At 70.7% G+C, this 45214-nt stretch carries 40 protein-coding genes and 1 riboswitch; of the genes, 19 read left to right on the forward strand and 21 right to left on the reverse strand.

Annotated features, from left to right (window positions below; all coding sequences use genetic code 11):
* Positions 1–129: 129 nt before the first annotated feature.
* Positions 130–681 carry a hypothetical protein gene (locus tag JHN63_RS18340; protein ID WP_200682152.1) on the reverse strand — a complete coding sequence of 184 codons (552 nt, stop codon included), beginning with the start codon at positions 679–681 and terminating at the stop codon, positions 130–132.
* A 370-nt stretch (positions 682–1051) separates the two neighbouring features.
* On the opposite strand from JHN63_RS18340, the gene JHN63_RS18345 reads away from it, so the two are divergent.
* Entirely contained in the window at positions 1052–1489 is a 438-nt protein-coding gene (locus tag JHN63_RS18345) for a protease inhibitor (protein WP_200682153.1), read from the forward strand.
* A 147-nt stretch (positions 1490–1636) separates the two neighbouring features.
* On the opposite strand, the gene JHN63_RS18350 is transcribed toward JHN63_RS18345, so the two are convergent.
* Positions 1637–2014 (reverse strand): STAS domain-containing protein, encoded by a 378-nt coding sequence (locus JHN63_RS18350; protein WP_200682154.1) that lies wholly within the window; start codon positions 2012–2014, stop codon positions 1637–1639.
* 250 nt (positions 2015–2264) lie between these two features.
* Entirely contained in the window at positions 2265–3767 is a 1503-nt protein-coding gene (locus JHN63_RS18355; RefSeq protein ID WP_200682155.1) for an MFS transporter, read from the reverse strand.
* Between the two features lie 123 nt (positions 3768–3890).
* On the opposite strand from JHN63_RS18355, the gene JHN63_RS18360 reads away from it, so the two are divergent.
* The gene (locus JHN63_RS18360) at positions 3891–4781 is read left to right on the forward strand and encodes an alpha/beta fold hydrolase (RefSeq protein ID WP_200682156.1); all 891 of its coding nucleotides are present in this window, start codon (positions 3891–3893) and stop codon (positions 4779–4781) included.
* On the opposite strand, the gene JHN63_RS18365 is transcribed toward JHN63_RS18360, so the two are convergent.
* On the reverse strand, positions 4727–5404 hold the full coding sequence (locus tag JHN63_RS18365) for a TetR/AcrR family transcriptional regulator (RefSeq protein ID WP_200682157.1): 678 nt from the start codon (positions 5402–5404) through the stop codon (positions 4727–4729). The genes JHN63_RS18360 and JHN63_RS18365 overlap by 55 nt on opposite strands.
* A gap of 88 nt (positions 5405–5492) precedes the next feature.
* On the opposite strand from JHN63_RS18365, the gene JHN63_RS18370 reads away from it, so the two are divergent.
* The 3 genes from JHN63_RS18370 (at position 5493) to JHN63_RS18380 (ending at position 6910) form a co-directional block, all read left to right on the forward strand.
* The gene (locus JHN63_RS18370) at positions 5493–5930 is read left to right on the forward strand and encodes a VOC family protein (RefSeq protein ID WP_200682158.1); all 438 of its coding nucleotides are present in this window, start codon (positions 5493–5495) and stop codon (positions 5928–5930) included.
* Between the two features lie 101 nt (positions 5931–6031).
* Positions 6032–6376: a helix-turn-helix transcriptional regulator gene (locus JHN63_RS18375; protein WP_200682159.1), complete on the forward strand. Its 345-nt coding sequence runs from the start codon at positions 6032–6034 to the stop codon at positions 6374–6376.
* 6 nt (positions 6377–6382) lie between these two features.
* On the forward strand, positions 6383–6910 hold the full coding sequence (locus JHN63_RS18380; protein ID WP_200682160.1) for an SRPBCC family protein: 528 nt from the start codon (positions 6383–6385) through the stop codon (positions 6908–6910).
* A gap of 61 nt (positions 6911–6971) precedes the next feature.
* On the opposite strand, the gene JHN63_RS18385 is transcribed toward JHN63_RS18380, so the two are convergent.
* From JHN63_RS18385 to JHN63_RS18400, 4 genes are all read right to left on the reverse strand, one after another.
* Complete coding sequence (locus JHN63_RS18385) at positions 6972–9788, reverse strand: NHLP bacteriocin export ABC transporter permease/ATPase subunit (RefSeq protein WP_200682161.1); 2817 nt, start codon at positions 9786–9788, stop codon at positions 6972–6974.
* Between the two features lies 1 nt (position 9789).
* Positions 9790–12012, reverse strand: a complete 2223-nt coding sequence (locus tag JHN63_RS18390; protein ID WP_200682162.1) for an NHLP family bacteriocin export ABC transporter peptidase/permease/ATPase subunit — start codon at positions 12010–12012, stop codon at positions 9790–9792.
* The gene (locus tag JHN63_RS18395) at positions 12009–12815 is read right to left on the reverse strand and encodes an HlyD family efflux transporter periplasmic adaptor subunit (RefSeq protein WP_200682163.1); all 807 of its coding nucleotides are present in this window, start codon (positions 12813–12815) and stop codon (positions 12009–12011) included. Before JHN63_RS18395 ends, JHN63_RS18390 begins: the two co-directional genes overlap by 4 nt.
* A gap of 119 nt (positions 12816–12934) precedes the next feature.
* Positions 12935–13150, reverse strand: coding sequence for a type A2 lantipeptide (locus JHN63_RS18400; RefSeq protein WP_200682164.1), 216 nt, complete (start codon positions 13148–13150; stop codon positions 12935–12937).
* Between the two features lie 775 nt (positions 13151–13925).
* On the opposite strand from JHN63_RS18400, the gene JHN63_RS18405 reads away from it, so the two are divergent.
* Positions 13926–15317 (forward strand): S1 family peptidase, encoded by a 1392-nt coding sequence (locus tag JHN63_RS18405; RefSeq protein ID WP_200682165.1) that lies wholly within the window; start codon positions 13926–13928, stop codon positions 15315–15317.
* 96 nt (positions 15318–15413) lie between these two features.
* Here JHN63_RS18405 and JHN63_RS18410 read toward each other — a convergent pair whose 3' ends face one another.
* A complete protein-coding gene (locus JHN63_RS18410; RefSeq protein WP_200682189.1) occupies positions 15414–17543 on the reverse strand; it encodes a SpoIIE family protein phosphatase in 2130 nt (709 codons plus the stop codon).
* Positions 17544–17706: 163 nt separating this feature from the next.
* Between JHN63_RS18410 and JHN63_RS18415 the strand changes: the two genes are divergently transcribed.
* From JHN63_RS18415 to JHN63_RS18440, 6 genes are all read left to right on the forward strand, one after another.
* Positions 17707–20151 carry a SpoIIE family protein phosphatase gene (locus JHN63_RS18415; RefSeq protein ID WP_200682166.1) on the forward strand — a complete coding sequence of 815 codons (2445 nt, stop codon included), beginning with the start codon at positions 17707–17709 and terminating at the stop codon, positions 20149–20151.
* Between the two features lie 81 nt (positions 20152–20232).
* Positions 20233–20517: a hypothetical protein gene (locus JHN63_RS18420; protein ID WP_200682190.1), complete on the forward strand. Its 285-nt coding sequence runs from the start codon at positions 20233–20235 to the stop codon at positions 20515–20517.
* A 91-nt stretch (positions 20518–20608) separates the two neighbouring features.
* Positions 20609–21676, forward strand: coding sequence for a glucose-1-phosphate thymidylyltransferase (locus tag JHN63_RS18425; protein ID WP_200682167.1), 1068 nt, complete (start codon positions 20609–20611; stop codon positions 21674–21676).
* Entirely contained in the window at positions 21673–22644 is a 972-nt protein-coding gene (gene rfbB / locus JHN63_RS18430) for a dTDP-glucose 4,6-dehydratase (protein WP_200682168.1), read from the forward strand. The genes JHN63_RS18425 and rfbB overlap by 4 nt, the downstream gene beginning before the upstream one ends.
* Positions 22644–23525 (forward strand): dTDP-4-dehydrorhamnose reductase, encoded by an 882-nt coding sequence (rfbD, locus tag JHN63_RS18435; RefSeq protein ID WP_200682169.1) that lies wholly within the window; start codon positions 22644–22646, stop codon positions 23523–23525. Before rfbB ends, rfbD begins: the two co-directional genes overlap by 1 nt.
* On the forward strand, positions 23522–24325 hold the full coding sequence (locus tag JHN63_RS18440; RefSeq protein WP_200682170.1) for a class I SAM-dependent methyltransferase: 804 nt from the start codon (positions 23522–23524) through the stop codon (positions 24323–24325). Before rfbD ends, JHN63_RS18440 begins: the two co-directional genes overlap by 4 nt.
* Here JHN63_RS18440 and rfbC read toward each other — a convergent pair.
* From rfbC to JHN63_RS18465, 5 genes are all read right to left on the reverse strand, one after another.
* Positions 24315–24923: a dTDP-4-dehydrorhamnose 3,5-epimerase gene (rfbC, locus tag JHN63_RS18445; protein WP_200682171.1), complete on the reverse strand. Its 609-nt coding sequence runs from the start codon at positions 24921–24923 to the stop codon at positions 24315–24317. The two genes, JHN63_RS18440 and rfbC, sit on opposite strands and share 11 nt — an antisense overlap.
* Positions 24924–24993: 70 nt before the next feature.
* Complete coding sequence (locus tag JHN63_RS18450) at positions 24994–26958, reverse strand: glycosyltransferase family A protein (RefSeq protein WP_200682172.1); 1965 nt, start codon at positions 26956–26958, stop codon at positions 24994–24996.
* Between the two features lie 136 nt (positions 26959–27094).
* Positions 27095–27688, reverse strand: a complete 594-nt coding sequence (locus JHN63_RS18455) for an isochorismatase family protein (RefSeq protein ID WP_200682173.1) — start codon at positions 27686–27688, stop codon at positions 27095–27097.
* A 29-nt stretch (positions 27689–27717) separates the two neighbouring features.
* Positions 27718–29115 (reverse strand): MFS transporter, encoded by a 1398-nt coding sequence (locus JHN63_RS18460; protein ID WP_200682174.1) that lies wholly within the window; start codon positions 29113–29115, stop codon positions 27718–27720.
* A complete protein-coding gene (locus tag JHN63_RS18465) occupies positions 29112–29573 on the reverse strand; it encodes a MarR family transcriptional regulator (protein WP_200682175.1) in 462 nt (153 codons plus the stop codon). The genes JHN63_RS18460 and JHN63_RS18465 overlap by 4 nt, the downstream gene beginning before the upstream one ends.
* A gap of 86 nt (positions 29574–29659) precedes the next feature.
* On the opposite strand from JHN63_RS18465, the gene JHN63_RS18470 reads away from it, so the two are divergent.
* Entirely contained in the window at positions 29660–30160 is a 501-nt protein-coding gene (locus JHN63_RS18470) for a metallophosphoesterase (protein WP_200682176.1), read from the forward strand.
* Between the two features lie 9 nt (positions 30161–30169).
* Here JHN63_RS18470 and JHN63_RS18475 read toward each other — a convergent pair whose 3' ends face one another.
* Complete coding sequence (locus JHN63_RS18475) at positions 30170–31276, reverse strand: XdhC family protein (protein ID WP_200682177.1); 1107 nt, start codon at positions 31274–31276, stop codon at positions 30170–30172.
* A gap of 177 nt (positions 31277–31453) precedes the next feature.
* Here JHN63_RS18475 and JHN63_RS18480 point away from each other — a divergent pair, with 177 nt between their 5' ends.
* Together JHN63_RS18480 and JHN63_RS18485 are read left to right on the forward strand one after the other, a co-directional pair.
* Positions 31454–33421 carry a translation factor GTPase family protein gene (locus JHN63_RS18480; protein WP_200682178.1) on the forward strand — a complete coding sequence of 656 codons (1968 nt, stop codon included), beginning with the start codon at positions 31454–31456 and terminating at the stop codon, positions 33419–33421.
* Between the two features lie 88 nt (positions 33422–33509).
* A complete protein-coding gene (locus JHN63_RS18485; protein ID WP_200682179.1) occupies positions 33510–35366 on the forward strand; it encodes a cellulase family glycosylhydrolase in 1857 nt (618 codons plus the stop codon).
* Between the two features lie 50 nt (positions 35367–35416).
* Here the strand turns inward: JHN63_RS18485 and JHN63_RS18490 are convergent, their stop codons facing one another.
* Entirely contained in the window at positions 35417–36664 is a 1248-nt protein-coding gene (locus JHN63_RS18490) for a YncE family protein (protein ID WP_200682180.1), read from the reverse strand.
* Between the two features lie 163 nt (positions 36665–36827).
* Between JHN63_RS18490 and JHN63_RS18495 the strand changes: the two genes are divergently transcribed.
* Positions 36828–37481, forward strand: a complete 654-nt coding sequence (locus tag JHN63_RS18495) for a TetR/AcrR family transcriptional regulator (protein WP_200682191.1) — start codon at positions 36828–36830, stop codon at positions 37479–37481.
* Here JHN63_RS18495 and JHN63_RS18500 read toward each other — a convergent pair.
* Entirely contained in the window at positions 37478–38458 is a 981-nt protein-coding gene (locus JHN63_RS18500) for a YafY family protein (protein ID WP_200682181.1), read from the reverse strand. The two genes, JHN63_RS18495 and JHN63_RS18500, sit on opposite strands and share 4 nt — an antisense overlap.
* Positions 38459–38565: 107 nt before the next feature.
* Between JHN63_RS18500 and JHN63_RS18505 the strand changes: the two genes are divergently transcribed.
* Positions 38566–38964 carry a VOC family protein gene (locus JHN63_RS18505; RefSeq protein WP_200682182.1) on the forward strand — a complete coding sequence of 133 codons (399 nt, stop codon included), beginning with the start codon at positions 38566–38568 and terminating at the stop codon, positions 38962–38964.
* Here the strand turns inward: JHN63_RS18505 and JHN63_RS18510 are convergent.
* Positions 38961–40187: a glycosyltransferase gene (locus tag JHN63_RS18510; protein WP_200682183.1), complete on the reverse strand. Its 1227-nt coding sequence runs from the start codon at positions 40185–40187 to the stop codon at positions 38961–38963. The genes JHN63_RS18505 and JHN63_RS18510 overlap by 4 nt on opposite strands.
* A gap of 181 nt (positions 40188–40368) precedes the next feature.
* Between JHN63_RS18510 and JHN63_RS18515 the strand changes: the two genes are divergently transcribed.
* Complete coding sequence (locus tag JHN63_RS18515) at positions 40369–42327, forward strand: ricin-type beta-trefoil lectin domain protein (protein WP_200682184.1); 1959 nt, start codon at positions 40369–40371, stop codon at positions 42325–42327.
* Between the two features lie 70 nt (positions 42328–42397).
* On the opposite strand, the gene JHN63_RS18520 is transcribed toward JHN63_RS18515, so the two are convergent.
* Positions 42398–43246, reverse strand: coding sequence for a bifunctional 5,10-methylenetetrahydrofolate dehydrogenase/5,10-methenyltetrahydrofolate cyclohydrolase (locus tag JHN63_RS18520; RefSeq protein WP_200682185.1), 849 nt, complete (start codon positions 43244–43246; stop codon positions 42398–42400).
* A gap of 21 nt (positions 43247–43267) precedes the next feature.
* Positions 43268–43352: riboswitch (ZMP/ZTP riboswitch) on the reverse strand.
* 192 nt (positions 43353–43544) lie between these two features.
* Positions 43545–43910 carry a nuclear transport factor 2 family protein gene (locus JHN63_RS18525; RefSeq protein WP_200682186.1) on the reverse strand — a complete coding sequence of 122 codons (366 nt, stop codon included), beginning with the start codon at positions 43908–43910 and terminating at the stop codon, positions 43545–43547.
* 171 nt (positions 43911–44081) lie between these two features.
* Between JHN63_RS18525 and JHN63_RS18530 the strand changes: the two genes are divergently transcribed.
* On the forward strand, positions 44082–44375 hold the full coding sequence (locus tag JHN63_RS18530; protein ID WP_200682187.1) for a hypothetical protein: 294 nt from the start codon (positions 44082–44084) through the stop codon (positions 44373–44375).
* A gap of 67 nt (positions 44376–44442) precedes the next feature.
* Here JHN63_RS18530 and JHN63_RS18535 read toward each other — a convergent pair.
* A partial coding sequence (locus tag JHN63_RS18535; RefSeq protein WP_200682188.1) for an ABC transporter ATP-binding protein occupies positions 44443–45214 on the reverse strand: 772 nt, incomplete at its 5' end.

Consider the following 45214-nt stretch of genomic DNA (forward strand, 5'->3'; position numbering starts at 1 on the left):
GGGTTGGCGGGGTGAGCGGATGCCGTCCTCAGGGTGTCCGCCGACGTTATGGCGGGCCGTGACACCCGCACCAGAGGACGGTTCATCCATCTTCCGCGCCCGGGGTGGAGGAATCATCCACCCAAGCTTCTATTCGCTGTCGCTCGGGGCGTCCTCCGGTTCGGAGTCGGGGCCCTGGGCGCGGACCCGCTGGACGTGTTCGAGGGAGTCGCGCAGTTCGGTGAGCCAGTCGTCGGTGTGGCGCTGGACGAGGCGGACGCACCAGGCGAGCGCGTCGCTGCGGCTGCGGGCCACTCCGGCGGCGATGAGGGTGTCGAGGACCTGGCGCTCGGGCTGGCGCAGCCGGGTCATGACGGGGGCGGAGATGTGGGTGAACAGGGAGCGCTCCCCGGCACACTCCACGCCCCACGAGACCTTCCTGCGGAACCGGTGCTCGGCCTCGCGGGCGAGTGCGATCCGGGTCTCCCGGGTGCGCTCGCGGAACTCCTGGACCCGGCCCTGGACCGCCGCCTCCTTCTCGGCGTCCGAGACGCCCTCGGCGAGCTTGGGCCCGGGGATGCGGCCGATGACGGTGATCTCCTCGCGGTCGACCGTGACCTCGACCAACTCCTCGAACAGGTCGTCGGGCAGACGGCCGGTGAACCAGCCGCGAAGTTTCTCCTGCTGCTCTGTCGTAATCATGTAATGACGATTACTCGCGCACAGGACGAAAGCAAGGGGCTGCGGCGGAGTGCGCCGAGAGCTGAAGTGGAATGTTTCGGGACTGTTTCAGGACGATCCGCGAGCGGGGGTAAACCGGCCATCCGGCCCGATCCGACGATCAAGAACCCCGTGGTTGCGGGGTTCGCACGTTCGAATTCTGTGACTTCACGCCACTGATTCAACACGCAAGGTTACTGAAACCTGTGGGTGGGATGTGAGTTTCGGCGGCGGACTCGGCAGAGTGGCGCCCGCCGGTCCGGCACCGACCGAGCGGGACCGGCACCGACTCGAACCGATCCGTTGTCGATCGGTTCGTGATCGGTTCGTATCGAGCGGAAGGATGCACACAATGCGGAACACCGCGCGCTGGGCAGCGACCCTGGGTCTGACGGCCACCGCCGTCTGCGGACCCCTGACCGGGTCGGCCCTCGCGGCCCACGGAGCCGGCCCGAACGCGCTCTACGCCCCGTCGGCCCTGGTGCTGACCATGGGCCACGGCGACGAAGCCGCCCTCGCCACACCGGAACGCGCCGTGACCCTCACCTGCGCGCCCACCTCCTCCGGCACCCATCCGGCCGCGGCTGACGCCTGCGCCGAACTGCGCGGTGTCGGGGGCGACTTCGACGCCCTGACGGCCCGGCCCGACGTGCTCTGCAACAAGCTCTACCGCCCCGTCGTCGTCACGATCGACGGGGTGTGGCAGGGCAAGCGCGTCTCCTACGAGCGCGTCTTCTCCAACGAGTGCGTGAAGGACTCCTACGGATACGGAGGCGTCTTCACGTTCTGAGAGACCGGGACCGCACGGTCTCCGTGAGCAACAGGGAGGGTCCGTAGCTGGGGAGTGCGTGCCCCTGTCGCGGAGCACTGCGGTCCCGCATCAGGGGTCGGCCGGGCGGTGTGGGGTCGCCCGTGCCGGCCCCTGCCTCGTTCGTCGTCATCGCTGCCGCTCCGGCTCGGCGGGCAGGGCGCGCAGCGGCGGGAAGCGGCCGAACAGTCCGGAGGCGCGCAGCAGCCGGTCGATGCGCGGCCCGTCGGAGACGACGCGCAGCCGCCCGCCGCGCTCCCGGGCCCGTCGCTCGGCCCGGCACAGGGCACGCAGTCCCGAGCAGTCGAGGAACTCGACGGGCCGCAGGTCCACCAGGACGTCGGGCTCCGGGACCGCCGTCGCGGCGTCCAGGTGCTCGACCACGAAACCGGCCGTCGCCATGTCGATCTCCCCCGACACCTCGACCACCGTGAAGGGTCCCTGCGACCGGGTGCGGGCACAGGAGTTGGCCGTGGGACTGTCGCGTTCGTCCGCTTCCGCTGTCATGGCCGCTCCACCTCGGCACGGGGCGCATTCGGTCTCGGTAGTTACCCCGGAGAAGCCCCGGGCATCCCCGACACGCCGCCCGCAAGATCTGGTTCACTCGACATGGTGAATTTCGGTCCAGGGCATTGACTTGCCGGCCGCGAGAGGCCGAAGAGGGGCCGCCGTCTCCCTGCGGACGGCGGCCCCTCGGTCTGTGCGGCTCGGGCTCAGGCCCGGCCTCGGCCTTGACTACGGCCTCGGGCGGGGCCGGTCACATGTGGACGACCGGTGCGGCGTCCGCGTCCTGCTGCGGGACCCCGCGACGGTAGAGCACGAGCGCGATCAGCGTGCCCGCGGCGAAGAAGCCCGCCGACCACCAGAACGCGGTGGTGTAGCTCTCGATCGTCGCCTGCGCCTGGACCAGCTTGCTGCGCGCGTCCTTCCCGGCGAGGTAGTCCGTCGCGGCGCTCGCGGCCAGCGTGTTCAGCAGCGCCGTGCCGATCGAACCGCCCACCTGCTGCATGGCGTTGACCGTCGCCGAGGCGACACCCGCGTCCTCTGCGGCCACACCGCTCGTGGCGAGCTGCATCGCCGGCGGCATCACCATGCCGAGGCCCGCGCCGATCACGATCAGCTGTGGCAGGACGTGCGTCGCGTAGGACGAGCCGACCCCGATGCCGGTCAGCCAGGCCATGCCGACCATGGCGATGGCGAAGCCCAGCGGAATGACGACCTTCGGGCCGAGCCGCGGCACGAGCATCGTGGTGCCCACCTGTGCCATGACCATCAGGGCGCCGATCATCGGCAGGAAGGCGACACCGGTCTTGGTGGGGCTGAAGCCGAGGTTCAACTGGAGGTAGTAGGTGAGGAAGAGGAATACGCCGAACATGCCCGCACCGGTGATCAGCACGGCGAGGAACGAGGCCCCCCGATTGCGGTCGAGCAGGATGCGCAGCGGCAGCAGCGGGTGCTCGGCGCGGTTCTGCCACCAGACGAAGGCCGTCAGCAGCAGGGCGCCGGCGATCAGGAAGCCCCAGGTCTGCGGTGAACTCCAGTCGTGCGTCTCGGCGTTGGAGAAACCGTAGACGAGGGAGAACAGACCACCGGCGACCAGTACCGTGCCCGGCACGTCCAGCTTGGAGCCCGCCGCGTCACGGTGGTTGGAGAGCAGGATCCAGCCGCCCGCGAAGGCGACGAACGCGATGGCGACGTTCACATAGAGCGTCCAGCGCCAGTCGAAGGCGTCGGTCAGCACCCCGCCGAGCAGCAGACCCACCGCACCACCGGCGCCGGCGATCGCGCCGTAGACGCTGAACGCCCTGGCGCGCTCACGGGCGTCGGTGAAGGTCGTGTTGAGCAGGGAGAGCGCGGCCGGCGCGAGCAGCGCGCCCGCGACACCCTGGAGGGCGCGTGCGGTGACCAGCATCCCGAAGCTGTTGGCGGCACCGCCGAGGGCGGAGGCGCCGGCGAATCCGACGACGCCGACGAGGAAGGCGGTCTTGCGGCCGAACAGGTCGGCGATCCGGCCGCCGAGCAGCAGCAGGGAGGCGAACGCCAGGGCGTACGCGGTGACGATCCACTGCCGGTTGCCGTCGGAGAACCCGAGGTCCTTCTGGGCCGACGGGAGGGCGATGTTCACGATGGTGGCGTCGAGGACCACCATCAGCTGCGCTACGGCGACGGTTGCGAGGATCCACCACCGCTTGGAGGAGGACGTCGGTTGCGCCTCCGTGACACCCGGCTGGGTGCCTTCGGTCAGAGTCTTCTGGGACATCGGGAACCACTCCAGGGAAGTCGTTCAGGGTTTACCAAAACGTAAACGAAACGGTTTCGTACACATCGAGACTAGAGCACTTTCAGCGAAACGGCAACGTTTCGCTGAGGACGGGGAGCAGACATGCGCAGTGGCGTGTTCGAGGTCGACGGGGCCGGGCTGTACTACGAGGTACGCGGTACCGGCCCGGCGCTGTTGCTGATCAGCGGGGCCGGGGGAGACGCCGGCTACTACACCGGAATCGCCGAGATCCTTTCCGACGCATTCATGGTGATCTCGTACGACCGACGCGGCAACTCGCGCAGTTCCGGCAGGTCAGGGGCGCCCATGAGCCTCGCCGTGCAGGCGGCCGACGCCCGGGCGCTCATCGCCGGCCTCGCCGACGGGCGGGCGCTGGTGTTCGGCAACAGCGGGGGCGCGGTCATCGGCCTCACGCTGGCCGCGCTGCACTCGGAGATGCTGGAGGGTCTCGTCGCCCATGAGCCGCCCGCGGTGAACGTCCTGCCCGACGGCGACCCCGGGCGCGGCTTCTTCGCCGAACTGGCCGCGCTGTACGAGCAGGGTGGGGCACCCGCGGCCGGGCGCCGGTTCGGGGAGACGACGCGCGGCGAGGGGACGTACCGCTGGCCCGCCGACCTCTGGAAGCGGTTCCTCGGGAACCAGGACCACCTCTTCGGTACGGAGTGGCCGGGCTTCGCCGGTTTCCGGCCCGACGAGACCGCGCTCAAGTCGGTGCCGTTTCCCGTGGTGTTGGGGGCGGGAGCGGAGGACCGCGGTACGTACTACGCCCGGCCGTCGATCGAGATCGCCCGGCGGATCGGGGTGCCGTGGGTCGAATTCCCCGGCATCCACATGGAGTTCCTGCGCAACCCCGGGCAATTCGCTGCGGCGGTACGGGTGTTGGCGACCCAGATGCACAGCCGCGACGGTGACCTCCCTGAACTGTGGGAGGGGTCGGCTCAGTTTGAGCCGAGCAGCTCCGCGACCAACACCCGCCGCAGCCAGGTCCGGTAGGCGTCGCTCGTCCAACCCCGGTGCCTGCGCAGGAGTTGGTGCATGTGTGGTGACGCCAGGGCGTAGAGCGTGTCGGCGGCGGTGCGCGCGTCGAGGCCCGGGCGGAGGGCTCCGCGCTCCTCAAGTGCCGTGGTCAGGGCCAGATGTACGCCGTACGTCGCCTCGGCTCCGGCGTCCGCGGACGCCCGCATGTCCGGGTCCGCGCCGGCCGCCTCGACGGTCACCATGATCAAGTCACCGGCGCGCTCCAGCAGTTCGGTGATCTGGCCGACGGTACGGCCGATCGCGCGCTCGGGGTCGGTCTCGTCCCGGATCGCCAGGGTCTCGGGGCGCTCGGGGACGGCGACCGGCTCCTCGTCACCGGCGATCGCGACGCCCAGGGTGTGTCCGAACAGTGCGGCCTTGGTGGGGAACGCGTCGTACAGCGTGCGCTCGCCGACACCGGCCAGCGCCGCGACCTCCTTCATGCGGGTGCCCGTGTACCCCTTCTCCGTGAACAGCCGCGCGGCCGCCTCCCGGATGCGGGCGCGGGTCGCCGCTGCCGCCTCGGCGCGCTTGGCCGAGCGGTAGGGCCGCGTCTGGCGGCTCTTCCGGTCGCTCTTCTGGTTGACGGGGTCGGACATGGGGAGGAGTCTAGAAGGAAATCGTCGCAGTGGTACTGCGGTGAAATCAGTCAAGGCGATCATCGGGGCGATGAGGAGTGTGGGTGCCATGCCGGAACTCGTCGGAATCCACCACGTGAAGCTGCCCGTCACCGATCTCGACCGCTCGCGCGACTGGTACGGACGCGTCCTCGGTTTCAAGGTCACCCACGAGTTCCCGGACGCGGAAGGCGTCGTGCGCGGGGTGGCGGGGGAGGTGCCGGGACTCGGCGACGCGATGCTCTGTCTGCGCGTCAACTCCCAGGCGGTGCACGGCTGTCAGGGCTTCGACCCGGTCAGCTTCGGAGTCCGGGACCGTGCCGACGTCGAGGCGTGGGCTGCTCATCTCGACACCCTCGGTATCCCGCACTCGCCGGTCATCGAGGCCTCGATCGGCTGGCTGCTCGTGTTCAACGACCCCGACGGCCTCGACCTGCATCTGTACAGCTGGGCGGCGCACGGGGTGGATCACGAGGGCGTCCCCGGGTACGGCCGCCCGGTGTCCTGAGCGGCGCGCGCGGCTGTCTGGGCGGGGCGCGCGGCCGCCTGAGCGGGTCACGATGTGTCCATGCCTTGACCGGCATATAACAGCAGAGGCATATTGGAGCCATGTCCGACGCCTCGCTCTGGACCGCCCTCGCCGATCCCCACCGGCGGGCCATCGTCGCCCTGCTCCTGGAGCGGCCCCGGCCCGTCGGCGAGATAGGGGAGGCCTGCGGTCTGAGCCAGCCGAGCACGTCGAAGCACCTGCGCGTGCTGCGGGACGCGGGCCTGGTCCGCGTACGGCAGGACGCGCAGCGCCGCGTCTACGCCCTCGATCCCGGCCCGATCGCCGAGCTCGACGCCTGGCTCGCCCCCTACCGCGAGCTGTGGAACCGCAGCCTGGACAGGTTGGGCCGACGCCTCGACGAGACGTCGCAGGACGACACCCCGCACCCCACCCCGAAGGACTGATCCACCATGTCCGTCGACCTCACCGGCACATACCTGACCCTGGACGACGGCCGCCCCGCCGTCCGGTTCAGCCGCACCTACGACCAACCCCGCGACCGCGTCTGGCAGTTCGTGACCGACCCGGACGAACTCACCCAGTGGTTCCCCTCCCGCGCCGAGTTCGAACTGCGCCCCGGAGGCACGGTCACCTTCAGCGGCGACCCGAACATGCCGGAGTCGACCGGCCGTGTCCTCGCCGTCGACGCACCCCGGCATCTCTCCTTCGCATGGGGCGGCGACGAGCTGCACTTCGACCTGGAGGAGGTCGAGGAGAAGCGCACCCGCTTCACCCTCACCAACGTCCTGAGCGCCGAGGACACCGCGTCCCGCAACGGCGCCGGCTGGGAGGTCTGCCTCGGCGCCCTGGACGCGAAGGCCCGCGGCGAGCGTGTGGAGGGGCCGCACACGGGTGCCGGTGCGCCCTGGAAGGTGTTCTACGACGGGTACTTGGCGGCCGGGGTCCCCTCAGGTGCGCCCGTGCCGGGCCTGGACTGACGCATCCCGGGCCTGGACCCGCCGGTCACGTCGACCGAGCCATCACACCGACACCGGCCCGTCACGCCATCTGCCGCCGCACCAACTCGTGCAGCCGCCCGCCCGTGTCCGCCAACAGCTGGGCGGGCGGGCCCTGTTGGGCGACCTTGCCGTCCTCCATGACGACCACACGGTCCGCGTCCAGCACGGTCGACAGGCGGTGCGCGATGACGATGCGGGTGGCGTTGAGGGCCTTGGTGCTCTCGATCACCGTGCGCTGGGTCTCGTTGTCCAGGGCGCTGGTCGCCTCGTCGAAGAACAGGATGCGCGGCCGGCGGATCAACGCCTGGGCGATCATGAGGCGTTGACGCTGGCCGCCCGACACCGCGCCGCTGCCGGAGACGATGGTGTGCAGGCCCATCGGCATCCGCCTGATGTCCTCGGCGAGCCCCGCCATCTCGGCCGCAGCCATCGCCTCCTCCGGCGTGAACGGCTCGGTGCCGCAGATGACGTCCAGGATGGAACCGGTGAACGGCTGCGCGTGCTGGAGCACCACCCCGCACTGTCGCCGCACCGCCGACTGGTCGAGCGCGCCGAGGTCCTGGCCGTCGTAGAGGACGCTGCCGGAGACCGGTCTGTCGAAGCCGATGAGGAGGCGGAGCAGGGTGGACTTGCCGCAGCCGCTGGGGCCGACGATCGCCACGAACTCGCCCGCGCGCGCCTCGAACGACACGTCGTCGAGCACGAGGGGGCCGTCGTCCGCGTACCGGAAGGAGACGCGGCGGGCTTCGATCGCGCCGGACAGGCGGCCGGGGCGGGTGCTCGCCGTGCGGACCTCGGGGGCCGCGTCCAGGACCGGCCTGATCTCCTCGAACAGGGGCAGGGCGGAGACCGTCGAGACGAAGGCGCCGGTCAGGCTGGTGACGGAGGTCAGCAGCATCGTCACCGAGGTGTTGAAGCTGAGGAAGGACGCGGCCGACATCGAGCCGCGCGCCGGGCCCGCCAGGAGCATGAACATCAGCAGGGTGCAGACCGGCAGATACACCGCGCCCATCACCGTGGTGAGGTTCTTGATCCGGCCGACCTTCTGCTGCAGCTCGCGGCTGCGCGCGAACTCGGACGCCCAGGCCGCGTAGGCGTAGTTCTCGGCCGCCGCGACCCGCAACTTCGGTAGCCCGCGCAGGGTTTGGAACGCCTGGTTGTTCAGCTTGTTGCTGAGGACGACCAGCTTGCGCTGCCAGCGGACCTGCCACAGGCCGAGGCTCAGGAACACGGCCGCGATCACGACGAGCATGCCGATCGCGGCGAACGCCAGCGAGGGGCTGTACCAGAAGAGAAGTCCGAGATTCATCACGCCGACCGTCACCGACTGGGCGACCACCGGGCCGACTCCCGCCAGCAGACGGCGAATCGAGCTGATGCCCATCGCCGCGCTCGCCAGCTCACCGGTGGAGCGTTCGGTGAAGAACGTCGTCGGCAGCCTCAACAGGCGGTCCCAGACTGCCGGTTGGAGGGTGGCCTCGATCCGGCCCTCCAGGCGGAGGATGGTGAGGTTCTCCAGCAGCATGAAGGCCGCCGCGACCACGCTGGTGATCATCACGGCGAGACAGACCTGCACGATCAGGTTCGTCTGGGCCTTCGGCACGAACTCGCCGAGTACCTTGCCCGTCGCGATCGGTACCAGCGCCCCGATCGCGACCGTCACCAACCCGCTGATCAGGAGGTTCGACAGGTCGCTGCCGGTGCCCTGCAAGGAGAAGCGGAGCAGCCCGAGCGGACTGAGGCGGCGCTCGGGCAGCGGGCGGTAGAACATCACCGCGCGCGGCTCGAACTCCGCCGCGTTCGCCTTCTCGATCGGCGTCTCGCGGCCGGTCGCCGGATGGACGGCGACATAGCCGCCGCGCCGCCACAGCAGGGCGACCGGCGCCCCGGACAGGGCTCGACGGCCCACCAGCGGACCGACGTTGTCACGCCACCAGCGTCCGTCGAGCCGTACACCACGCACCCGGACCCGGGAGGCGAGGGCGATGCGCTCGACCGGGTCGAGGCGGTCGCTCTCGCCGCCGCTCTGCGCGGGCTCCGCGAGGGTGATGCCGGCCGCCTCGGCGACCACCTTGCAGGCCGCGTACGAGGCGTCGGCGTCGGCCGAAGTCGTGCGCCGGGCACCGGACTTGCCGATCGACGCCAGCAGCGTCCGGTCGGCCTGCGCGCGGACCGCCTCACCGGCCTTGATACCGGCGGCGGTTCGCGTCTCGTGCGTCCGCTCCAGTTGCTCGATCCACTTGTCCAGCGTGGACAGCAGCCGGTACTGCTGGTCGACCATGCCCTGCCAGACACCCGGGTCCATCAGCAGATCGGCCGCCGCCTCCGCGCCGTACAGCGAGCCGTACTGCACGCTGCCCGGTGGCACTTGCATCCAGAAGACGTCGTCATCGGTGGGCGCGGCGGCCCGCTCGCCGGCCATCGGTGCCTGGAAGAGGATGGACAGACCGCGGCCGACACCGAGGGCGAGGGCGTGTTCCAGGGGGCTCGAAGTCGGCGGTACGTACTGGGGGTTGCCGTACGCGTCGTACGACCAGGTCTCGGTGTTGGCGGGCTGGTACAGCTCGCGCAGGCCGATGCGGTGCACCACGCAGTCGCGCAACGGGCGTGCCACCAGGGTGTGTTGGGGACCGGTGACCGGGCCGAGCAGCAGCGCGCCCGCCTCCAGTCGGCCGAGGTGGTGCCAGTGGCCCTGCTGCACGGCGTCCACCGCGAACAGGTCGATGGCGCCGGACGCGACCAGCCACAGCACCTGCGGGCCTTCGAGGTCGAGGCGGTTGAACCCGGCGCAGTCGATCGGCGTGCCCAGGGATCCCAGCGCGCCGAGGACCAGGTCGCCCTCGTGGACGGACGTCATCTCACCGCTCCTTGACCAGCGTGGCGTAGGCGCCGCCGGCCGCCACCAGGGCGTCGTGCCGCCCGCGTTCCACGATCGTGCCGTGTTCGAGGACGACGATCTCGTCGCTGTCGCGCACGGTGCTGAGCCGGTGCGCGATCACCACACAGGCGCAGCCGCGCTTGCGCAGGTTGTCCATCACGACCAGTTCGGTCTCCGCGTCCAGTGCGCTGGTCACCTCGTCGAGGACGAGGATGCTGGGCCTGCGCACCAACGCCCGTGCGATCTCCAGGCGTTGGCGCTGACCGCCGGAGAAGTTGCGCCCGTCCTGCTCGACCCGGCTGTGGATGCCGCCGGGGCGGCGCACGACCACGTCGTACAGGGCCGCGTCCCGCAGCGCCTCCACCACCGCCTCGTCCGGGATCGACGGGTCCCACAGCGCCACGTTGTCGCGGACCGAGCCCTCGAAGAGGAACACGTCCTGGTCGACGAAGGAGACGGAGGCGGCGAGGGCGCCGCGCGGGATGTCCTCCAGCCGGTGGTCGTCGATACGGATCACACCCTCCCAGGGCGTGTAGAGGCCCGAAATCAGCCTGGACACCGTCGACTTGCCGCTGCCGGAACCGCCGACCAGCGCCACCTGCTGACCCGGGCCCACCGTCAGGTCGAAACCGGTGAGCAGCGGTTTGTCGAGCGGGCTGTAGCCGAAGATGATGTTCTCCAGTTCGACGTGGCCGTGCAGCCGACGGGTCGAATCGGCGCCGCCCGCACGGGAGTAGAGGGGATCGGCCTGGAAGTTCTCGACGTCCTTGAGCCGGGCCACGTCGGCCGCGAAGTCCTGGATACGGCCCGCGACACCGTTGAGCCGGGTGATCGGCGCGGTGAAGCGGGTGACCAGCGCCTGGAAGGCGACCAGCAGACCGACCGAGATGCCCCCCTCCACGGCCCGCATACCGCCGATCCACAGGATCAGCGCGCTGTTGAGGGAGGCGAGCGTCGGCGCGACCACGCCCAGCCAGGCGCTCGGCACCCCGAGCCGCTGCTGCTCCTCCAGGGTGGTGGCGTGCTGCCCGGCCCACTTGCGGAAGTAGCCGTCCTCGCCGCCGGTCGCCTTCATCGTCTCGATCAACTGGAGCCCGGTGTATGCCGTGTTGGTGAGCCGGGCGGAGTCGGCGCGCAGCTTCGCGGTCCGGGTCGCGCGCAGTTTGATGACGACCCGCATCGCCACCACGTTCAGCAGCGCGACACCTATGCCCACGTACGTGAGTTGGGGGTCGTAGGTGTAGAGGAGGAACGCGTAGAGCACCACGACCACCGCGTCCACCCCGGCGGCCGAGAGGTCGCGGGCCAGGGTCTCGGCGACGGCGTCGTTCGACTGGAGGCGCTGCACCAGGTCGGCCGGGCTGCGCTGGGAGAAGAACGTCACCGGCAGCCGCAGCAGATGGCGCAGGAAGCGGGCGCTGGAGAGCGTGGAGGAGATGATCCGGCCGTGCAGCAGATTCGCCTGCTGGAGCCAGGTCAGCGCCAGCGTGAGCAGCACGCAGGTGCCCATCGACGCGAACAGCACGCCCAGCAGGGAGGTTTGACCGCCTATCAGGAACATGTCGATGTAGGTCCGGCTGAGCGCGGGCATCGCCGCACCGACCAGCACCAGCAGCAGACTCGCGAGCACGGCGGCGGGCATCGTGCCCGCGGTGCCGCGCAACCGGGCCGGCATCGCGCCCAGGACACCCGGCCTGCGGCCGCCCTTCTCGAAGCCGTCGCCCGGTTCCATGACGAGGACGACACCGGTGAAGCTCGCGTCGAAGTCCTCCATGGACACGAACCGCCGCCCCTTGCCGGGGTCGTTGATGTACACCCCGCGCCGGCCGAAGCGGCGGCCCATGCCGTCGTAGACGACGTAGTGGTTGAACTCCCAGAACAGGACGGCGGGGGAGCGCACTTCGGCGAGGGCGGCCGTGTCCATCTGCATGCCCTTGGCCGTGAGGCCGTAACTGCGGGCCGCCTTCAGCAAGTTGCTGGCGCGCGAGCCGTCGCGGGAGACCCCGCAGGCGATGCGCAGCTCCTCCAGCGGGACGTGGCGGCCGTAGAAGCCGAGGACCATCGCGAGGGAGGCGGCGCCGCACTCGACGGCCTCCATCTGGAGCACGGTGGGTGAACGGACCGTCTTCGCACGGCCCTTGGGCACCGGGCGCTTCGGTGGCGCGGAGCGGCGCCGGGAGCGGGTGTCCTGCGCGGGGCTCACGGCAGCAGCCAATCGAGGGGACGCTGATCGGCCAGCCGGATCGAGGCCGAGGCCATGGTCATGGAGGTGAGGGCGAACGGCGGGCCGTCCTGGGACGACCACTTGAGACCGCTCTTGGTCCCCTTCTCCTTGTCGAGCTTCACCAGTACGGCCACCGGCCTGCCCTTCTTGGTGAACTGCTCGCCGAGTTGGCTGTCCCCGAGGAACGCGGCGATCTGCTGCGCCGACTGAGCGGACCGGTCCACCGACTTCACATGGCCGCGCAGCACGCCGTACGTCTGCGTCGGAACCGACGAGACGGTCAGGTCGACGGAGGCGTTCGCGGGGATGGAGGCCGCGTTCTCGGCGGGGACGTACACCGTCGCGTAGAGCGGGTCGGCGACGTGCGCGACCTTCTCCACGGCGGCGACGTTCGCGCCCGTCTGGATGATCTGGCCGATGGTGGCGGCGAGCGCGGTGATCCGGCCCGCGGCGACCGTGCGCACGACGGCGTCACCGTCGGCCGTACGGACCTTCAGCACAGGGGAGTTGGCCGGCAGCCGCGCGCCCTCCTGGGCGACGACGGCGGTGACCTGGCCGGCGACCGGGCTCTGCAGGATGTAACTGCCCTCCCCGTGCGTGAGGATGGCGGACGCCCCGACCGTGGACGCCACGGAACCGGTGACCGCCCACACGGACGCGGCGGCCACCACGACCACCGTCACACAGAGCACGAGCCAGCCCTGCGGACGCGCGAAACGCACCGGAAGATCCAGCTCCTCGGCCGACTGGAGCTTGGCGAGGGCCTGTTGGCGGAACTGCACGGGACTTCCCTCACCTGGGGGAGAGATCTTCTACGGCACCCGAGAACGGCACCTGTTGACGACACCGGAAAGCCCCGGAGCCGGGAAACGGCTCCGGGACTCGGTGGAACAAGGGGCGATCAGAGACCGGCGACCAGGTGCGTGACCGGGGCCACGCTCAGGCCGGTGGTGCCCTCGACCGTGCCGATGACCGAGTCGACCAGGCCGGAGACCGGGACAACGCCGTCGACCAGGCCGGTGACGGTGCCGAGGGCGTTCAGGGAGAGACCACCGGAGACGTTGTCGAGCTCGGCGTCGGAGATCTCGGCGGTCTGGACCTGGGGGGTGGAGTTCATGGGGGAACTTCCCTTCATATGGATAGTCACAAGGGGGGAGCGGCCCCCTCTGGGGACAGATGACGGCCGCGACCGCAGGCGCCGGGCGGGCGTCGTTTCCGGAGCCCTCGCGGCTCCTGCGGTGCGATGGATCAAAGCACGCGGCCGGTCGGCGCAGCCAATCAAACTCCGGCCCCACCAGGGCACTTGAGCCTCAGGGGGCGCGAACCGTGCAGGCATGGGCACCAGGTGTCGGCGAGTTCTTCACACGGTGCGCGGCATCGCTCCGCGAGAGGGCTTGCGGCGCCGAAGCGGAATCGGGCACTCCCCACCAAAGGCGTTCGCGGGGGGTGTGTGCATGTGCAGATCCGTGGAGTCCGGTGACTTGGTTGGGTACGCGCTGTGCAGATTCCCTGAAGCGAGGATTCCGTTCACCGTTCTCTACGGACCGTTCCTGAACGACTGCGTTCCGTGTCGGTCCGCGGGGCGGGCGAGGGGTGCGCGAACAGGACCCGTGTGCGGGCAGGTTTGATCTCCACCGATTCGATCAAGACATCCGGCCACTCGCGGCGCACCGGTCGGACCGGGGCCGCAACGCCGTGAGTACGGGCCCGCAGCCACCTCGTACCTCTGCCGGGTCAGGGCTTGCACATGGCCGATTCCCGTTTTCGTAAAGGAAGTTGGGAAACGGAATTGAACACCTCACGTGACACGTGCGTATCAACGGGCATCCAGGCGCCCCCCAAAGCCGCCACCCCCGGCGGCGCAGACCCCGGTCCCCAGGAGGTCGAGAAGTTTGAGTCACAAGCGAATTCCGAAGCGCAAGGCCGCGATAGCCATCGGCGGTGTCGCTGCTCTCGGAGCGGCGGCGATCCTGCTGCCGAACGCCAACGCGTCCCAGGACAACTCGGCAGGCGCCGCCACCCCCAAGACCCTCAAGGCGACGGGTGCCTCCGACCTCTCCGCGCAGATCGCCGGACTGCTGGGTGACGCCTTCGCCGGGTCCTACTACGACAGCGCCACGCAGCAGCTCGTCGTCAACGTGATCTCGGGCGACAACAACAACGTGGTCGTGCAGGCGGAGAAGGCCGGCGCCAAGGTGCGCGAGGTGCAGAACAGCACCGCCGAACTCACCGCCGCCGCCCAGGTGTTGAAGACCAAGGCGACCGTCCCCGGCACCGCCTGGTCGGTCGACCCGAAGACCAACAAGATCCAGGTCCTCGCCGACAGCACCGTCACCGGCAGCAAGTGGGACACCGTGCTGTCGACGGTCAAGAGCCTCGGCACCGACATGGCCACCGTCAAGAAGACCGCCGGCTCCTTCAAGACGCTGGTCTCGGGCGGCGACGCCATCTTCGCCCAGACCGACCAGGGCGGCGTCCGCTGCTCCCTCGGCTTCAACGTCACCGCGAGCGACGGCACCCCCGCCTTCCTGACCGCAGGACACTGCGGTGTCGCGGCGAAGCAGTGGTCCGACACACAGGACGGCCAGCCGATCGCCACGGTCGACCAGGCCACCTTCCCCGTCAGCGACTTCTCCCTCGTGAAGTACGACGACCCGGCCACGCAGACCACGAGCGACGTCAACGTGGGCAACGGCCAGACCGTCCAGATCACTCAGGCCGAGGACGCCACGGTCGGCACCCAGGTCTTCCGGATGGGCTCCACCACCGGTCTGCACGACGGCACGGTCACCGGGCTCGACGCGACGGTCAACTTCCAGAGCGAGACCGACCCCAACGGCGTCGACACCGTCAACGGCCTCATCCAGACGGACGTCTGCGCCGAGGCGGGTGACAGCGGCGGCTCGCTCTTCACCCAGGACGGCGGCGCGGTCGGCCTCACCTCCGGCGGCAGCGGCGACTGCACCAGCGGCGGCGAGACCTTCTTCCAGCCGGTCACCGCCGCGCTGACGGCGACCGGGGCCACCCTCGGCGACGCGGGTGCCGGTGCGGGCGCGGGCGCGGGCGACGACACCGCCACGGCCGACCCGTCGGCCACCGCCGCCGACCCGTCCGCCACGGACGGCACCGGTGACGAGTCCGGAGCCGTCGACCCGAACGCCACGGCCACGGACGGCACGGGCGACCAGTCCGGAACCGGCGACGCGACGGGCGACGGAACCGGCGACGTGTCCGGTGACGGCACCGGAGCCGACGACGGTTCCTCGCTCACCTCGAACCACTGATCCGACCCCTTCCAGCAGTTCAGGTCGGCGGTGGATCGGTCCGGCCCTCCGGCGGGAGGGCCGGACCGCCCTGCGTGTACGTCGGCCCGGGTCCGGCTACAGGGCCCGAAGCAGCAGCAGCGCCACGTCGTCGATCCGCTCGCGCGCCGCGGCGCTGTGTCGCACCAGTTCGTCGGCGATCTCCTCCAGCGGCAACTCCCCGGCCGCTGCGAGGCGTTGACCCAGTTCGGCCAGGGCGTCCTCGATGTCGACGCCGGGCGACTCGATGAGCCCGTCGGTGTAGAGGGCGAGGACGGAACCGGGCGCGAGATCGACCTCCGTCGTCGGATAGACGGCGTCCGCGTCGATGCCCAGCAGCGGACCGCCCGCCAGGTCCAGCACCCGCACCCGCCCGTCCGGCCGGCGCAGCAAGGGCGGCGGATGCCCGGCGCGGGCCATCACGGCCGTACCGCGCGCGGGATCCAGCCGTAGATACAGACAGCTCGCGAAGAGTTCGGAGCCGAGGTCGATCAGCAGCCGGTTGGTGCTGCGCATGACCTCCTCCGGAGCCTGGCCGACCGTGGTGTACGCGCGGACGGCGGTCCGGATCTGGCCCATCAGCCCGGCCGCGGTCACGTTGTGGCCCTGTACGTCGCCGATCACCGCGGCCAGTCCCTCGGACGTCACCAGGTCGTAGAAGTCGCCGCCGATCTCCATGCCCTGCGTGGCCGGCAGATAGCGGGCGGCGGCCTCGATGCCCGGCAGCGGCGGCAGCGAGTGCGGCAGCAGCGCGGCCTGGAGTCCATGGGCCAGCCGGTTCTTCGCGTCGTAGAGCAGCGCACGCGCCAGCGCCTGCGCGATCAGCCCGCCGAGACTCGTCAGTACGGCCCGCTCGTCCGCGGGGAAGGCGTGCGGTTCGGCATAGGCCAGCACACAGGTACCGACCGGGCGCCCGGACGCGATCAGCGGCAGATAGGCCCAGGCCGTGAACACGTCGGGCGTGGAGGGCAGGTCCGGATACAGCCGTTCCATCTCCTGCCGGGAGTCGAAGAACGCGGGCATACCGCTGTTCAGCGCGGCCGTCCCCGGCGTCGACAGGGTCAGCGGCATTCCGTCGAAGCGCTCGACGAGATCCGGGTCCGGATAGCCGCGGTGTCCCAGCACATGCAGCCGCCCGCCCCGCGAACCGAGAACCACCAGCGCCTGACTGCCGACGGCGGGGGCGATCTCGTCCGCGATCAACTGCACCACGTCCTCCACCCCGACCGCCTCGGTGAGCGCCCCGGCCAGGCTCAGCACCTGCGAGATGGACACGAGGCGCGACGGCCCCTCGCCCGGTCGCGGCGCCGCCCGGCCCAGCTCCGTCACCGCCCGCGCCCGGCTGATCCGCACACTCAGCCCGGTCGTGTTCGGATACATCCGGAACGACAGCCACTCGCCCGGCGGCCGCAACGCCACGAACGACGTGACCTGCTGACTGAGCAGCGCGGCCCGGTAACGGTCCTCGTACACCGGGTCGTTGAGCCAGGGCACGGCCGCCCACAACTGGGTGCCCAGCAGACGGCTCACCGACATGCCGAGCAGCTCCCCGGCCGCCGCGTTCGCGAAGCCCACCCGCCCGTGCAGATCCAGCGAGCACAGCCCGTACGGCAGCCGGGCCACCATCCGGGCCGCCTCGACCGTGCCCAGCGTCCCGGCCACACTCGTCGCGGGCCCCGTCGCCAGCAGGTCGGGCTCGGCCCGCGCCGGCCGCCGCTCCTCGACGGCCCGCTCCAGCCGTACCGCGAGCCGGTCGCAGGCGGTCGTCAGCTGGTCGCGGTCCCGGTCGGAGAGGTCCGGCGGATGCGAACCGGGCCAGGTCACGAACACCGAGCCGTAGACCGTGGACGCGGTGGCCACGGGCACGGCGGCCAGCGCGAAGGGATACGGCAGCACGACCGCGATGCGCGGATAGCGGCGGGCCATGTCCTCCTCGCCGCCGACCCAGATCAGCCGCCGCTCGCGCACCGCCTCGGCGACCGGGATCGGCGCGCTCAGCCCGACCCGCTCCCAGGGCGCCGCGAAGGCGCGGGGCAGCCCGGCCATGACCGCCATCTCCAGCACCGGCTCGTCGGGCGTCAGCAGATACACCGCACCCGAGTGCGCGTGGACGCCGTCCATCATCGCGGCCAGCGCGAGCGACAGCATCGGCCGGCCGACCGGTGACCCGGCGACCGTCGGCGCCTGCCCGTCCGACACGCCGACCACCTCCTTGCCCGGCCCGCGCTCCCACGGATCAGGCTCCACCCTGGGAGCGCGACGCGCACGGCGAGCGTCGTCGCCGTCGCGCGACGGGGCCATCCGGTGGCTCATCTCCACGGAACGGTCACAGGGGCTGCGCAGTCGCTGTATAAGCGCTGTAATTGCGGACGTGGTCAGTGAGGGCGCTGTGGGACGCAGAGTGGGAACGTTGCGTGCCGAAACCGCCCTCAAAACGCTCGCCACCGACCTCGGCCCCCGCGAACGGCTGCGCCGCGTCCTCGAACAGGCCCTCGTCTTCGCCGGTGCGAGCTTCGCCGGGGTGTACACACCCGGCGACGACGCGGACCTGCTGTGCCTGGTCGAGTCGGCCGGTGTGCCGCGCACGCTGTACGGGCTGCGGGACGGCTATCCGGCGTCCGGCGGATCACCGGCCGCCGAGGCCCGGCGGGCCGGGCACCCGGTGTGGTTCGGTCCCGAGGAACTCGCCGCCGGCGGCGACGCACGACGCCTGCCGACGGGGGAGTTCCACCTCGCGGCGCTGCCCGTGCGCGGCGAGAAGGGCGGCGGCTGTCTGCTCGCGGTGAGCGAACGCCCGGCCGGATTCGCCGGCGAGGACCGTGAGTGCCTCGCGCTGATCGCCGACGCGGTCGCGATCCCGGTGCTCGCCGAGGCCGTCGCGGGCGAGGACCTGGCCGCGGGCGCCTTCGACCTGGCCATGGACACCGGGCGGGTCGAGGTCGGCGGCGACGTCCTGGAACTGTTCGGGCTCGCCACCGGCGACTTCGACGGCAAGGTCGAGACCCTGCTCGGACTGACCGTGCCGGAGGACCTGCCCTCGCTGATGTCCGTCGTCGAGGCCGACCACATGGCCATCGGCGACCGCGAGCTGGAGTTCCGGGTTCTCCAGCCCTCGGGAACACCGAAGTGGCTGCGGCTTCAGGGCCGGCTCCTGCCCGGCGGCGACGGCCGCCCGGCCCGCCTCGTCGGCACCGTCGGCGACGCCTCCCAGCTGCGCTCCGGCGTCAACGACGTGGCCCGCGTCCAGCGCCTCGCCGCCGCGCTCGCCATGGCCGGCACGGTCCGTGACGTCAGCCAGGCCGTGGTCGCCGCCCTGCGCAAACCGCTGCGCGCCGACCGCATCGCGCTTGCCGAACTGGAGGGCGACCGGCTCGTCGTCACCGTCCTCGACCCGCCCGAACCCGAGTCCTGGCCCGAGCTGTGGCGCCAGGAGTGGCGCAGCGAATGGCCCGACGCGCCCGTCCGTACGATGCCCACCCTCGCCGCCGCCCTGCGCGAGGGCCGCGCCGCGATCTGGCCCGCCGGCACCGACCTGGAACCCGCCCTCGCCGAGGTCGGACCGGGCGGCCTCGCCGTGCTGCCGCTGTCCGCGGGCGGCCGGGTCTCCGGTGCCTGTCTGATCGGCTGGGACGACCCGCACGTCTTCGGCTCCGACGAACGGGCCCTGCTCACCGCCTCCGCAGGACTCGCCGGGCAGGCCCTGATGCGCGCCCGCGCCTTCGACGCCGAGCACGAACTCGTCGGCATGCTCCAGCGCCAACTGCTGCCGCGCCGGCTGCCGAACCTGCCCGGCGCGGTCGCCGTCGCCCGCTATCTGCCGACCACGGCCGGCCTCGAGGTCGGCGGCGACTGGTACGACGTCATCCCGCTGCCCGACAACCACGTCGCCCTCGTCATCGGCGACGTCCAGGGCCACAACGCGGGCGCCGCCACCCTCATGGGCCAGATGCGCACCGCGCTGCGCGCCTACGCCGTCGAGGGACACCCGCCCGACGTCGTCGTCTCGCACGCCAACCGCCTCCTCATCGACCTGGAGACCGACCTCTTCGCCACCTGCTGCTACGTCGACGTGAACCTGGAGGAAGGTTCCGCCTGGTACGTGCGGGCCGGTCACCTCCCACCCGTCCTGCGGTACCCGGACGGCAGCACCGAGATCCCCTACGCGGACGGCGGACCGCCGCTCGGCGTGGTCACCCAGGCCGACTTCCCGATGAGCCCGCTGCGGCTCCAGCCCGGCACCGTCGTCGCCCTCACCACCGACGGTCTCGTGGAGTCCAAGGAGGCCGACATCGACGAGGGCCTCGACCGCCTCGCGCACGGCCTCGCCGTCTCCGACCCCGCGCACCTCGGCCTCGTCGCCGACGCGCTGCTCGGCAACGCCCGCCGCGAGGACGACGTAGCCCTCCTCCTGATGCGCTACGACGGCCTGGCCACCCGCCCCCGCCGGGAGAACTGGACGGTGTGGCGCGTCCCCGAGGCGGCCCGGCACGCCCGCCGCTTCACCAAGCGCACCCTGCGCACCTGGGGTGTCACCGAGGAGACCGACACCATCCTGCTCGTCGTCTCCGAGCTGGTCACCAACGCCCTGGTGCACACCGACGGACCGGTCCGCCTCGACCTCACCCTCGTCAACCGGCGGTTCCGCGTCGCCGTCGCCGACTCCTCGCCGCGCACCCCGGTCAAGCCCACCAGCATCGGCTGGGAGGCCACCGGCGGCCGCGGCATCCTCCTCGTCGAGGCCATGTCGGCGGCCTGGGGCACGGTGCCGGTGAGCGGCGGCAAACAGGTGTGGGCCGAGATCGCGCTCGACCGGTAGACGGCCGCACGGGTGCCTGTCCGGTCGTGCAGCGGCAGGTCGGGACGGTCGCGCGCGTCCGCCGTGATGGGGTGCGTGCTTGTGGCACACACCTTCGAGGAACTCGTCGAGAAGCACCGCGCGGCCCAGGCGGCACGCGCCCGGGTCAAGGAGATGCGGGACTCCCTGGGAGCCCCCGCGCACGAATCCTGGACCGAGGCCGAGACCGACATCTACGAGACCGCCTGGCGGGCCTGGCGCGACCTGGCCCGCGACATGCAGTCCGCGGCGGACGAGTACGCACGGGACGAGGGCCTCGACCGGGCCGAGGTCGAGGCGGACGTGGCACGGGCAGCGGGGGACTCACCGGGTCCGACGGCCGGCTAGACACCTTCCGTACCCCCCATCGTTGGCCGGTCGTAACAAACGAACATAGGGAGGAACGATGCGCGTCCGAAGATGACGCTAAGGTGAAGCGATGAAGGCTCTCGTTCTCTCCGGCGGCACTGGATCCCGCCTGAGGCCGATCACACACACATCGGCAAAACAGCTCGTCCCGGTGGCCAACAAGGCCGTCCTTTTCTACGGGCTCGAATCACTCGCCGACGCGGGCATCACCGAGGTCGGCATCATCGTCGGTGACACCGCGGCGGAGATCGAGCAGGCGGTGGGCGACGGGTCGAAGTTCGGCCTGAAGGTCACCTACATCCCGCAGGACCAGCCCCTCGGACTGGCCCACGCCGTGCTGATCGCGCGCGAGTACCTCGGCGACGACGACTTCGTGATGTACCTCGGTGACAACTTCATCGTCGGCGGCATCACCGGCCTCGTCGAGGGCTTCCAGGCCAACAAGCCCGACGCACAGATCCTTCTCACCCACGTGCCGGACCCGCGCTCCTTCGGCGTCGCCGAACTCAGCGAATCGGGCCAGGTCATCGGCCTGGAGGAGAAGCCCGAGCACCCCAAGAGCGACCTCGCCCTGGTCGGTGTCTACCTCTTCACGCCCGCCATCCACGACGCCGTGCGGGCCATCAAGCCGTCCTGGCGCGGCGAGCTGGAGATCACCCACGCGATCCAGCAGCTGATCGACGACGGCGCCGACGTGCGCTCCTCGGTCATCCACGGCTACTGGAAGGACACGGGCAACGTCGTCGACATGCTCGAGGTCAACCGGACCGTCCTGGAGAGCATGGACCGCCGCATCGACGGCGAGGTCGACGACGCCTCCGAGACCATCGGCCGCGTGGTCATCGAGGCAGGAGCGCGCATCGAGCGCTCGCGCATCGTCGGACCCGTCGTCATCGGGGCCGGAACCGTCGTGAGCGACTCCTACGTCGGTCCGTTCACCTCGGTCGCGGAGAACTGCCGGATCACCGACAGTGAGCTGGAGTTCTCCATAGTGCTGCAGGACTCGTCCATCGCCGGGGTGGGCCGGATCGAGTCCTCGCTCATCGGCAAGCACGTCGAAGTGACCCCCGCTCCGGGGGTACCCAGCGCCCACCGCCTCGTTCTCGGAGACCACAGCAAGGTGCAGATCCGTTCATGAATCTCCTCGTCACCGGCGCCGCCGGCTTCATCGGTTCCACGTACGCCCGGATGCTCCTCGCCTCGGACGCGCCCGACGCGCCCCGCATCACGGTGCTGGACAAGCTCACGTACGCCGGCACGCTCGACAACCTCGACATAGGCCACCCGCGCCTCGAGTTCGTCCAGGGCGACATCTGCGACACCGAACTGGTCGACAAGCTGATGGCCGAGGCGGACCAGGTCGTCCACTTCGCCGCCGAGTCCCACGTGGACCGCTCGATCAACGGCGCCGGCGACTTCGTCCGCACCAACGTGGTGGGCACCCAGGTCCTGCTGGATGCGGCCCTGCGCTACAGCGTCCCGTTCGTGCACGTCTCCACCGACGAGGTCTACGGCTCCATCGAGACCGGCTCCTGGCCCGAGACCCACCCGCTCGCGCCGAACTCGCCGTACTCCGCGTCGAAGGCCTCCTCCGACCTGCTCGCCCTGGCCTACCACCGCACCCACGGCCTGGACGTGCGTGTCACCCGCTGCTCGAACAACTACGGGCCGCACCAGTTCCCCGAGAAGGTCATCCCGCTGTTCGTCAGCAACCTCCTCGACGGCAAGAAGGTCCCGCTCTACGGCGAGGGCCTCAACGTCCGCGACTGGCTGCACGTCGAGGACCACTGCCAGGGCATCGAGCTGGTCCGCACCAAGGGCCGGGCCGGCGAGGTCTACAACATCGGCGGCGGCACCGAGCTCAGCAACAAGGAACTCACCGGCCTGCTGCTGGAGGCCTGCGGCGCGGACTGGGACCGGGTCGAGCGCGTCGAGGACCGCAAGGGCCACGACCTGCGCTACTCCGTCGACTGGTCCAAGATCCACGACGAGCTGGGCTACCAGCCGCAGCACGACTTCGCGAGCGGCCTGGCCGACACCGTCGCCTGGTACCGCGACAACCGTGCCTGGTGGGAACCCCTCAAGGCCCGGGTGGAGCGCGCCTGATGATGTGGCTGATCACCGGTGCCGGCGGGATGCTCGGCCACGACGTCCTCGACGAACTCGCCCGCCGCGGTGAGCAGTTCGTCGGTCTCGACCGCGCCGCCCTGGACGTCACCGACCCCGCGTCGGTGGACCGGGCGTTCGCGGAACACCACCCAGACGTGGTCGTGAACTGCGCGGCGTACACCGCCGTCGACGACGCCGAGACCGACGAGGAGCGCGCCCTTCGCATCAACGGCGAGGGGCCCCGGCTCCTCGCCCGCGCCTGCGCCGCCTCCGGCGCGCGCATGGTGCACGTCTCCACGGACTACGTCTTCGACGGCGAGGCCCGCAGCACGCCGTACCCGGAGAACCACTCCACCGCCCCGCGCACCGCCTACGGCCGGACCAAACTCGCGGGCGAGCAGGCCGTGTTGGCCGAACTGCCCGGTAACAGCGCGGTTGTCCGAACGGCTTGGCTGTACGGAGCCTGTGGGGGTAACTTCGTCCGCACGATGATCGAGCTGGAAGCACGTCGCGACACTCTCGACGTCGTCGACGACCAGCACGGACAGCCGACCTGGACCGCCGACGTCGCCGTACGGATCGCCGATCTCGGCGCCCGCATCGGTCACGTCGAAGGCGCGCACGGGGTGTTCCACGCGACCAGCTCCGGTGAGACCAGCTGGCACGGTCTCGCACAGGAGGTGTTCCGGCTCATCGGTGCCGACCCGGAGCGCGTCCGCCCCACCACGAGCGCGGCCTTCGTCCGTCCCGCGCCCCGCCCCGCCTACAGTGCCCTCGGGCACGAGCGGTGGCGGGAGGTCGGCCTGGAACCGCCTAGGGACTGGCGGTCCGCCCTGCACGAAGCACTTCCTCACATCCGCAAGGAGATTTCTTCGTGAAACGCCATGAGTTCCTGCGGGGGCTCCACAAGTCAACCGCGAACCGCAACTACCTGGAGATCGGCGTCAACGACGGCCGCAGCCTGACGCTCTCCCGGGTGCCCAGCGTTGCGATCGATCCCGCGTTCAAGGTGGTCACGGAGATCCGCTGTGACGTCCACCTGGCCAAGGCGACCAGTGACGACTTCTTCGCCCGGGACAACCCGCTGGTGCACCTGCGCGGCGGTCGTCACCCGCTGCGTCAACTGGCCCGCAACCGCAGCCCGTTGGGCTGGTGGAAGACCACCACGCTGGACCTGTCGTTCATCGACGGCATGCACCTCTTCGAGTACGCGCTGCGCGACTTCATCAACGTGGAGAAGCACTCGGACTGGGCCAGCGTCATCGTCTTCGACGACATGCTGCCGCGCAGCATCGACGAGGCGGCCCGGGACCGGCACACCGACGCCTGGACCGGCGACGTCTACAAGCTGGTCGAGATCCTCGCCCGCTACCGTCCCGACCTGGTGACGGTCCTGGTCGACACCCAGCCCACCGGACAGCTCGTGGTGTTCGGCGCCGACCCGACCAGCACGGTCCTCAAGGACAAGTACGACGAGATCGTCGCCGAGTTCGAGGTCCCGGACCCGCAGAAGGTGCCCGAGGCGATCCTGGAGCGCACCACCGCGGTGAAGCCCGAGACGCTGCTGGGTGCCGGCTTCTGGGGCCCCCTCGCCAAAGCCCGTGACCGCGGGACCAAGCGGTCCCGCGGCTGGGAGCCCCTGCGCCGCTCGGTGGAGCAGCTCAGCGTCAGTCGCTGACCTGCCCACCGCGCAGTCGCTCGTAGTAGGCGGAGCAGTCCGCGTAGGACGGAAGAAGTCCTGACTGCTCCGCCTCTGCCAATGTGGGCGCCTCGGCGTCCTTCTCCGACAGCACCGGCTCGAACCCCTCGGGCCACTCGATGCCGAGCGCCGGGTCGAGCGGGTTGATCCCGTGCTCACGTCCGGGCGCGTAGCCCGTCGAGCACAGGTACACCACCGTCGCGTCGTCGGTCAGGGCCATGAACGCGTGCCCAAGACCCTCCGCGAGGAACACGGCGTGCTTGCTGTCGTCGTCCAGCCGGACGGCCTCCCACTGACCGAACGTGGGAGAGCCGACGCGGATGTCCACGATCACGTCGAGGACGGCTCCGCGCACGCACTTGACGTACTTGGCCTGGCTCGGCGGCACGTCGGAGAAGTGCACTCCGCGCACCACACCCCGCCGCGACACCGAGCAGTTGGCCTGGGACAGGGTCAGGTCGTACCCGGTGGCCTCGCGGAACTCCTCGCCGCGGTACCACTCGTGGAAACTGCCCCGGTCGTCGGGGAAGACCTTGGGTTCCAGGACCCAGGCGCCTTCGATTCCCAGTGCTCGCACGTTCTTCCGTCCTCCATGACTTGCTCGGGTACTGCGTCCCGCGCGGGTACCAGGACCCGCGCGGACAGCGCTACTTTTTCAGGGCGCGCTTCAGCTTGCGCGCCACCCGGCGGGCCAGCCCCGGCTTGGGCTTGGCGGCCACCGGCTTCGGGGCCGGCTTGGGCTCGGCGGGCTTGGGCGCCGGCAGCGCCTCCACCCGGACACCGGCGGCGTCACCGGCCACCCGCACCGGCAGCGCCAGGAAACGCTGCCCGGTGGCGGCCGGGGCCAGACACACCGACGCGTTCCACGCCAGGTCCTTCAGCTCGGCGGCGGGCACCTCGGCGGCCAGCCGGGCGCCGGAGGACTCGGGGGAGACCACACCGGGCACGTCCAGGGTCGTACCGGACGACTTGTGGGTCAGGCGCAGCAGTACGTCCGTGCCGGCGGCGACGTAGAAGGGGAGCAGGACGCCGACGCGGGCGCCGGTGACCGTGAAGTCCTCGGGCTTGAGGTCGGCGAGGCCGAGGCGCTTGCTCGCCTTGTCGATGTCGAGGGAGAAGTTGCCGTGCGGCTCGGTGTAGTACGGGAGCAGCACCTGACCGGCGACGACACCGGCGTGCCCGGCGTTCTCGCCGTGCTGCGGGACCGGGCCGAGGCGGGTCTCCTTGTTCCAGGAGCCGATGACGACCCGGACGTAGGTGTCCCAGAGACCGGCGCCCAGCGGGACGCCGGCGGCCGCGGTGGCGGGGTCGATCGTGGCCGTGGCGTGCAGCACCAGGCGGACGCCGGCGCCGTCGGCGATCGTCTCGTGACTGATCTGCACGGGCTGGAAGTGCGAGGCGGCGCTGGTGCGTTCGCGGACGACGAGGTCGGCCGTCGCCTTCTTGATGTTGGCGGTGGCGTCGGCCGTGAGCATGGCGGTCGCCTCGGCGAGGGTCTTCGGCTCCGGGTGCTTGGGAGCGGGGGCGCCCTCGGCCTCGTAGATCGCCGGCTTGTCGTCGATGACGAACTCGGCCCGGTAGTGGACGAGCAGCTTGCCGTCCCGCCACTCGATCTCGCCCGGGACCGCGGTCGGCTTGAGGGAGGCCTCCCACTCGGCGAGCTCGACGAGGTCGTCGTAGCGGTCGGCGGCGGCGAGGGCGGCGACGACCCGCAGCCGCGGGCCGAGACCGGCCGCGACACCGGGGCCGAAGCGCTCGGTCATGACACCGCGGATCTCCTTGAGGAGTTCACGGCGGTACTCGTCGGGGACCTTCAGGAGCCGGCCGCCGCCGAGGCGCTCCATCATCTCCACGCGCAGCCAGCGGCGGTAGATCTTGTCGCGGGCCGGACCCGGCTCGGTGTACTTCTCGACGACGTCGAGGGCCTCGCGCAGGTTCTTGAAGTAGCCGACGGGGTCGAAGCGCTGGAAGCCGGCGTTCGACGCGTCCTCGCGCTTGATGTGGTAATAGCAGACGTAGTCGCTGAGCACGGCGACGTTGTCCGCGGCGAGGTAGGCCTCCGTCACGAAGACGTGGTCCTCCAGGCGGCGACGCCCCTCGGGGAACCGCAGGTTGATGCGGTCGAGGAACGCGCGGCGGAGCATCTTGTGCGGGGTGAGGCTGTCCATCAGCGGCGCGGTCTCGACCGACGCGTGCGGGTAGTTCTTGCGGAACAGCTCCACGGGCACGGCGCGGCCCTTGCCGGCCATCTTGCCGACGATGACGTCGGCGCCGTTGGCCACGCCGTACTCGTACATCCGCTCAAGGGCCTCGTCGCCGAGGTAGTCGTCGTTGTCGACGAACATGACGAACTCGCCCTTGGACGCGGCGATGCCGACGTTGCGGGGCTTGCCCGACCAGCCCGAGGCCTCCTGGTGGATGACCCGGATGTGGGGGTGCTCGGCGGCGATCTCGTCGAGCCGCGCGGGCGTGCCGTCCGTCGAGCCGTCGTTGACGAAGATCGCCTCGTACTCGTCGTTAGGCAGGGACTGCCTGAGGAGAGAGGAGATGCAATCCTCGATGTAGGGCCCTGGGTTGTAGACAGGGACGACGACACTGACCTTGACCGACATCCGGCTTCTGGCCCCCTTGTTTGTGGTGCGCGTTGCCCGATACGGAACGGCGCGGTGGGCTGATGCTAACCCGGTCCGTCTCGATGCCGCCCATTGGGCCGGTGTTGGGCAACGGTTAACCCGGAGTGAACCGATATCAGCTCACGGCGCGGGTCTTGGCCAGAAGTTCCAGGACCTCGGCGGACGTGCCCGTCTCGCCCAGCCGAGGGAAGATCCGCTCGATGCTGTGGACGTGCGAGACGGCGTCCAGGTCGCTCATCGCGTCCGTGGCGAGGGTTACGTGATAGCCGTGCTCGTGGGCCGCGCGGGCGGTGGACTCGACGCCGATGCTGGTGGCGATGCCGGTCAGCACGATCTGCGTGACACCGCGCCGGCGCAGTTGTACGTCCAGGCCGGTGCCGTGGAAGGCACCCCAGTTGCGCTTGACGATGTGGATGTCGCCGAGGTGCCCGGCCAGTTCGTCGACGATGACGTCCCAGCCCTCGGGGCGGGTCGTGCCGCCGCCGCGCTGCTGCTCGGTGCGGCCGGGCACCGCGTCCGCACCGTCGGCCGCGAAGGTGACCCGGACCAGGACCACCGGAAGCCCGGCGGACCGGAAGGCATCGGCGAGTTCGACGGTACGGGCGACGACCTCGGGCCCGCTGTACGGCTGGGTCGGGGCGCCGACGATGCCGCCCTGGAGGTCGATCACGACGAGGGCGGTGTGCGGGTCGAGGGTGGTGAGTGCCATGGGAGAGGCCTTTCAGGAGGTACGGGGGCTCACACGGTCTTGGGGGTGAGGGTCCGAAGCGAACGGTCGGGCAGGGTGATCGCCAGGAGCAGCGCCGACCCGATGGCCATGAACAGGGCCAGGCCGTGCAGTCCCGGGGTGTCGGCGCGGTGCGGGAAGAAGGCCGCGGTGGCCGCCGAGGCGGCGAGTGCGCCGAGGTACATGAAGGTGCGCAGCAGTCCGGCGGCGGACGCGATGCGCGCGGGCTCGGCCTGCCGGTACAGGGCGTTCTGCCCGGCGAGGCCCAGCAGGCCCTGCGGTACGCCCAGCACCGCGCCGACGGCGAGCAGCAGCCAGACCGGGCTGCCGGAGCCGACCAGGAACAGCCCGGCGCAGCCGGCGATCTGGACGGCGCCGCCGACGAGCAGCTTGGCGCGGATCGCCTCGCGGCGCCCGGTGAGCGAGGAGACACCGAGGGCGGTCAGCGACAGGGGGAGCAGCACGAGCCCGGCGGCGGAGGCGTGCAGCCCGCGTCCCTCCTCCAGCCACTGCGTGTAGCCGTAGAGGAAGGCGTACGACGTGGTGTAGCCGAGGAACTGGCGGAGGTACGTGGTCACCAGGGGGAGGTTGCCGCCGAGGACCCGCAGGTCGACGAAGGGTTCCGGGACGCGGAGTTCGCGTCGCGCGAAGGCGGTGGCCGCGGCGGCGCTGAGGACCGGGAGGTACCACTCGGAGACTTTGGGGGCGGTCAGGAACATCATCAGCGAGACCAGCATGACGGCGAACAGGAGCATGCCGGGCGGGTCGACATCGCGCCGGATGCCGCTCGTGTCCTTGCCCGTTCTCGGCAGGCGCAGTGCGCCGAGAACCAGGCAGGCCAGGGAGAGGGGCACGTTCACGGTGAAGATCGCGCGCCAGCCGCCGACGCCGATGAGGAAACCGCCGAGCGTGGGCCCGATCACCGACACCGTCTGCGCGGAGACCGCCAGCGCGGTGAGGACACCGGCCGGACTGTCCTGGCCGGTGCGCTCGGCCTCGCTGCGGGTCAGCTGCATCGCGGCCGGATACGCGGCCGAGGTGCCGAACCCGAGCAGGACGCGGGCGGCGATCAGCACACCGAGCGACGGCGCGAGGGCGCCCATGACTCCGGCGATGCCGACCAGGGCCGTACCGATGAGATAGAGCCGGCGCGGCCCGTACATGTCGACGAGCCGCCCGATGACCGGCTGCCCCACCGCCGTGGCGAGATACAGCGCCGAGACCAGCCACACCGTCTCCGAGGGCGGGGCCCCGAAGGCGATGCCGATGGGCACCAGGGCCACGGCGATCATCGAGGAGTTGATCGGGTTCAGTACGGAACCGAGGACCATCGGCGCGATCAGCCGCCGGTCGAAACCGGCCGGCGCGGGACGCGTGGTCCGTACCGTCCGGGAGAGCTTCGGTATCACTGCTCGGACAGCCGTTCCATCAACGCCAGCGCGTCGAGGATCGTCCGCCGTTCCCGCTCGGTGTACCGGTCCTCGAAGGCGCGCGCGAGCCACTCCTCGCGGACCTGCCGGTTGTCCTCGATCCGCGCGCGTCCTGCTTCGGTGAGCGTGACGAGTTGTCTACGGCCGTCCTCGGGGTCGGGGCTGCGCCGGATCAGCCCGTGCTGGTCCAGGGCGGCGAGGGTGGCGGCCATCGACTGCGGTCTGACCCCCTCGGCGGACGCCAGGGCGCTGGCCGTGGCCGCGCCGTGCTTGCCGACGAGCGTGAGCGCCGACTCCTGCGAAGGGGTCAGGTCCTCGTCCGTCGCCACCTCACGGATCCTGCGCCGCAGTCGGCTGAGCACCACCCGAAGGTCGCGTGCGGAGCGGGCGGCGGAGTCGGAGATGCCCGCGGGGGTCTCGGTCGGCTGGTGATCCACACCCTCACCGTAGGACTCTCAGGTTCACCTGTCCAGTTGAAACTGAACAGGTACGACTGAAGATCTGTGGACCCTAGGCTGAGGTGGTGCGACTGCTGCTGATGTCCGACACCCACCTCCCCAAGCGCGCCAGGGAACTGCCCGAGCGGCTCCTGGCCGAACTCCCGCGTGCCGACGTCGTGTTCCACGCCGGCGACTGGGTCGACACCGCGACCCTCGACCTGCTGGAGAGCCGCAGCCGCCGGCTCGTCGGTGTCTACGGCAACAACGACGGACCCGAACTGCGCGCCAGGCTCCCGGAGTCGGCCCATGTCGAGCTGGACGGCCTGCGCTTCGGCGTCGTGCACGAGACGGGCCCCGCCCAGGGCCGCGAGGCGCGCTGCGCGGCCCGCTTCCCCGACCTGGACGTGCTGGTCTTCGGGCACAGCCACATCCCCTGGGACACCACCGCCCCCAGCGGCCTGCGCCTGCTCAACCCGGGCTCCCCGACGGACCGGCGCCGCCAACCCCATTGCACCTACCTCACGGCGACGGTCACCGACGGCACCCTGAAGGACCTGGTTCTCCACCGACTGCCGCCCAGGTGACGCGGCGACTCACGTGACGGGCACCCGGTGGATCGCCCCCGCCGCCTCCGTCAACGGACCGCCCGTCCCGCCCCACCGCAGCGCCACGATCTCGGCGGCCACGGACACGGCCACCTCCTCGGGCGTACGGGCACCGAGATCCAGGCCGACCGGTGACCGCAGCCGGGCCAACTCGCCCTCCGTGAGGCCGATTTCGCGCAGTCGCCGCATCCGCTCGTCATGCGTGCGGCGGCTGCCCATCGCCCCGATGTACGCGGCCGGCCTGCGCAGTGCCTCCTCCAGCAGCGGTACGTCGAACTTCGGGTCGTGGGTCAGGACGCAGATCACCGTGCGTTCGTCGGTGTCCGTGCCGCGCAGATAGCGGTGCGGCCAGTCCACGACCACCTCCACGCCCGCCGGGAAGCGTTTCGGCGTGGCGAACACCGGGCGGGCGTCGCACACGGTGACCCGGTAGCCGAGGAAGTCGCCGATCCGCGCGACCGCCGCCGCGTAGTCGATCGCGCCGAAGACCAGCATCCGGGGCGGCGGCGCGAAGGAGTGCAGGAACACGGTGACGGAGTCCTCGCGTCGCTCTCCGTGCGGTCCGTAGTGCCGCAACCCCGTTGCCCCGAGGGCGAGTTCACCACGGGCGTCGGCGCTGACCGCCACGTCGAGGCCGGGCGTGCCGAGGGTGCCGTCCACCCTGTCGGGCCAGACGGCGAGCGTGGCGCCGCGCGCTGCCGGACCGCCGACGACCGTCGCCACGGTCACCGGTTCGCGCGCCGCGACCGACCGCGCGACCGCTCCGAACGCGGGATCGGCCGCGGGCGTGACGGGCCGTACCAGCACGGTGATCTCGCCGCCGCAGGTGAGCCCGACCGCGAAGGCGTCCTCGTCGCTGTACCCGAAGGTCTCAAGCCGGGCGTCGCCGCTCGCCACGACCTCCCGCGCCAGCTCGAAGACCGCGCCCTCGACACAGCCGCCGGACACACTGCCCACGACCTCGTCGTCCGGGCCCACGGCCATGGCCGCACCGGGGTCGCGCGGCGCGCTGCGGCTGACCGCGACGACGGTGGCCAGACCGAACGGATCCCCTGCCGCGTACCAGCGACCGAGCTCCGGGAGGATCTCCCGCACACCGTGCTCCTCTCACCGCCACAGCCCCCGTACGGACGTTAATCCGTTGCCGTCGCTCCCGCTCCTCTGCTGCACTGATCGGCGGCAGTCACCGACGACCGAGGAGCACCGAGATGCGAGCACCGTTCATGTCCACCCAGGAAGGAAGGCCCCTCTCTTCAAAGGACATGACACCAGGTGCACTTGCTCAACCTCGGAATCCTCGCGCACGTAGACGCCGGTAAGACCAGCCTGACCGAGCGCCTCCTGCACTCGGCGGGTGTGATCGACGAGCTCGGCAGCGTCGACGACGGGAACACCCGTACCGACACCCTCGCGCTGGAGCGCCGGCGCGGCATCACCATCAAGTCGGCCGTCGTCTCGTTCCCGGTCGGCGACGTGACCGTCAACCTGATCGACACCCCCGGCCACCCGGACTTCATCGCCGAGGTGGAGCGGGTGCTCGGCGTGCTCGACGGCGCCGTCCTGGTCGTCTCGGCCGTCGAGGGTGTCCAGCCGCAGACCCGCGTCCTGATGCGCACGCTCCAGCGGCTGCGCATCCCGACACTCCTCTTCGTCAACAAGATCGACCGACGCGGGGCACGCTACGGGGATCTCCTGTCCTCGATCTCCGAGCGGCTCAAGGCGGCCGTCGTCCCGATGGGCACGGTCGAGGGCCTCGGCACCCGCGAGGCCGACTTCCTGCCGGGCCTCGGCCCGACCGCGCCGGCCGTCCTCGCCGACGGCGACGACGCACTGCTCACCGCGTACATCGAGAACACCGTGTCCGACGACCTCCTGCGCACGGCCCTCGCAGCCCAGACCCGCCAGGTCCTCGTGCACCCCGTCTACTTCGGCTCCGCCATCACGGGCGCCGGCGTGGACGCGCTCGTCACCGGCATCAAGGAGTTGCTCCCCGCCGCCCAGGGCGACCCCCAAGGCCCGCTCTCCGGCACGGTGTTCAAGGTCGAGCGCGGTCCGGCGGGGGAGAAGGTGGCGTACGCGCGGATGTTCTCCGGCACGCTGCGCACCCGGGACCGGATCACCTTCGGCGACGCGGGGGAGGAGGGCAAGGTCACCTCGGTCAGCGTATTCGACCGCGGTACGGACCTCGCCGCCGACTCCGTCCCGGCGGGCCGGATCGGCCGGCTGTGGGGGCTTGGCGAGATCAGGATCGGCGACGCGATCGGAGTACCGCGGAAGGCGTACGAGCATGTCTTCGCGCCCCCGACCCTCGAAACGGTCGTCGTCCCGGGCCCGGACACCGACCGGCGGGCCCTGCACCTCGCGCTCACCCGACTCGCCGAACAGGACCCGCTGATCGGTCTGCGCCACGACGAGGTGCGCCAGGAGACCGCCGTCTCGCTCTACGGCGAGGTCCAGAAGGAGGTCATCCAGGACACGCTCGCCGACGAGTTCGGGGTGCGGGTCACCTTCCGCGAGACGACTCCGCTGTGTATCGAGCGGCCGGTCGGCACGGGTGCGGCGGCCGAGTTCAACAAGAAGAATGGGAACCCGTTCCTCGCCACGGTCGGCCTGCGGGTCGACCCGGCCCCGGTCGGCTCGGGCGTGCGGTTCGCTCTGGAGGTCGAGCTGGGCGCGATGCCGTACGCCTTCTTCAAGGCCGTCGAGGACACCGTGCGCGAGACGCTCGGGCAGGGGCTGCACGGCTGGCGGGTCACCGACTGCGTGGTCACCATGACGCACTCCGGTTACTCGCCCCGGCAGAGCCATGCCCACCAGCGTTTCGACAAGAGCATGTCGAGCACCGGCGCCGACTTCCGCGGACTGACCCCGCTCGTCCTCGTCGAGGCGCTGCGCCGGGCGGGGAGCCGGGTGCACGAGCCGATGCACCGGTTCCGCGTCGAGGCCCCGGCCGACACCCTCGCCACCCTGCTGCCGGTCCTCGCCGCGCTGCGCGCCGTACCGCGGACCACCGAGACCCACGGGTCGCTCGGTGTGCTGGAAGGAGAGGTGCCGGCGGCCCAAGTGCACCGGCTGGAGCGGCAGTTGCCTGGGCTGACCCGAGGGGAGGGGGAGTGGGAGAGCGCCTTCGACCACTACGCGCCCGTCGCGCACGGCACCGTCCCGGAGCGGACGCGCACCGACCACAACCCGCTGAACCGGAAGGAGTACCTGCTGAACGTGGTGCGCCGGGTCGGCTGAAAATGTTTCAACAGGGCTTGCGGTGCGGGAACTTACTCGTGAGTCAGAAGTGTTGACAGTGTCCGGAAATCACCGGACTGTAGTGGACATGACGAATGTCCGGGCGCGTTTGATCGTGGTCCTGGTTGTCCTCTGCGGATTCCTGTCGGTGCTGGGCGCTGGGCCCGCCACCGCCGCCACCCCAACCGACTCCCTCTGGTTCGACGGCTCAGCGCTGACCGTGCAGAACGGCAGCTTCGTGGACAGTTACGGCCGCCAGGTCGTGCTGCGTGGCTACAACGTCTCCGGTGAGACCAAACTGGCGGAGAACGACGGTCTCCCCTTCGCCTCGGTCGCCGACGCGAAGAAGTCCGCGACCGCGCTGCGCGCCCTCGGCGGCGGCAACTCGGTCCGCTTCCTGCTCTCCTGGGCCTACGCCGAACCCGTCCGGGGCCAGGTCGACACCACGTACCTGGCCGCCGCCACCGCGCAGATGCAGGCGTTCCTCGACGCCGGCATCCGCGTCTACCCCGACTTCCATCAGGACCTGTACTCCAAGTACCTGTTCAACAGCGGAAGTTGGTACACCGGCGACGGCGCCCCCAAGTGGGCCGTGGCGCTGGGGAGTTACCCGCAGGAGTCCTGCGGCATCTGCCTCTTCTGGGGTCAGAACATCACCCAGAACTCGGCCGTCACCAAGGCCCAGTACGACTTCTGGCACAACAACTACGGCCTCCAGGACTCCTTCCTCGCCACCGCCCAGTCGACCATGACGTACATCCAACAGCACCTCACCACCGAGGAGTTCGCGGGCGTCGTCGGCTTCGACCCGTACAACGAACCCTTCGCCGGGACCTACGACTCCGGCCAGACCAGCCGTACCTGGGAGCAGAACCTGCTCTGGCCGTTCTATGTGAAGTTCCGGGCCCGGATGGACGCGGCCGGCTGGACCGCCAAGCCCGCCCTCGTCGAGCCGAACCTCTTCTGGAACTCCAACATCTCCAGCCAGGTGCAGGTGGGCGGACTCCTCGACGCGGGCACACTCGGCTCGCGCTATGTCTTCAACACCCACTTCTACGACCAGAAGGCGATCTCCGGCATCCTGATGTGGGGCAACGCGGCCGACGGTCAGTACTCGACCGACTTCGGGACGGTCCGTGACCGGGCCACCGCGGCCGGCACCGCCGCCATCGTCAGCGAGTTCGGGCATCCGCTGTCCGGCTCGGTCTCCGGCAAGGCGCCGACCGTCCTCAAGGCGATGTACCAGGCACTCGACTCCCGGCTGCCGGGCGCCAGTTGGTGGTCCGACCCGGCGGGCTCCGGTCCGGTCCTGTCCGGTACGCAGTGGCAGTGGGACATCTACAACGGCCGCCACAGCGAGCTGATGAACGACAACCCCGACAAGGTGCTCACCTCCGGCGACGCCTGGAACGACGAGGACCTCTCCGCCGTCAACATGACCGACTCCGGGACGGTGACACTCCGTCAGGACGCCCGGCTGCTCGACCGGATCTACCCGAGCGCGACCGCCGGCACCACGGTCGCCTTCACCTACGAGGACCGCTCCCGCGACGGCTCCACGACCCTGACCTGGAACCCGGTCCCCAGCACCCTCCCGAACGTGTCCTCGCTGGTCGGCTCCGGCCAGTACGGCCTGCTGATGTGGCGCTCCAACAGCTCCACCGCGCCGACCGAACTCCACCTCCCGGCGTCCTTCCCGGCGGCGTCCACCACCGTGGTCTCCGACCTGGGAGCCGTCTCGGGTGTCCCGGCGTACACGTCGTCGACCCCGATCGGCTGGGCCAACGAACCGGGCGGCACCGGCAGCCACCGCCTGCTGCTCTCCGCCACCGGCTCCGGAACCCTGCACTACGCCCTGATCACCAACGGCGCGTCGAGCCCCTCCTCGACGCTGCTGAGCGCGGCCAAGTCCGAACTGGCCACCTGGGCGGCATCGCACAGCTGACAAGGACAACGGCACCGATCCCCTCGGGGACCGGTGCCGTTGCCGTTCGCTCAACTCGCGGACGGGCTCGTCCAGTCGGCCTGGACATGACCCAGCCGTACGCGCTGCGGATGGTCGCCCACCGGAACGGAGAGCACCTTCTGCCCGGTGGCGAAGTCGATGGCCGTCACCTGGTCGGCGCCGGCCTCGGAGATGACGCAGTCCTTGCCGTCACCGCTCACGGTCGCCCAGTACGGCGTGGACGCGGTGACGAGCGGCCCCTCCTGGAGAGTGGCCCGGTCCACGACCGTCGCGTAGTTGTCCATCGTCCCGGCGACGCACAGCTTGGTGCCGTCGGGGTTCATCGAGATGCCGTGGTGACGCGAGTCGAGCAGCCAGGTGGTGCGGTCGGTGCTGGTCGCCGGGTTGGCCGGGAGCGTCTTCACGCGGGTGATCTTGTCGGTGGCGACGTCGTACTCCAGGAAGCCGTTGAAGAACGACACCTGGAAGTACAGCTTGGACCAGTCCGGCGTGAAGGCGGCCGGGCGGACCGCGTCCGAGAAGTTCGTGAGGCCGATCGCGTCCAGCCGGTCCCGCATGTCGATGATCTTGACCTGCTTGAACGTGGTGGCGTCGACGACGGTGATGTGCCGGTCGCCCTTGGTCCAGTCCCAGGCCGGATCGTCGAGGGAGGTGGTGACCTCGCCGATCGCCATGTTCCAGATGTACTTGCCGCCGTTGGTGAAGAAGTTCTCGTGCGGCTTGTCGCCGGTGGCGAACTCGCCCAGTTCCGCACCGGTGTTGATGTCCAGCACCTGCACCTTGTTCGCGGTCGAGGCCGAGACCGCGACGCGGGTGCCGTCGGGGGAGACCGCCATGTGGTCGGCGCGGTAACCGGCCACCGGGAAACGCCAGTTGATGGTGTCGGTGGCCAGGTTGATCGACACGACGTCGGCGAAGCTGGGGCGGGAGACGACGAGGGACTTGCCGTCCGGCGTGGAGTACATGTCGTCCACGTACTGGTCGTGTCCCTGGCCGACCTCGTTGTGGATGGACGTGTAGTAGATCCACTTGATCGGATCGGCGTTGATCTCCGCCAGCCGAGCCGCCTTGTCGGGGACGATGTTGATCTCCCCGATCTTCGCGAAGTCGCCGGTGGACTTGATGACGTCCGCGGTGCCGTCCCAGTTGTTGCCGACGAACAGCACCTCGCGCAGAGCGGCGGAGGAGTCTGCTGTGGCGGCCGTCGCGGGAGCGGCTACGGTCAGGACGAGGGCGGCGGCCATGGAGCAAAGGTGCCTGGGTCTGAAGGCAGGCATGACTGCTCTCTTCCGTGAGGTGAGGGGTGCCGGAGGGTGTGAAGAAATCTGAACACGCGCGAATTCAGAATGAACTTACTGAAAAGTAAGGAAGGGCCCTCTTCTCCGCAAGACTGTGGACACGACAAGATTGGCCGATGGTCGACAAGATAGAGGTGTGACAGTGGTGGGCAGGCTCAAGGCGCCGACGGGCCGCTACGGCGGCAAGTCCGCCGAGCAACGGCAGGTCGAGCGGCGCGGACGCTTCCTGGACGCCGCGCTCCAGCTGTTCGGCGACACCCCCGGCTACCGCGCCACGACCGTCGCCGCCCTCAGCGAGGCCGCGGGCCTGTCCACGCGGCAGTTCTACGAGGAGTTCCGCAGCCTGGAGGACGTGCTGGCCGCCCTCCACCTCCAGGTCAACGACTGGGCCGAGGAAGCCGTCCTGGTGGCGCTGAAATCCGCGGAGGGCCTGTCGCTGGTCGAGCGGTCCACCGCGATCTTCCAGGCCTACGCCGCGAACGTCACCGGCGACCCGCGCCGCATCCGCATCACCTTCGTCGAGATCATCGGCGTCAGCGCCCGGCTGGAGGAACAACGGCTGGCCCGCCGTGCCCGCTGGATCAACCTCATCTGCGCCGAGGCGAGAGCCGCGGCCCAGCGCGGGGAAGCCGCCCGCCGCGACTACCGCATCGCCGCGACGGCGTTCATCGGCAGCGTCAACGGCCTGCTCCACGACTGGAGCGCGGGCTGGGTGGACGCCACGCTGGACGAGGTCGTGGAGGAACTCGTCCGCCAACTCCTCGGCATCATGCAGCCGCCCGGCTGGACCCCCTAGACCGGCTCGTCGTCGTGCCCGGCGTACTCCTCCAGACTGCGGGCCAGCGTGCGGACGAGATCGCGCAGGGCGGCGGGGCGCTCGATGACGAACGGACGGTCGAGGGCGGCGAGGACGGCCGGGATCCAGTCCAGCCGCTCGGCCCGGATCCGGACGTGGACCCAGTCGCTGTCCTCGTCGGGCGTGGTCACGGTGGCGATCTCGGCCGGGAGATGCCGGCGGACGTGCGGCACGCTGCCCCGGATCCGCAGGGACACATCGTGGGTCCACGGCGTCCGCGCGAGGCCGTCCAGCACCATGGCCGCCGGATCGAACTCCGCCGGGACGGTGAACGAGCCGGGCCGCACGCTCAGCGCGGTGATCCGGTCCAGGCGGAAGGTGCGCACCTCCCCGTCGGCCGGGTCGGCGCCGGTGAGATACCAGCGCCCGGCGTGCGCCACCAAGCCGTAGGGCAGGACTGTACGGTCGCTGTCGTGGCCCCCGCGGTCGGTGTAGCCGATCGTCACCGGCCGTCGATGGAGTGCCGCCTCGGCGAGTTCGAGCAGCACGTCCGTCCCCGGGGCGGCGGCGGCCCGGGGACGCGCGGTGAAGTCGGCGGTGTCGAGCAGCGCGTCGAGCCGTCGGCGCAGGGCGGTGGGCAGCACCCGCAGCAGTTTCGCCGTGGCGCTCTCGCCCGCCGCGACGGACGCGGTGCCGAGCCCCGCCCTGCGCCCGGCCACCAGCCCGAGCACCACGGCCAGGGCCTCCTCGTCCGTCAGCATCAGCGGGGGCATCCGATAGCCGGGAGCGAGCCGGTAGCCGCCGTGGCGACCGCGCACCGAGTCCACCGGGACGCCCAGTTCCAGCAGATGGCCGACGTAGCGGCGGACGGTGCGTTCGTCGACCCCCAACCGGGCGGCCAGGTCGGGGACGGTACGCAGGCCGCCGCCCTGGAGGATCTCCAGCAGGGCGAGCACACGCGCGGTCGAGGTGGTCACCCCGAAAGTCTGCCTCGGATACCGGGCGGAAGCTGTCCGGTATCGGTCCTAGCGTGAGGGACACCGGATCGTCCGGTACCCGCTACGACCGCTGACAGGAAGCCGCCATGAACTTCGTCTCGATCCGTGTCATCACCGACGACGTCGCCCGACTCGTCGCGTTCTACGAACAGGTCACCGGCGTCCCGGCGACCTGGTCGACCCCCGACTTCGCCGAACTCGCCACGCCCGCCTGCACGTTGGCGATCGCGAGCACCCGCACCGTGGCCCTGTTCGGCACCGGCTCCGCACAGCCCGCCGCCAACCGCTCGGTGATCACCGAGTTCCGTGTGCCGGACGTCGACGCCGAGTTCGACCGCCTGGCACCCCTCGACTGCGAGATCGTCCAGAAGCCGACGACCATGCCGTGGGGCAACCGTTCCCTCCTCTTCCGCGACCCCGACGGCAACCTGATCAACTTCTTCACGCCGGTCACCGCAGAGGCCGTGGCGCGACAGCAGCGCTAGGTCAGTGTGTCGAGGGCCGCGAGCACGGGAGCGGTACCGTCCTCGTCGCGCACCCGCACCCCGAGAGCCCGCGCCCGCTCGGCGTACCCCGGGTCACGGGTGGCCCGTACCAGCGCGGCGGACAGCGAGTCGGCGGTCAGGCCGCGCAGGGGTACGGCACCGGGAGCCACCCCGAGGGCGACCAGGCGTGCCGCCCAGAAGCCCTCGTCGAACTGGATCGGCACCGGCACGGCCGGCACCCCGGCGCGCAACCCGGCCGCGGTGGTGCCCGCGCCGCAGTGGTGGACCACGGCCGCCATGCGCGGGAAGAGCGCCGCGTGCGGGACCTCGCCCACGGTCAGGACGTCGTCCCCGGCCGCTGCGAGGCCGCCCCAGCCGCGCTGGATCACCCCGCGCAGCCCGGCCCGGCGCAGCGCGCGCACGATCTCGGCGCTCAGCCGCTCCGGGTCGGGCACGGTGGCACTGCCGAGCCCCACGAAGACCGGAGCGGGACCGGAGTCGAGGAAGTCCCGCACCTCGGAAGGGAGTTGGGTGTCCGTGTCGTACGGCCACCAGTAGCCCGCCACCGTCAGGCCGGGCCGCCAGTCCGCCGGGCGGGGCACGATCAGCGGGCTGAAGCCGTGCTGGACGGGCCAGTCGAGCCTCTCCCGGGACCGGAGCGCGGCGCCGGGCCGGGTGCGGGGCAGGCCCAGACGGGCGCGCACCTCCGGTACGGCGGTGGTGAAGACGTGCTCCACCGCCCGGCTCACCCCGCGCCCGGCGACCCGGTTGCCGACCGCGCCCCAGGAGCCGCCGCCGAGCACCGGCGGTGCGAACTCCCGTGTGGGCGCAAGGGGTTGGAGGTACACGCCCATACTCGGCAACGACAGCCCCTCGGCGACGGCATGACCCAGCGGCCCCAGCGAACTGGACAGCAGCAGCACGTCACTCGCCCGCGCGGCCGTCAGCAGCTCGTCGGTCATCCGCCCGACCAGCGCCCGGGCCATCGTCACCACCCGCAGCAACTTGCCCCCGCCCGAAGCGCTGCGATGCAGCCCGCGCCCCCGCGAGGACTCCAACTCGGCCCGGGGATCGACCGGAAGAGGATGGAAGCCGACGCCCGACCCCGCCACCAGGGGCGCGAAACCGCCGTGGGTGACGAGGGTGACCTCGTGCCCCGCCCGGACCAGGGCATGGCCGAGCCCGGTGTAGGGAGCCACATCGCCCCGGGATCCCGCTGTCATGATCGCTACGCGCACGACGGTCAGTATCGCCTCCGGTGGCCGACGAGTGGGGGATTCCCACAGGGATTCCAACTGCCCCTCGTGTCACAGCCGTTGACTTCGATCCCGGGCAGCCCTAGTTTCAGCGCGCCGTGTCGTTCGGCGACCCGATCCCGGTTCGAAATATCGGCAAAGGAGCCGCATGTTCCGCACCCCAATCCTGCGCGCCGTCGCGATGGCCGCAGCGGCAGTCACCCTGCTTCTCTTCACCAGAGCCGCACCCATGGACTTACGTCGGACGAGCCCCGTCGCCTCGACGACCCGTCAGATCGCCGTGCCCACCGCCCCGATGGGCTGGGCCTCCTGGAACAGTTTCGCCTCGAAGATCGACTACGGCGTCATCAAGGCGCAGGTCGACGCGTTCGTCGCCGCGGGCCTCCCGGCGGCCGGCTACAAGTACATCAACATCGACGAGGGCTGGTGGCAGGGCACCCGCGACAGCGCGGGCAACATCACCGTCGACACCGGCGAGTGGCCCGGCGGGATGAGCGCCATCGCCGACTACATCCACAGCAAGGGCCTCAAGGCCGGCATCTACACGGACGCCGGCGCGAACGGCTGCGGCTACTACTACCCGACCGGCCGTCCCGCCGCCGCCAACACCGGCAGCGAGGGCCACTACGACCAGGACATGCTCCAATTCTCGCAGTGGGGCTTCGACTTCGTGAAGGTCGACTGGTGCGGCGGCGACGCCGAGGGCCTCGACGCGGCGACGGCGTACAAGGCACTCAGCGCCTCGGTCACCAAGGCCACCGCCACCACCGGCCGCGCGCTGACCCTGTCGATCTGCAACTGGGGCCACCAGAACCCCTGGAACTGGGCCCCGGGCCTCGCCCCCATGTGGCGGACCAGCACGGACATCTACTACTACGGCGGCACGGCGTCCCAGGCGAGCGTGCTGTCCAACTTCGACCAGGCCCTGCACCCGGCCGCTCAGCACACCGGCTACTACAACGACCCCGACATGCTCACCGTCGGCATGTCCGGCCTCACGGCGGCCCAGAACCGCACCCACATGGCCCTGTGGGCGATCTCCGGCGCCCCGCTGCTCGCCGGCAACGACCTCACCACCATGACCAGTGAGACCGCCGCGATCCTCAAGAACTCGGACGTCGTCGCCGTCGACCAGGACACGCGCGGCCTCCAGGGCGTCAAGGTCGCCGAGGACACGACCGGCCTCCAGGTCTACGGCAGGGTCCTCTCCGGCACCGGCAACCGCGCGGTCGTGCTGCTCAACCGCACCTCGTCCGCCGCGAACATCACCGTCCGCTGGTCCGACCTCGGTCTGACCAGCGCCTCCGCGACGGTCCGCGACCTCTGGGCGCAGACGAACCTCGGCTCGTACGCCACGAGTTACACCGCCGGCGTCCCGGCGGGCGGCTCGGTGATGCTGAAGGTGAGCGGCGGCACCGAGGCGGCGAGCACGAACTACACGGCCACCTCCACCGGCAAGTACACCTCGGTCAGCGCGGCGAGCACCGGCCTGGACGTCGTCGACATCCCCTACACCAACACCGGTTCCACCGCTGTCACCGGCACCCTCCAGGTGAACAGCCAGACCGCGACGACGGTCTCCTTCCCGCCGACCGGATCCAGCCAGGGCACGGTCTCGGTCCAGGTCCACCTGTCGAAGGGCTCCGCCAACTCCCTCACCCTCACCGGCAGTTCACTGCCCACTCTGGGAGCGATCAACGTCCAGCCCATTCCCGGCACGAACGGGAACCTGGTCGTCGGCACCGGGTCCGGCCGCTGCGCCGACGTCTACAACAACACCATCACCAACGGCACCCAGGCCGAGATCTGGGACTGCAACGGCGGCCAGAACCAGGCCTGGACGTACACCTCCCGCAAGGAACTCGTGGTGTACGGCAACAAATGCCTGGACGCCTACAACAACGGCACCACCAACGGCACGAAGGTCGTCATCTGGGACTGCAAGGGCCAGAACAACCAGAAGTGGACCGCCAACTCCGACGGCACCCTCACCAACGTCAACGCGGGCCTGTGTCTGGACGCGTCCGGCGCCGCCACGGCCAACGGCACCCTGCTCATCCTGTGGACCTGCGGCACGGCCAACAACCAGAAGTGGACGCTGACTTAGCCGTGGCGGAGTGATCCGTCCGGGCGGCCCACGTCGGCCGCCCGGACGGGCACGTCTCTGGATGCGCCGACTACACCCCGAGCTGTCGGGCGGCGGCCGTCACGGTCTGCTCCAGCAGCGTGGCGATCGTCATCGGGCCGACGCCGCCCGGCACCGGCGTGATCAGCGAGGCGCGCTCGGCGGCGGACTCGAAGTCGACGTCGCCGACGTTGCCCGCGTTGTAGCCGGCGTCGAGCACGACCGCGCCGGGCTTGATGTCCTCGCCGCGGATCAGCCGGGCGCGGCCCACGGCGGCGACCACGATGTCCGCCTCGCGGACCACCGCGGAGAGGTCCCGGGTACGGGAGTGGCAGTAGGTGACCGTCGCGTCCCGGGCCAGGAGCAGCATCCCGGCCGGCTTGCCGAGGATCGCGCTGCGGCCGACCACGACGGCCCGCTTGCCGGACGGGTCGACGTCGTACTCGTCGAGCAGCCGCATCATGCCGCCGGGCGTGCAGGACACGAAGCCCGGCAGGCCGAAGCTCATCGCCGCGAAGGACGCGAAGGTCACGCCGTCCACGTCCTTCTCCGGCGCGATCGCCTCGAACGCGGCCCGCTCGTCGATGTGTTCACCCATCGGGTGCTGGAGCAGGATGCCGTGCACGCCGGGGTCGGCGGAGAGCGCGGTGAGGGCCGCGACCAGCTCGGCGGTGGTCGTGGCGGCGGGCAGCTCCACATGCCGCGACGCGATGCCGGCCTTGCGGCTGCGGTTCTGCTTCATCCGGACGTACGTGACGGAGGCCGGGTCCGCGCCGACCAGGACCGTCGCCAGACAGGGCGCCGTACCGGTGCGCTCCGTGAGGTCGGCGGCCTTCTTCGCGGTGTCCTCGACGATGCGCCGGGCGAGCGCGGTGCCGTCCATGATCCGTGCCTGAGACATGATCCACTCCTGAGCTGGTCGACCGATCGCCCAGGCGCACGGCATGTACTCCGCGTGGGCCGCTCCACGGTGGTGCTCCACCTCAGCGCCAGTCACGACCCACGAACAGCCTAACCGCTCCTGCGACGAGTGGACCGGGCCGCCCGCAGCGCCGAACCCAGCAGCGCGGCGGACGCGCGCAGTCCGGCCGCGGACACCGGCGTACGCCGTCGTCCCGCAGCGGACCCGACAGGCACCGTACTCGCCGAGAAGGTCCAGGTCAGCCGGGTGGAGACCCGGACCCTCGGCACCCTTCGCGCTATCCGTCCCATGCCTGGATCATTGTCTGCCGGGTGATCTTGCCGTCGTCCAGCACGAGCATCGACTCGGCCAGGACACGGGTCCCGTCCGGGTACCGACAGGACTCGCTGTAGGCGACCCGGTCGCCCTGGACGACGCACTCCTCCAACTTGTGGGTCATGTCGCGGCTGTAGACGTCGGCGAGCATCGCGCCGATCTCGTCCCGGCCGTGCAGGACCTTCGGGTGACTGGGCTGGGTCTGGTGGTCGACGACGTGGATCTCGGCGTCGTCCGCGTAGAGCGACAGAAGTGTCGCAGCTGTGTGGTCCTCGATGCCCCGGCGCAGGGCTTCGGTGTCGAAGCCGGGGCGTGCCGCGGTGCCCATGGTGACCTCCTCGGAGGGCCGCGGCCCGAACAGGAACGAGCCGCGGCGGGCCTCTCCTACGAGCCTCCTCCGCCGCGCCGGGGTCGGCAAACCGAGCGGCGCGCTCCGCCTGACGGGTGAGCGGCGCCCCGCGCCCGTGACCGCGCCGTCGCCGGGCGCGTTGCTGCAAGCATGATCTCAACACGACGTATCGCCGCCGCCGTTGGTCTCGCCGTCGGGGTCACCGGCCTCGTCGCGCCGATGGCGAACGCAGCCGACGCGCCCGCCTTCAAGGACGGCAAGGTCAGCCCGGTCGCCCTGCTGGACTCGCTCGCGGTGAGCGAGATCCCCGCCGAGCACCAGGCGCAGATCCCGAAGGTCGCCGACCAGATGAAGGCGCTGAACCACCTGAACGACCTCCAGCAGCTGCACCAGGTCACCGACATGACAGCGCCGGTCACGGGGCTCCTCCCCGCCGTCGAGTAGCGGGACCGCGCAGCACGCGGACCCTGAGGGCCGTCCGGAAACGGGCGGCCCTCAGTCGTGCGCGGGCTCAGCCCGCCGTCGCCAGGAACTGGGTCGCCGCCAGCTCCGCGTACAGCGGGTCGGCGCTCACCAGCTCCCGGTGCGTGCCCACCGCGCGGACCCGGCCCGCGTCCATGACGACGATCCGGTCCGCCATCGTCACCGTGGACAGCCGGTGCGCGACGACCAGGACCGTCGTCGTACGGGCCACATCGGCGACGGTGTCGCGCAGGGCCGCCTCGTTGACCGCGTCCAGCTGCGAGGTCGCCTCGTCCAGGAGCAGCAGCCGGGGGTGGCGCAGCAGGGCGCGGGCGATCGCGACGCGCTGGCGTTCACCGCCCGAGAGACGGGTGCCGCGATGGCCGACCAGGGTGTCGACGCCCTTCGGCAGCCGGGCGACCAGGCCGTCGAGGCGGGTCGTCCTCAGGACGCGGGTGACGTCGTCCGCGCTCGCGTCCGGGTTGCCGAGCAGCAGGTTGTCGCGCAGGGAACCCGACAGGACCGGCGCGTCCTGCTCCACATAGCCGATGGCGGACCGGAGCCCGGACAGCTCCCAGTCCGCGAGGTCCCGGCCGTCGAGGGTGATGGCGCCGGACTCGGGGTCGTAGAAGCGCTCGATGAGGGAGAACACGGTGGTCTTGCCCGCGCCGGACGGGCCGACGAACGCCGTCATGCCCTGGGCCGGCACCTCGAACGTCACGCCGTGGTGGACGTAGGGCAGGTCGGCGCCGTAGCGGAAGCGGACGTCGTCGAAGGCGACGGACGCGGGTTCGGCGCCGGGGGAGGGCAACTGGGCGGGC

Origin of the sequence: Streptomyces sp. MBT65 (assembly GCF_016612545.1) — a bacterium.
Lineage (GTDB): Bacteria > Actinomycetota > Actinomycetes > Streptomycetales > Streptomycetaceae > Streptomyces.

What these genes read in the sequence shown, in the direction of transcription:
- JHN63_RS18370 (WP_200682158.1), top strand. Translation starts at nt 5,493, where the DNA reads ATGCCGGAACTCGTCGGAATCCACCACGTGAAGCTGCCCGTCACCGAT.
- JHN63_RS18530 (WP_200682187.1), top strand. Translation starts at nt 44,082, where the DNA reads ATGATCTCAACACGACGTATCGCCGCCGCCGTTGGTCTCGCCGTCGGG.
- JHN63_RS18375 (WP_200682159.1), top strand. Translation starts at nt 6,032, where the DNA reads ATGTCCGACGCCTCGCTCTGGACCGCCCTCGCCGATCCCCACCGGCGG.
- JHN63_RS18385 (WP_200682161.1), bottom strand. Translation starts at nt 9,788, where the DNA reads ATGACGTCCGTCCACGAGGGCGACCTGGTCCTCGGCGCGCTGGGATCC.
- rfbB (WP_200682168.1), top strand. Translation starts at nt 21,673, where the DNA reads ATGAATCTCCTCGTCACCGGCGCCGCCGGCTTCATCGGTTCCACGTAC.
- JHN63_RS18515 (WP_200682184.1), top strand. Translation starts at nt 40,369, where the DNA reads ATGTTCCGCACCCCAATCCTGCGCGCCGTCGCGATGGCCGCAGCGGCA.
- JHN63_RS18490 (WP_200682180.1), bottom strand. Translation starts at nt 36,664, where the DNA reads ATGCCTGCCTTCAGACCCAGGCACCTTTGCTCCATGGCCGCCGCCCTC.
- JHN63_RS18380 (WP_200682160.1), top strand. Translation starts at nt 6,383, where the DNA reads ATGTCCGTCGACCTCACCGGCACATACCTGACCCTGGACGACGGCCGC.
- JHN63_RS18345 (WP_200682153.1), top strand. Translation starts at nt 1,052, where the DNA reads ATGCGGAACACCGCGCGCTGGGCAGCGACCCTGGGTCTGACGGCCACC.
- JHN63_RS18365 (WP_200682157.1), bottom strand. Translation starts at nt 5,404, where the DNA reads ATGTCCGACCCCGTCAACCAGAAGAGCGACCGGAAGAGCCGCCAGACG.
- JHN63_RS18355 (WP_200682155.1), bottom strand. Translation starts at nt 3,767, where the DNA reads ATGTCCCAGAAGACTCTGACCGAAGGCACCCAGCCGGGTGTCACGGAG.
- JHN63_RS18400 (WP_200682164.1), bottom strand. Translation starts at nt 13,150, where the DNA reads ATGAACTCCACCCCCCAGGTCCAGACCGCCGAGATCTCCGACGCCGAG.
- JHN63_RS18360 (WP_200682156.1), top strand. Translation starts at nt 3,891, where the DNA reads ATGCGCAGTGGCGTGTTCGAGGTCGACGGGGCCGGGCTGTACTACGAG.
- JHN63_RS18350 (WP_200682154.1), bottom strand. Translation starts at nt 2,014, where the DNA reads ATGACAGCGGAAGCGGACGAACGCGACAGTCCCACGGCCAACTCCTGT.
- JHN63_RS18505 (WP_200682182.1), top strand. Translation starts at nt 38,566, where the DNA reads ATGAACTTCGTCTCGATCCGTGTCATCACCGACGACGTCGCCCGACTC.
- JHN63_RS18455 (WP_200682173.1), bottom strand. Translation starts at nt 27,688, where the DNA reads ATGGCACTCACCACCCTCGACCCGCACACCGCCCTCGTCGTGATCGAC.
- JHN63_RS18525 (WP_200682186.1), bottom strand. Translation starts at nt 43,910, where the DNA reads ATGGGCACCGCGGCACGCCCCGGCTTCGACACCGAAGCCCTGCGCCGG.
- JHN63_RS18450 (WP_200682172.1), bottom strand. Translation starts at nt 26,958, where the DNA reads ATGTCGGTCAAGGTCAGTGTCGTCGTCCCTGTCTACAACCCAGGGCCC.
- JHN63_RS18510 (WP_200682183.1), bottom strand. Translation starts at nt 40,187, where the DNA reads ATGACAGCGGGATCCCGGGGCGATGTGGCTCCCTACACCGGGCTCGGC.
- JHN63_RS18485 (WP_200682179.1), top strand. Translation starts at nt 33,510, where the DNA reads ATGACGAATGTCCGGGCGCGTTTGATCGTGGTCCTGGTTGTCCTCTGC.
- JHN63_RS18340 (WP_200682152.1), bottom strand. Translation starts at nt 681, where the DNA reads ATGATTACGACAGAGCAGCAGGAGAAACTTCGCGGCTGGTTCACCGGC.
- rfbD (WP_200682169.1), top strand. Translation starts at nt 22,644, where the DNA reads ATGATGTGGCTGATCACCGGTGCCGGCGGGATGCTCGGCCACGACGTC.
- JHN63_RS18520 (WP_200682185.1), bottom strand. Translation starts at nt 43,246, where the DNA reads ATGTCTCAGGCACGGATCATGGACGGCACCGCGCTCGCCCGGCGCATC.
- JHN63_RS18425 (WP_200682167.1), top strand. Translation starts at nt 20,609, where the DNA reads ATGAAGGCTCTCGTTCTCTCCGGCGGCACTGGATCCCGCCTGAGGCCG.